Raw genomic sequence first — 56,409 nt, forward strand, 5'->3', positions numbered from 1 at the left:
ACCCAGCGGGTCGGACGTCTCAAGGCGACCCACGACCTGCCGCCGTCCGATCCGGCGCGCGAGGCTCGTCAGATCGAACGGCTCCGGGCGCTCGCGATCGACGCCGACCTGGACCCGACCTTCGCCGAGAAGTTCCTGACGTTCATCATCGACGAGGTCATCCGCCACCACGAGGCCGCGCGTCAATGACCCACTAGCACTCCGGGTCCTTCTTCGGCACCGTGCCGTCGACCAGGTACGCGTCGACCGCGTCGGTGACGCACCGGTTGCCCGACTGGTAGGCCGTGTGGCCGTCGCCGTCGCGTGAGATCAGCACGCCGGAGTCGAGGATGTCGGCCAGCTCGACGGCCTGCTCGTACGGGGTGGCGGGGTCACGGGTCGTGCCGAGCACGAGGATCGGCGGCGCGCCCGCGGCCGAGAAGTCGACGGGGTCGGCGCTGGACTCGAAGGGCCAGGCCGAGCAGCCAGCCGCCCCCAGGGCGAGGGCGCGGCCGAAGACCGGTGAGACGGCCGCGAAGTCGGGGACGTCCGGCTCGACGTCGGCGTACGTGGGGCGCTCGGTCGCGTCGAGGCAGTTGACCGCCGTGATGACCTGCCCTGCGTTGGATCCGTAGGAGCCTTTCGGGCTGCGCTCGAAGTAGACGTCCGACAGGTACTGCAGGCCGGATCCGTCGCCCTGGCCGATCGCGAGGGTCAGCGCCGTCGTGAGCTCGGGCCACAGCGACTCCGCGTACAGCGGCAGCGCGACGCCGAAGAAGGCCTGTCCCTCGGTGAGCGGCCGATCCGGGTCTCCCGTGGGCATCGGCTGGGCGTCGAGCTGGGCGAGGAGATCGGTGAGGCGCTGTTCGGCGGCGTCCTCGTCGGTGCCGAGCGGGCAGTCGGACTCGGTCACGCAGTCGGCGATGTAGGCCTCGAGGGCCCGCTGGAAGCCTGTGGCCTGACCGAGCGCGGACTCGACCGGACCGAGCTCGGGGTTGATCGCGCCGTCGAGCACCATCCGGCCGACCTTCTCGGGGAACAGGGCCGCGTACGTGGCCCCCAGGTAGGTGCCGTAGGACGCGCCGAACCAGTTGAAGGTGGAGTCGCCCACGAGCGCGCGGGCGATGTCCATGTCGCGCGCGACCTCGACGGTCGACACGTGGCCGGCCAGCTCACCGGAGTTCTCCTCGCATGCCTCGGCCATGCCCTCGAGCTGGTCGATCGCCTCCTGGACCTCGGCCGGGTCGTCCGGGGTAGGGTCGGTGTTGACGTAGGCGTCGAACTGCTCGTCGTCGTAGCACTCCAGCGGCGAGCTCTTGCCCACGCCGCGAGGATCGACCCCGACGATCGCGTAGGTGTCGAGCACGTCGTCGCCGAGCTGGTACGACATCGTGGTGGCGTAGTCGAGGGCCGATCCGCCGGGACCACCGGGATTGACGAACAGGTGCTGCTCGGCGCCGGAGTCGCCGATGACCCGCATGCGCACCTCGGTGGTCTCGCCGTCAGGGTCGGCGTAGTCGATCGGCACCGTGACGTCGGCACAGCGATCGGTGCCGCAGTCCTCCCAGTCGACCTCCTGCGTGTAGAACTGCTCCAGCCCCTCGGGCACGTCGGACTCAGCCGTGGGCTGCGGGTCGGCCCGCTCGTCGTCGCCGGACGTGAGCAGCAGCACGGCCGTGACCGACCCCGCCACGATCAGCGCGAGCACGAGCCCGCCGATGATCCAGAGCTTCTTCGACATGGTGGTCCCCCGTGGTGGTCGGCTGAGTCTTCAAGAGGTCGTGGGTGGTGCTGGGACGTGCTGCGCGGCCCGGGTCAGGCTCGGCCGGGCACGAACGTCGCCATGAGTCGTTCGAGGGCCAGCAGCGGTGCGGCATTGGCCTCCAGCGCGAGCCGGCACTCCACGATGGCATCGATCGCCGCCATCGTCTCCTCCACCGTCCACACCTCGGCCTGGGCCACGACCGCGTCGGTCACGTCGGCGTTGACGAGTCCGTGCGTGACGGACGCCGCCCCGAGCTGGACCGCGGCGACGTCGCGGCAGAAGGACAGCAGGTCGAGCAGCACGCCGTCGATCGCGTCTCGAGCGAGCCGCTTGCGCCGGCGCTCCTGCTCCTTGGTCAGGCTCGAGAGCGCGCCGGCGTACCCGGCGGGGCGGCGCCCGCGGTCCTCGACACCCCAGGTGGCCTTGATGTCGTCGAGCTCGCGGGCGTCGGCGACGTCACTGAACGCCGCGGCTCGGGCCGTGGCCTCGGTGTCGACCTGCTGTGCCGCGACGAGCGCGTCACCGAGGTGAGTCACACGCTGCGGGATCGCGAGGATCTGACGGCGTCGCTCGCGGGCCTCGGGATCACGCGCCAGCCCCCGTGCCCGACCGATGTGGCCCTGCGAGGCGGCCGCGACGGCCGTCGCGAGCTCCGGCTCGATCCCGTCGCGGCGCACCAGGAGCTCCGCGATCGCGGCGGCGGGCGGCGTGCGCAGGACGACCGACCGGCAGCGCGACCGGATCGTGACGATGACGTCCTCGGCCGCCGGGGCGCACAGCATCCAGATCGTCTGCGGCGAGGGCTCCTCGAGCGACTTCAGCAGCGCGTTGGCGGCCTGGTCGGTCAGCCGGTCGGCGTCCTCGACCACGAGCACCTGCCAGCGCCCGACTGCGGGGTGCAGCGAGGCGCGGCGCACCGCGTCACGGGCGAGGTCGACGCCGATCGAGAGACCGTCGGTACGGATCGTGCGGATGTCGGGATGGGAGCCCGCCGCTGCCATGCGACAGGACTCGCACGCGCCGCAGCCGCCTGCGTCGCACTGCATCGCGGCGGCGAAGGCCAGGGCCGCGGTGGACCGGCCCGACCCGGGCGGGCCGGTGAAGAGCCAGGCGTGGGTGGCCCCGCGCGGATCGGCGACGACGTCCCGCAGCGTGTCGACGACGGGCTCCTGCCCGACAAGCTCGGTCCACACCGTCATGGCCGGACCACCTGGGCGAGACGGGCCGTGACGGCCTGGCGGATGCCGGCGTGCACGGCGGCGGGCTCCTGGTCGGCGTCGACCACGAGGTACTCCCCGGGGCGCTCGGCCGCGAGGTCGAGGAAGTGCTGGCGCACGCGCCGGTGGAACTCCAGCGGCTCGGCCTCGATGCGGTCGTGTCCGTCGCCCGCGCGACCGGCACGGACGAGCCCGACCTCCGGGTCGACGTCGAGGACGACCGTGAGGTGTGGCCGGAGGTCGCCCGTGGCCCAGGCGGCGACCCGGGCGAGCTCGGCGGCGTCGATCGCCCGACCGGCGCCCTGGTACGCGAGCGTGGAGTCGACGTAGCGGTCGCACACCACGACCTCACCGCGGGCCAGCGCCGGCGCGATGACCGTGGCGACGTGCTCGGCCTTGTCGGCGGCGTACACGAGCGACTCGGTGCGCGGGTCGAGCGCGCCCGTGGCGGTGTCGAGCAGGATCTCGCGCAGGCGCGACCCGACGGGCGTGCCGCCCGGCTGCCTGGTCTGGAGCACCGTGCGACCCTGCTCGCGGAGCCACTCCACCACGAGACGCGCCTGGGTGGACTTGCCCCCGCCCTCGCCGCCCTCGAGCACGAGGAAGAACCCGGTGCCGGAGTCAGATGCCATGCCGGGAGCCTAGTGGTTCGCGCCTACAGGACCACCAGCGTGACGCCGAGGTCGAGCGCGCGGGCCTCGGCGGCGGCCAGATCGGCGGAAGCTCCAGGTGCGAGCGTGACCCGCAGGTTCGGCAGGTCGTCGTAGACCGCCTGTTGCGTGCTGTAGCTGGCCACGGCGCCGGGGGCGCCGACGAGCGTCAGGATCTCGACGACGTCGGCGACCCAGGCGCAGTCACCCGCCTCGCTGAGCGTGACCAGGCTTCCCGGTCGGCCACCCTGCCCCGTGTCGCCGACGGCCGGGCCCTCGATCGTGAAGGCGTCGACGACCCGCTCGAGCCCGGGGTCGTCGCAGAGCGCCGCGGCGACGGTCAGGGCATCGCCCTGCGACCTCAGCCGGAACGACTCCGCGTCGGCCGATGCCTCGGTCGGGCCGATGCCGGGTCCCACGAGCTGGCGTGCCAGGTCGAGACGGCCCGCGAGGTCCTCACGCAGCTCGGCCTCCTGGTCCTCGGGCGCCGGATCGGGGACCCCGACGTGGAATGCCGCGAGCGCCGGACTCCCGGTGCTGGTCTGGGTGGGGAACCTGACCTCGAGGCTGTAGGCCACCTGGTTGTCGACCTCGTGGTGTGTGATCGCCCAGACCTCGTCGACGACCTCGTCGTCGCTCAGGCCGTCCACGACCTGGATCGTCACGTCGCCCGTGCCCGACCACGGCAAGGGATTGGTCCCTCTGGCCTCGGCGACCGCGAGGTCGTCACGGCTGTCGAGGAACGCCTGGAACTCCGACGCGAACGCCGATCCCTTGTTGACGTCGCCGCAGCCCGCGAGGACGGCGACGACGAGAGCCGTCGCGAGTGCCGCCGTTGCGCGTCGCATGACGCCGACCCTAGACGAGGCGCTGCTCACGCGTTCACGACGATGCCGGGCCCAGGACGATGCCGGGCCCAGGACGATGCCGCGGGCCGACCTCAGCCCCGGACCGCGTCGATCTCGGCGAGCAGCGCCGCCTTCTCGGCGTCGGACTGGAACGAGAACCGCACCGACTGCCGCACGAGCTCGGTGACGCCGGCGGCATCCAGCTGCAGCAGGTCGGCCGCGACCTCGTACTCCTGCAGCAACGTCGTGGAGAACATCGGCGGGTCGTCCGACGCGATCGTCACCGGGACACCCGCGGCCACGAGCTGCGGCAGCGGGTGCTCGGCGAGGCTCGCCACCGCCCCGGTGCAGAGGTTGGACGTGGGGCAGACCTCCAGCGCGATCTGGTGCTCGGCGAGGTGGGCCATGAGCGCCTCGTCCTGGGCCGCCGCGATCCCGTGGCCGATGCGCTCGGCACCGAGGTGCTCCAGCGCGTCCCAGATCGTCTGCGGACCCGTCGTCTCCCCGGCGTGGGGCACGCTGCGCAGCCCCGCCGCGCGAGCAGCCGCGAAGTGCGGTGCGAACTGCGGGCGCGGCACCCCGACCTCCGGGCCACCCAGGCCGAAGCCGATCAGTCCGGCGGGCTGCTGACCGAGCGCGATCGCCAGGGTCGCGTCGGCCGCCGGCAGCCCGGACTCCCCCGGGACGTCGAAGATCCAGCGCAGCTGCGTGCCGTGGTCGCGCGCGACCCGGTGCCGCGCGTCCTCGATCGCCTCGCAGAACGCCTCGGGCGCGATGCCGCGGACGACCGAGGTGTACGGCGTGACCGTGAGCTCGGCGTAGCGGACGTTCTGGCGCGCGAGGTCCGCGCCGACGTCGTACGTGAGCGTCGCGACGTCCTCAGGGGTGCGGATCAGGTCGACGACCGACAGGTAGACCTCGATGAAGTGCGCGAAGTCGGTGAACGTGAAGTACTCGGTCAGCAGCGCCGGATCGGCCGGCACCGGGCTCGACCCCTCGTGCCGGGCCGCGAGCCGAGCCACCGTGGCCGGACTCGCCGAGCCGACGTGGTGGACGTGCAGCTCGGCCTTCGGGAGCGCGGCGATCAGGTCGGCCAGCGCGGGGTTCGACGGCGCGGTGTTGGACGGGGCGGGGTTCGACGGGGTGGGTGTCATCGCGACCTCCTCGGGGGAGGCGCCCTTGGGTCCTGCCGGCCGACGAGCGTGGCGGGCCCGGCCCGTCGCAGCGCCTCTCGTGGGCCGTGGTGGTCACGCTAGCAACGCGACCGCCCAGCGTCGAGGCAGCACCGAAGCCGTGTCGAGGTCCAGCCCTGGCCCCGTCCGGCCGCGCTGGCGATCAGGCGGGGGACTCCAGGCGCGCGAGGATCGCGTCGGCCGCCGGCTCCGGCGCCTCGGTGGGGATCCAGTGGCTCACCCCCGGCAGCACCACGAGCTCGTACGGCGCATCCATGAACCGGGCGGCCCCCTCGACCGCGGCGCGCCCGATGTAGAGATCGCCGTCGCTCCAGATCATCGTCGTCGGCACCGTCACCCGGGGGTCGCCGCCGCGATCCATGAACGGCATCGCCCGGTACCAGGCGAGGCCGCCGGGCAGGGCGCCGTAACCCACGATGTCGCGCTGGAAGCGCTCGACGGCGGCGTCGTCCATGCCCCCGGCCCGCATCCACCGCTCGACCGGTCCGCCCCGCCAGCCCGCGAGCAGCTCCGGGACGGCCGGAATCTGGAACGCGGCCATGTACCAGGACTTCAGGCCCTGGGTCGTGCGGGTCATGGCGTGCAGGAACGACGCCGGGTGCGGCACCGACAGGGCGGTCAGGGTGCGCACGAGCTCGGGCCGCGCGATCGCGAACGACCACGCGACGATCGCGCCCCAGTCGTGACCGACCACGTGGGCCCGACCGCCGGCCAGCTCCACGAGGGCCGCGACGTCGGCGACCAGCAGCTCGATCCGATAGGCGCGACGGCCCTTCGGACGCGCGCCGGGCGAGTAGCCGCGCTGGTCGGGCGCGAGCGTGCGGTATCCCTGAGCGTGCAGCCGCGCCGCGACCTGCTCCCACGAGGACGCGCGCTCCGGGAAGCCGTGCAGCAGCACCACGACGTCGCCGTCGACCGGCCCGGCGTCGACGACGTCGAAGATCAGGCCGTCGTGCGTGAAGGAGGTGAGGCGGTCGACCGGGGTGCTCATACCGCGAGTATGCCCGGTGGGCGCCCCGGCGGTGAGCGTTCCACCGGCTCAGCGCTCAGGGGGTGGAAGACTCACCGCCCCGGGATGGACAGCCCGCCGCCTACTCGACCTTCTTCGCGGGGGCCTTCTTCGCCGCGGTCTTCTTCGCGGCCGACTTCTTCGCGGCCGTCTTCTTCGCGGGGGCCTTCTTCGCGGCCGTCTTCTTCGCGGGGGCCTTCTTCGCCGCGGTCTTCTTGGCAGCCGTCTTCTTGGCCGGAGCCTTCTTCGCGACCTTCTTGGCGCCCTTCTTGGCCGGCGCCTTCGCGCGGCGCTCCGCGAGCAGCTCGTGCGCGCGCTCGGGCGTGATCGTGGCGACGTCGTCGTCCTTGCGCAGGCTCGCGTTGTGGTCGCCGTCGGTGACGTACGGACCGAAGCGACCGTCCTTGACGACGATCGGCTTCTCGCTGACGGGGTCGACCCCCAGCTCCTTGAGCGGTGCGGCCGCGGCGCGGCGTCCGTACGTCTTGGGCTGGGCGTAGATGGCCCGCGCCTGCTCCTCGGTCAGGGTGAGCAGCTGCTCCTCGGTCTCGAGCGACCGCGAGTCGGTGCCCTTCTTGAGGTACGGCCCGTACCGGCCGTTCTGCGCCGTGATCTCCTCGCCGTCCTCGCCCGTGCCCACGACGCGGGGCAGCGTCAGCAGCAAGACGGCGTCGTCGAGCGAGAGCGAGTCGAGGTCCATCGACGTGAACAGGCTGGCCGTGCGCGGCTTGGCGGTCTTCGGCGAGCCGTCCGGCAACGACTCCACGACGTACGGGCCGTAGCGGCCGTTGCGCGCCACGACGTCGAGCCCGGTCTCCGGGTGCGTGCCGAGGTGCTTCTCCTGGCCCGCCGGGTTGCGCAACAGCTCCCGGGCCGCGTCGAGCGTGAGCTCGTCGGGCGGCAGGTCCTCGGGCACGTTGGCCCGCGTGGGGACCTCGGTCCCGCCGTCGCCCGGCACCATCGGAGGACCCTCGACGTAGGGACCGTAGCGACCGACCCGCACCGCCACCCCCTCGCCGAGCTCGAACGTGGCCAGGCCGCGGGCATCGATGTCGGGCAGGTTCTCGACGAGCTTCTTCAGCCCCGTGTCGCCCTCGCTGTCGCCGGTCCAGAAGCCCTGGAGCACCCGCAGGCGGTCCTCGCGACCGTGCGCGACCTCGTCGAGGACGCCCTCGAGCTGGGCCGTGAAGGAGTAGTCGACCAGCCGGCTGAAGTGCTGCTCCATGAGCCGCACGACGCTGAAGGCGATCCACGCCGGCACCAGCGCGGTGCCCTTCTTGTACACGTAGCCGCGGTTCTGGATCGTGTTGATGATCGAGGCGTAGGTGGAGGGGCGGCCGATCTCGCGCTCCTCCAGCTCCTTGATCAGGCTGGCCTCGGTGTAGCGGGCGGGCGGCTTGGTCTCGTGACCGCTCGGCACGAGCTCGTGCGCGAGCACCGTGTCGCCCTCGGCCAGGCTCGGGAGCTTGGTCTGCTGGTCGTCGCCCTGGGCCGTGGGGTCCTCATGGGTCTCGACGTAGGCCTTGAGGAAGCCGTGGAACGTGATGGTGCGGCCCGAGGCCGTGAACTCGACCGCCCGGCCGTCGGCGGCGTCACCGGCAAGGCGGATCGAGAGCTGCTCACCCTGCGCGTCCTTCATCTGCGAGGCGATCGTGCGCTTCCAGATCAGCTCGTAGAGCTTGGACTCGTCGCCGGACAGACCCGCGCTCTGCGGCGTGCGGAACGTCTCGCCCGACGGGCGGATGGCCTCGTGGGCCTCCTGGGCGTTCTTGGAGGTACCGGCGTAGACGCGGGCCTTGTCGGGCAGGTACGCCGCACCGTACAGCTCACGGACCTGGGCGCGGGCCGCGCTGAGCGCGGTCTGGCTCAAGGTCGAGGAGTCGGTGCGCATGTAGGTGATGTAGCCGCCCTCGTAGAGCCGCTGCGCGACCTGCATCGTGCGGGCGGCGCCCCAGCCGAACTTGCGGGAGGCCTCCTGCTGCATCGTCGTGGTACGGAACGGGGCGTAGGGCTTGCGCGAGTACGGCTTGGCCTCGACCGAGGCCACCGTGAGCGGGCGCCCGCGCAGCCCCTCGGCGAGGGCCGTGACGGAGGCCTCGTCGAGCTGCACGACCTCGGGGTTCTTGAGCTGGCCGTCGGCGCCGAACGCCGATCCCGTCGCGATGCGCTGGCCCTCGACCGTCATGAGGCGTGCCGGGAAGTACTGCGGGTCGTGCTTCTCGGTGGCGTCGAACGTGGCGTCGAGGTCCCAGTAGGACGCCGACCGGAACGCGATGCGTTCGCGCTCGCGCTCGACCACGAGCCGGGTCGCGACGGACTGCACGCGACCGGCCGACAGGCCGCTCATGACCTTCTTCCACAGGACCGGGCTGACCTCGTAGCCGTACAGGCGGTCGAGGATGCGGCGGGTCTCCTGCGCGTCGACCAGGTCCATGTCGACGTCGCGCGGGTTGGCGATCGCGCGCTGGATCGCCTCCTTGGTGATCTCGTTGAACACGATGCGCTTGACCGGGACGTTGGGCTTGAGCTCGTCGAGCAGGTGCCACGCGATGGCTTCGCCCTCGCGGTCCTCATCGGTCGCGAGCACGAGCTCGTCGGCGTTCTTCAGGAGCTTCTTGAGCTTGGTGATCTGCGACTTCTTGCCCGCCGAGACGACGTAGACCGGCTCGAAGTCGTTGTCGATGTCGACCCCGAGGCGCGCCCACGGCAGCCCCTTGTACTGGGCCGGGACCTCGTCGGCGCCCTGCGGGAGGTCACGGATGTGACCCACCGAGGCGTCCACGACGTAGCCGTCGCCGAGATAGCCCGCAATGCTGCGGACCTTGTTCGGCGACTCGACGATCACGAGGCTGGTCACGGGGGAATCCTCTCTACGGCCGGGAACGACGGCAACCCGGCGGGCACACCGTAGCGCGTACCCGCAACACGACGGCACTCGTCGTCTGCGACGGGCGTGGCGCGGCTACCGCCGCGACGCCACGAGGAAGCCCTCTGCGACGAGGTCGGCGACCTCCGCGCGACGCTCGGCCTTCAGGGTCTCGGGGTCGAGATCGAGCAGCGTCGCGATCGCCCCCACGACCTGTCCCGCGGTGAGGTCGCCGTCGCTGGCCGAGAGCAGACCGGCCGTGACGGTGTCGACGCGTCGCTCGCGACGCAGGCCCTCCTGGAGCCGGACCGTGATGACGGCGGGGTCCTCCGCACCCGGAGCGCCCCACGTGTGCTGGACGAGATCGGGGGCCGTCACCCACGGGTGGTCCAGCACGTCGCCCTCGACGTCGGTGGCCTCGCTCCAGCGCAGGACCGCCGGTCCGACGGGGCCGGCGACCTGTCCGTCCCAGGCCTCGATGCGCACCGCGGGGGTCGTGCGGCCGGCGCGGCGCAGCGTGATCCAGCCGAATCCCATGGCGCCGATGCCCTGGTCGGCGAACCAGGCGAGCCACCGGTCGTAGGCGGCGGTGTAGCCGGGGCGTCCGCGGTGGCCGGAGTCGGCGAGCCACATCTCGGCGTAGCTCTCGAGGTCGACCTCCTCCCGCTCGAGCACCCAGGCGTCCAGGCCCGTGGGCTCGATCCAGGCCGCGAGCCGGTCCTGCCACGACCCGTCGGCGGGGTGCACCCACGAGGCCAGGAGCTGGCAGACGCCGCCGTCGGTCAGGTGGTCGCCCGCCCCGGCCACGAGGCGGCGCACGACGTCGTCCCCGACGAAGTCCGTCTCGCGGTAGACCAGGCGGTCGCCGTCCGGCGGCGAGACCACGAAGGGCGGGTTCGAGGCGATCAGGTCGAACCGCTCCCCGGCCACGGGCTCGTACAGGCTGCCGTCGCGGACGTCGATCTCGAGCCCGTTGAGCCGGGCCGTGAGGCGCGCCATCGCGAGCGCCCGCGGATTGACGTCGGTGGCGACGACCTCACGCGCGTGCTGCGCGAGGTGCAGCGCCTGCACGCCGCACCCCGTGCCGAGGTCGAGCGCGCGGCCGACCGGGCGGCGCGTCACGAGCCGCGCGAGCGACGACGAGGCCTCGCTGATGCCGAGCACGTGCTCGGGCCCCACCTCCACCGGCGTCGCGTCGAGCCCGGGCGTCAGGTCGCACACGACCCACCAGTCGTGGTCCTCGTCGCCGTACGGCCGGACGTCGACCCGGGCACGGACCTCGCCGCCCGAGACCGCCAGGAGGCCCCCGGCCGCCAACGGATCGACCAGGCCCGGCAGCGCCGCGTCGACGTGCGGCCGCGCCACGGGGCGCTGCAGGGTGAACAGGCTCACGAGCGCCGCGAGGGGCGACCCGCCGGCCGCCGCGCGGGCGGCCGGGGTCGTCTCGTTGCGCCCCAGGGCGGCGTGCGCGCTGGGGCCCAGGAGCGCGTGCACCCCACCGGCCGTGAAGGAGGCCGCGCGCAGGGCGTCGGCGAGGCGGTCGGTGACGTCGGTCGGGAGCAGGAGCCGGCTCACGCGTGGGCGGCGACGGCGGCCTCGACGCTGTCGTGCAGGCCGAACACCTTGTCGAGTCCGGTGATCTGGAAGATCTTGAGCAGGCGCTCGTGGGTGCAGACGATGTCGAGGGTGCCGTCGTCGGCGCGGACCCGCTTGAGCGCGCCCACGAGCACGCCGAGACCGGTCGAGTCCAGGAAGTCGACCCGCTGGACGTCGACGATCAGGCGCAGCTTGCCGGCCTCGATCGCCTCGACGACGGCCTCCCGCAGCCGCGGGGCCGTGTACACGTCGATCTCGCCGCCGATCTCGAGCACCTCGAACGGCGGCACCGCACGCGTCTCGACCGTGAGCTCCATCTGATCTCCCCTCCAGGTTCGCGCCATTCTGGCACGCCTGGCGCGGTTGCGACCGTCGACGGCGCTGCGCCGGCTGCCCCAGGGGGCGAACCGGCGTCTGAAAGACTCACGGCGTGCGACCGGCCGATCTCGTGACGCGCCACGCCGAGCGCGTCACGCACGTCGAGGTGCAGCCGGCCCGCGATGCGGTCGTCGAGCCCTGGCCGGACTGGGTCCCCGGGCCTGTCCGTGCGGCCTTCGTCCGGCAGGGGGTCACCCACCTGTGGGCCCATCAGCGCGAGGCCGTCGACCACGTGCACGCGGGTCGGCACGTCGTGGTGACGACCGGGACCGCGTCGGGCAAGTCGCTGACGTTCCAGCTGCCGGCCCTGACGGCCCTCTCCGCAGGCCGCGACGGCGCCGCACTGCAGGGTTCGCGTCTGCCGTCGGTGCTCTACCTCGCACCGACCAAGGCGCTGGCGGCCGACCAGCTCCGCCGGGTGCGCGAGCTCGACCCCCAGGTGCGCGCCGCGACGGTCGACGGCGACAACAGTCGCGAGGAACGTCAGTGGGCCCGCGACCACGCCGCCTGGGTCCTGACCAATCCCGACACGCTGCACCACGTGATCCTGCCCGCGCACCAGCGCTGGTCGCGGCTGCTGCGCGGGCTCCGGGTCATCGTGGTCGACGAGTGCCATCACTACCGCGGTGTCTTCGGCGCCCACGTCGCCCTGGTGCTGCGCCGCCTGCTGCGGCTGTGCGAGCACGTCGGGGCGAGCCCCGTCGTGATCTGCTCGTCGGCGACCGTGGCCGAACCCGCGGAGTTCGCGCGCCGGCTGACCGGGCTGGATCCTCGCGCGGTCACCGACGACGCCTCGCCCCATGGCGCACGCACGATCGCCCTGTGGGAACCGCCGCTGCTCGATGCCGACGACGTCGCCTCGGGGACCCGGCGCCCCGCCTCGCACGAGGCGGCCGACCTGCTGGCCGACCTCACGTCGGCCGAGGTGCAGAGCGTGTGCTTCGTGCGGTCGCGGCGCGGGGCGGAGCACGTGACCTCGCGGGCTCGCGACCTGCTGGCCGACGTCGACCCCTCGCTGCCCGGACGCGTGGCCACCTACCGCGGCGGATACCTGCCGGAGGAGCGGCGTCTGCTCGAGCAGCGTCTGCGGTCGGGTGACCTGCTCGGGCTGACCTCGACCTCGGCCCTCGAGCTCGGCATCGACGTGTCGGGGCTCGACGCTGTCGTCACGGTGGGCTATCCAGGGACCCGGGCGTCGCTGTTCCAGCAGTGGGGGCGGGCCGGCCGCGGGGGCCAGGAGTCGCTGGGCGTCCTGATCGCCCGGCCGGACCCGATCGACACCTACCTCGTGCACCACCCCGAGACGATCTTCGCGGCGCCGCTCGAGGCCACGGTGTTCGACATCGACAACCCGCACGTGCTCGGCCCGCACCTGGCCGCCGCGGCCCACGAGCTGCCGTTGACCGAGTCCGAGCTCGACCGGTTCGGTCCCCGCGCCCGCGAGGGCGTCGACGCCCTGACCGAGGCCGGGTGGCTGCGGCGCCGGCCTGCAGGGTGGTTCTGGACGCGGCGCGAGCGGGCGAGCGATCTCGCCGACCTGCGCGGCGGGAGCGGCCGACCGGTGCAGATCGTCGACGCCGCGACCGGGCGTCTGGTCGGCACGGTCGACGCCGGCACGGCCGACAGCACGGTGCACGAGGGGGCGGTCTACGTGCACCAGGGCGACACGTACGTGGTCGAGGAGTACGACCCCGACGACGGGGCCGCCGTCGTGCGGCGCGACGACCCGGGGTGGACGACCCAGGCCCGGGCCTCGACCCGGGTCGACGTGGTCGACACGGCCCGCACGACCGACTGGGGCCACGCCAGGATCGCGACCGGCACCGTCGACGTGACGACGCAGGTGACGTCCTACCTGCGCCGCTCGTCGAACGGCGGAGGCACGCTCGGCGAGGAGCCGCTGGACCTGCCCGAGCGGAGCCTGCGCACCTCGGCGGTGTGGTGGACGCTCGAGCCCGAGCAGGTCGCGGCCTGTCTGGAGGCCGTCGACGTGCCCGGCGCGGCGCACGCCGCCGAGCACGCCTCGATCGGTCTGCTTCCCCTCCTCGCGACGTGCGACCGGTGGGACCTGGGCGGGCTCTCGACGGCCCTGCACGCCGACACCGGACGACTCACGGTGTTCGTGCACGACGGCCATCCCGGCGGCGCGGGGTTCGCCGAGCGCGGGTACGACGTCGCGGCGACGTGGCTGCGCTTCACCCGCGACACGATCGCGGCGTGCCCGTGCCCGAGCGGGTGTCCGGCGTGCGTGCAGTCACCGAAGTGCGGCAACGGCAACGAGCCGCTCGACAAGGACGGCGCGGTGCGGCTGCTCGAGGCCGTGCTGCGCCAGGCTCACGACCCGTCGAGGTAGCTGACCGGGGCGGCGCGGGAGGTCTGCTGCGAGGTCCAACCTCGCCCCCACCATCGGGGCGCGCGCACCTCGGTCGTGATCGTGGCCACGGCCGCGTCGAGCCGGCACGTGACGACCCGGGCGCCGTTGCGTCGGGCGACGTCGTCAGCCGCCGCGCAGGCGTCATGCCCCGACTCGACCGCCCGCGAGGCCGCGAGCGCAGCCAGGTCCGCCGCTGCTGCCGCGGCGTGCTTGGCGCGCAGCGCGCCGCCGAGCTCGACCGCGCCACCGGCGACGACGACCAGCAGGAACGCCACCCCGACGGCAGCGGTCGAGACGGCGCCACCCTCGGGGCGGCAGACCCCGGACGGCCACCTCACGGGGACTCCAGGGCTGCGACCGCCGTGGAGGACAGGTCGCGGCCGATCGGGTCGTCGAACCACGTGCCCGGCAGGGTCGCCCGCACCGAGACGACGACCTCCACGACGTCGCCGCGGCGGGTGATCTCGACCGCCGCCCCCTCGGGCGCCTGGGCCCGGGCGACCTGCTCGGCGCTCGCGACCGTGTCGCCCCGCGCGACCATGCGGGCGGCCTCGCGGGCCGCGTCGGTCAGGCGCAGCTGCGTGTAGCCGAGCGAAGCCGCCCAGAGCAGCAGCACGACGACGACCACCGCCAGGGGGGTGATGACGGCGAGCTCGGCGGTGGCCATGCCGCGCTCGGTGCGCGCGGACGGCCGGCTGCGGCGACGCGGGCAGCGCCGCGGCGCCAGGTGGTGCAGGGTCATCGGCGGTGCTCCTCGAGCGAACGGGCGGGGCCGGGGCGCGTGACGCCCCGGCCCCAGGGGGTCAGAACAGCCCGAGCGTCGGGATCTTCTCGAAGACGCCCTTGATCATGGAGTTGAACCAGTCGCTCTGGGCGATCTGCACGAGCACGCCGCCCACGGTGCAGGCACCGACGGTGCCGACGGCGTACTCCGAGGTGGTCATGCCGCGCTCGTCGCGTCGGCGGGGGCGTCGGGTGGGGATTCGACTCATGAGGAGTCCTTTCATCGAAGTGGTGGACGCCCAGAAGATGGCGCTCGGGGTGGGCGATCTGCGGAACCGTCCGTGACCTGTGGACCGGCAGCCCCTGGGGACGGATCAGCCCAGGACCGAGCCGACGAGGCCCAGGAGCGTCGGCACGATGCCGACCAGGAAGAACGCCGGCAGGAAGCACAGACCGAGGGGCAGGGCGGTGGCGACCCCGCCGGCCCGGGTGCGCCGGGTCAGCTCGGCCTGCCGCCGGCGCCGCAGGTCGTCGGCCGCGTGCGACACGACGAGGGCCGGCGCCGCACCGGACCGTTCGGCACGGACGACGGCGCGAGCGAGCGGCCCGAGGCTCGCGTGGTGCGTCGCGTCGCGCCAGACCCGGGTAGGATCGGCCACCGTGGCGAGCCGGGAGGCCAGCTCCGCGAGCTCCGCACCCACCCCACCCTGGAGGGCGCGCGCCGCCGCCGCGACCGCCGCTCCGGGCGGGCGTCCTGCGTCGAGGGCCGCCGCGACGAGGTCGAGCACCAGCGGGACCTCGGCCGGGACGATCGGTGAGGGGCGCTCGGCCCGGCCGACCCGCTCACGGACGAAGGGCGCGGCCACGCCCCCGGCCAGCGTGCCCCAGGGCCATCCGACGACGACCGTGCCCGCCAGCACGACCCCGGCTGCGACGAGGAGCCCGCGGTCGATCTGACGCGGAGCCGCCGCGACGCCCAGGACCCGCCGCGCGTGGCGGTGCGGAGAGGGTCCGACGAACAGCCCGACGGCCAGGCCCGCCAGCACCGCCGCGACCAGGCTCACGCGCTGGCCCTCATCCGCTCGGCCCTCATCCGCGTTCGGCCCGGTCGGCCGTGGTCTCGATCCAGCGCACGCCGGCGCAGGCCAGGGCCGTGCCGGCCGCCAGGCTGAGGGCGCCGGGCAGGGTCGCCGTGACGACGTGCACGGGATCCGCCCCGAGCCCCGCCCCGAGGAACAGGCCGAGGAGCGGGAGCACCGCGAGCAGGCGCCCCGTGGCACGGGCCGGCTCGACCGTCGACCGCACCTCCTCGCCGAGCTCGGTCTCGAACCGCAGCGCCCGCGCGACCCGGTCGAGCACCTCGGCCAGCGGCGCCCCGCACGTCTCGCTGACGTGCCAGGCCCCGGCGAGCGCGTCGAGCCCGGACCGCCCCGGTCCGCCGGCCGCGGCCCGCAGGGCGTCCGACGTGTCGCCGCCGAGCCCCGCCACCTGGGCCGCCGGGGCCAGGAGGGGGTGGTCGACTGCGACCGTGTTCAGGGCGCGGTGGGGCAGGACGCCGGCGCGCATCTCGGCCGCGAGCGCGTCGACGAGCTCGGTGACCTCCCGGACGGCGGCCCGGACCTGCTCCCGCTGCCGGCCGCGGCGCAGCTCACGCCGCGCGAACACGGCCACCCCGCATGCCGTGGCGACCACGACGAGCGCCGCGGCACCGTGCACCAGGGGCGGGAGGGTCGCGACGGCCGGGACACCCACGGCGAGCAGGAGTCGCGCCGGCCACCGCACCGGGGCCGCCACCCGGAGCCGGTGCGCCGCCACCCAGCCCGGGTCGGGTCGGGCCAGGAGCACGGTGCAGCCGGTCGCCACGGCGGCCCACGTCGAGAACGGCAGGGCGATCACGGGCGGCGCCCCCGGCCGAGCACGGCTCGCAACGCCTCGTGGGCCGGCCCCTCCCGCACCTGGTCGGGACCGAGGACGAGGGCCGGGACGCAGTCCGCGAGGCGATCGGGGCCCGCCTGCAGGACCCCGACGTGGTCGACCACCCGCCTACCCTGGCGGTCGCGCCGCACGTGGACGACGAGGTCGAGTCCCGCGACCAGCTGCGCGTGGAGCGCCTCGCGCGGCAGGCCCGCCGTGAGCGCGAGGGCCTCGAACCGCGCGGGCACGTCGGAGGCGGAGTTGGCGTGGATCGTGCCGCAGCCGCCGTCGTGCCCGGTGTTGAGGGCCGCCAGCAGGTCGACCACCTCGGCACCGCGGACCTCGCCCACGACGAGCCGGTCCGGCCGCATCCGCAGCGCCTGGCGGACGAGGTCGCGCAGCTCGACGGCGCCCCGACCCTCGACGTTCGCCGGGCGCGCCTCCAGCGCGACGACGTGCGGATGGCGGGGGCGGAGCTCGGCGGCGTCCTCGACCACGACCAGGCGCTCCTGCGCCGGCACCTCCGCGAGCAGGGCCGCCAGGAGCGTGGTCTTGCCCGATCCCGTGCCACCCGAGACCATGAACGCCGCCCGCGACGCGACGACGCCCCGCAGGACCTCCGCGCCGTCGGGCGAGATCGATCCGGCGGCCACGAGGTCGTCCAGGCCGAGCCGGCGTCGGGCCGGGACACGCAGGCTCACGAGCGTGCCCGGCTGCGCGATGGGAGCCAGCACGGCGTGCAACCGGGTGCCGTCGGGCAGTCTCGCGTCGACCCACGGGCTCGCGTCGTCGAGCCGGCGACCCGCCAGCGCGGCGAGGCGCTGGGCGAGTCGACGGACCTCGGCGTCGTCACCGAACCGCACGTCGGTGGCCTCCAGGCCGTCGCCGCGGTCGACGTGCACCGCGTCGGGGCCGTTGACGAGGACGTCGGTGACCCCGGGGAGGCCCAGCAACGGCTCGAGCGGCCCGGCGCCGCCGGTGTCGCGGCGGACCTGGTCGACGATGGCCAGGACGGTGTCGGGGCCGAGCACACCGGGCTCGGCGCGCAGGGCCCGGGCGACGTTCTCGGGCGAGGGCGGCACCGCCTCGGCGGCGAGCCGGCGGCGGACCCGCTCGACGAGCGCCTCCGTCACGGGGCTCACGGCCGGGTCCCGAGTCCGACCAGCCCGAGCACGGTCGCGGCGAGCGCGTCGGACGACCGGGTCCGTGCCGGACCTCGACCTGCGGCGACCGACCGCGGGACCGCGCGGCGGTGGGCCGTGCGCGCGACGACCGGGACCGGGAGATGGGTCGCGAGCACCGCACGACCGAGGCCACCGGGGACCCCGCGTCCGACCGCGACGACCGTGCCCGCGCTCTCGTGCACCGCTCCGAGCAGCCGTCGCGCGGCGGCCACACCGCGCAGGTCCTCGGGCACCACGACGAGCGTGAGCTCGGCCGCGGCGAGGACGGACAGGGCCGAGGGGTGCCGAGGGACGTCGATCACGACGAGGTCGGCGGCCCGGCGGGCCGCCGACACGACGCCGCGGGCGTCGGGCACCGCCGCCGACCCGTCGCGGGACCGGGTCAGGTAGGAGACGCCCCGGTGACGCGGCAGGACCTCGACGAGAGCCCCGGCCGGCAGCCGGCCACCGCCGAGGTCGAGGGTGTCCCACCGGGCACCCTCCTCGACCTCGGCTCCGAGCACGAGGTCCAGACCCCCGCACGGGTCCAGGTCGCACAGCACGGTGCGCCAGGACCGGCGGGCGGACGCCAGGGCGAGCCCCGCAGCGACCGTGGAGGCCCCCGCGCCTCCGACGGCACCCACCACGGCCAGCACGCAGGCCTCCGCACGACCTTCGAGCGCCGCGGCGAGCAGCTCCAGGGCCTCGGCCTGCGCCTGCGCGTCGGGGCGGCAGACGAGCGCCGCCCCGAGTCGCACCGCGAGGCGCCACAGCTCGTCGTCGTGCCCGACCTCGGCGTCGACGAGCAGGACGTGCGGACGACGCGCGACCTCGGCGTCGGCCAGCGAGCGCGCCATCGCGGCGTCGACGACGACGGCCGGGGCCTCGGCCCAGTGCCGCCGGGCCGCGGCGACGCTGCCGACCGGCTCGGTGACCGCACCCAGGGCGGCGGCCCACCGCGCGGCCGCCTCTCGGGTGACGACGTCGGTGGCCGCGACGACGACTGCAGCATCCATGCCCCGAGCGTCCGGGATCCGCGGCCCGCCCGCGAGGCCCGTGTCGGCGCCTGTGGACGGCCGGCGCAGCCCCCTGACCTGGGGACGACGGTCGTCGCGGACCCCTATGCTGGGCCCATGGAGCAGCCGGTCGACAGGCGAGGGGCCGCGTTCTTCGACCTCGACAAGACGATCATCGCGAAGTCGAGCACCCTCGCGTTCAGCCGTCCGTTCTTCGCCGAGGGGCTGCTCAGCAGACGCACCGTCCTGCGCAGCGCCTACGCGCAGTTCATGTTCGCGGTCAGCGGCGCCGATCACGACCAGCTCGAGAAGATGCGGGCCTACCTGACCCAGATGGTGACCGGGTGGGAGGTCGCCACGGTCCGCCAGGCGGTCGCCGAGACCCTGCACTCGATCATCGAGCCGCTCGTGTACGACGAGGCCGTCGCCCTGATCGCCGAGCACCGCGCGGCGGGGCGCGACATCGTGATCGTCTCCGCCTCGGGCTCGGAGGTCGTCGAGCCGATCGGCGACCTCCTCGGCGCCGACGTCGTGGTCGCCACGACGCTCGTCGTGGAGGACGGCCGCTACACCGGGGAGATCGACCGCTACGCGTACGGCCCGCACAAGGCGGAGGCGATGGTCGAGCTCGCCGACGAGCGGGGGTACGACCTGGCGGCGAGCTACGGCTACTCCGACTCCGCCACCGACGTGCCGATGCTCGAGGCGGTCGGGCACCCGTTCGCCGTGAATCCCGACAGGGCGCTGCGGCGCGCGGCCGAGGAGAACGGCTGGCCCGTCCTGGAGTTCCGGCGTCCCGTGGCGCTGACGTCGCCCCTGCGCCTCGACACCCCCGTGGGCAAGATCCTCGTCAGCGCGGCCGGTGTCGGTGCCCTCGCGGGCGCCGTGGTCGCGGCCGTGCTGGTGTCCGGGCGCCGCTCGCGCAGCTCGGCGTAGCCGGTCTCCCGGCGACGGTCGGGACGCTCGCGAAGAACCTCGGCCGGAGGGGTTGTGTGACCCAGGTCACGTAAGGCATGGTGGAGGCACGACAACTTCACAGCCGGCCCAGCAACACACGGCACCCACGCGGCGATCACCCGTCTCACAGGGCAGTCGCTCCCGGACGATCTGCGGACCTCACGGTCGCGGACCGGGACGACCATGACGCGACAGCACGCTTGGTACCCGGTCGAGCTGGACCCCCGACGGCGTCACCGCTCCCGAGCGGTGGCGCCGTCCTTCTGCGCCGAGGCCGTCGCCCCGACGGCGGCAGGAGGAGTGTCGACCGTCTCCTGGGCCGCACCGTCGACCTCAGGGTCCGCGTCGTCCTGGTCCCGCATCAGCGGCAGCAGGAACGGCAGCGCCAGGACGCACCACACGAAGCGGTCCCAGATGATCGTCGTGATCGCGCCGATCATGACGTAGCCGAAGCACGGCAGGATCAGGAGCAGGAATCGTCGGTCGACCGACAGGCAGCGCAGCAGCACCGAGGCGAGCATCGCGACGAAGAAGGCCAGACCGACGACGCCGACGGCCGCGACGATCTGCAGGTAGATGTTGTGGGCCGCGTAGATGTCGGCCAGACCCGCACCGATCACGGGGTGCGCCTCGAACTGGGCTCGCGCGACGTCCGCGAGCATCCTGCGGTCCAGGTCGGAGTAGGACGCCGATCCCCCGCCGAGCAGACGGCCGAAGGCGTTGTCGGACGAGTTCTCCCCCGCGAGGATCGCCTGGGCTGCCACGAAGATCACCGGGAGGGAGAGGCCGAACAGGGTGACGGCCGTCAGGACGGACCGGCTCACGACGGGGTACAGCAGCAGCATCGCGACGACGGCCAACAGGGCCGCGCGGCTGCCGCTCACCCAGACGCCGCCCGCGCAGAGCGTCGCGGCGCCGAGCGCCACGACGCCCCAGAAGCGTGGCATGACCTCCCAGAGCACGATCGCGACGCCGATGGCGAGCATCGCGCACAGGCCCATGATGTTGGGGTGGGTGGAGAAGCCGATCCGGCGGCCGCCGTCACCCACGCCCTGCGTGAACGAGGCGAGGAAGTTGGCCACGTTGCCCAGGAGGTAGGCCCAGGAGAACACGACGACCATGGATGCGCCGGGTCGCCAGATCATGAAGGCGATCGGCAGCAGCATCGCGCCGATCACGAGCCGCAGGACGCTGTTGAGGCTCGCCAGCGGCTCGTCCGACAAGACCGAGGTGAGGATCGCGGTGAGGCTCAGCCCCGTCACGGCCGCCACGAACCAGGGGTCGAGCGACCACCGTCGTCCCAGCACGACGGGCATGAGGCAGCCGACGCCGACCAGCAGCAGGACGTCGGACAGCGAGACGAACGAGACCGCCGCGACCGGTCGCAGGTTGTCCATCGGCGAGAGCGCCACACCGATCGCGAGGGCGCCGATCGCCGTGCCCTCGAATCCGACGACCCCGATCGACGTGACACCGGCGACCAGGGCGATCGCCGCGACACCTCCGACGACCGACGAGGTCGCGAGGGGCACCAGGACCAGGAGCGAGACCGCCATCACGGCGGCCGGCAGGAGCCAGCCACCCCAGCGCATCAGCGTGACGCGCGCCTGGCCGACCTCGATCCGCATCATGGGCTGACCTCAGCGCGAGGCACGCCGGCCGGTGCTCTCGCGCTTGGTCTCCTTCGCCAGCGCTCGGGCCGCCTTGCGGTCGCCCTTGGTGTCCTCGGTGGTCCCGTAGCCGTAGCCGTACCCGTAGCCGTAGCCGTAGGTGTCGCCCGACCGGCGCGGGGTGCGGTTGAGGACCGTGCCGATGAGCCGGCCGCCGACTCCCTGGAGGCGCGTGATCGCCAGGCGCAGCTGCTCGCGGGTCGTGCTTCCGTACCGCGTCAGGAGCAGGGCGCCGTCGACCTCCGTGACGAGGATCGACGCGTCGGCGACGGGCAGCATCGGCGGGGCGTCGATGATGACGAGGTCGAACATCGCGGTCGCGTCCCGGATCAGCTGGCGCATCGCGTGCGTGCCGAGGAGCTCGGCCGGGTTGGGCGGACGCGGGCCCGTGCCGAGGAAGCTGATGCCGTTGGAGTGCGGCTGGATGGCGCCCTCGAGCGACGTGCGGCCGAGCAGGACCGACACGACCCCGACCGAGTTCTCCAGTCCGAGGCGCGTGGCGACGTTGGGGTTGCGCATGTCGGCGTCGATCAGCAGCACCGACTTGCCGACCTGCACCATCGAGAGGGCGAGATTCGTGGCGACCAGGGTCTTGCCCTCGTTCGGCACCGCGCTCGAGACGAGGATCGAGCCGACCGCGTCGTCGAGACTCGCGAACTGCAGGTTGGTGCGCAGCACGCGGAACGCCTCCGCGAGCGAGACGTCGGTGTCGCTGGCCATGGGGTTCTTCTTGACGTTCGGCTCGAACGGCAGGGTGGCCAGGGCCGGCGTGCCGGTGATCCGCTCGATGTCGTCGCGCGACTTCACGGTGCGGTCCAGGAGCTGGCGCAGCAGGGCGCCGGCGATCGCGAGGAACAGACTGACGAGGACCCCGAGCGCGATGCTGAGCGGGATGTTCGGGGCGACCGGCTTGTCGCTGAAGCTCGGATCGGTCGCGACCCGGGCCGTGATGGCCGCGGCCTCGGTGCCGGAGGCCGGCTGCTCGAGCCGCTTGACGAGCTCGACGAGCTGCGCGGCCTCCTCCCCGGCGATCTCCTGGGCGAGCTCGGGGGTGTCGGCCCGGACACTGATGTCGATCGTCTGGGTCGAGGTGACGACGTCGGCGGAGATCTTGCCGCTGAGCTGCTGGAACGTCATGTCGAGATCGAGCTCGTCGATCACGTTCTGGAGGATCGACGGGTCCTTCGCCAGGTCGGCGTAGGAGGCGACGCGCTGGGTCACGAGGAACGACGCGGCGTACTCGGCCTGACCGCCGGTCGGGGTCGAGACGAACAGCTTGACGCTCGACCCGTACTGCGGGGTCATCGTCAGCACGATGGCGACGGTGGCGATCGTGCCGGCCAGGAACGTCAGGACGCTGAAGCGCCATCGTGTCCGCAACGCGGTGAGGAACTGCCGCAGATCCACCAGTCAACCCTTCGTCATGCCGCCGAGCCGGTCGGGCACGGGAGAGTCTATGCGAACGCATGTCGATGACCGTGCAGCTGACTCGCGAGAAGCACGACCACGGCGTCATCGGCGCGACTAGACTCGCGCTGTTCCCTTGCATCCCACCGGAAGGCCTTTTCACCCATGACCATCGTCGTCACCGGAGCCGGTGGTTTCATCGGCGGACACCTCGTCGCCGACCTGCTCTCCCAGGGCAAGACGGTGCGTGCCGTCGACGTCAAGCCGCAGGACGAGTGGTACCAGGTCCACGACGGCGCCGAGAGCATCGTGGGCGACTGTTCCGACGCCGGCCAGGCCCGTGCCTTTGCCGAGGGGAGCGAGGAGATCTACAACCTCGCGGCCGACATGGGCGGCATGGGGTTCATCGAGAACAACAAGGCCGAGTGCATGCTCTCGGTCCTCACCAGCACCAACATGCTGGTGGCGGCGCGCGAGGCCGGAACCCGACGCTTCTTCTACAGCAGCTCGGCGTGCGTCTACGCCGGCGACAAGCAGACCGACCCGAACGTCACGGCCCTCAAGGAGGAGGACGCCTACCCGGGCGATCCCGAGGACGGCTACGGCTGGGAGAAGCTCTTCAGCGAGCGCATGGCCCGCCACTTCCGCGAGGACTTCGGCCTCGAGACCCGGGTCGCGCGGTACCACAACGTCTACGGGCCGGAGGGCACGTTCGAGGGTGGCCGCGAGAAGGCTCCCGCCGCCCTGTCGCGCAAGATGGCCTGGGCCAAGCTCACGGGCGAGCACACGATCGACATCTGGGGCGACGGCGAGCAGAGCCGCTCCTTCATGTACATCGACGACTGCGTCCGCGGCTCGCAGGAGATCCTCGCGGGCGACAACGTCGAGCCGGTCAACCTCGGCTCGGCCGAGCTCGTGACGATCAACCAGATGGTCGACATCCTGGAGGACATCGCCGGCATCAAGCTCGAGCGGACCTACCAGCTCGACGCGCCCCAGGGGGTGCGCGGCCGCAACAGCGACAACACGATGTTCCGCGAGATCTACGGCTGGGAGCCCTCGATCACGCTGCGCGACGGCCTCGAGAAGACGTACGGCTGGATCTACGACATCCTCGCCCAGCGCGTCTGACGCACCCGCTCCACCCACGCTGCGCCCGTCCGGGCTTCCCCGGGCGGGCGCAGCCTCGTCCCCGGGATCCCCCGTGGGCGGTGAGACAATCGCCTATCGCCACGTCGGGCGGTGAGACAGTCGCCTATCGCCGAGGCCAGCGGTGAGACAAGCGTCTGTCAGCGGTCGCGAAAGGCGACTCACGCACCGCTCGGGCGAGCTGACCGCCCACGCTCAGCGACGGCCGCGGGCCACGGGCGAGGCCTCGACCGCCCGGGTGAACGACTGGGCCGAGTACTGCAGCCACTGCTGGGTGCCGGCGGCGGTCGCGGAGGCGTAGGCCTCGAGCGCGCTGCGGTAGCCGTCAGGCTCGGCGGCGTGACCGGCCTCGGGCACCGTCACGGAGGCCGGGTCGACGCCCGTGACGACCATGACGAGGCGCTCGGCGGCGCGCGCGACCACCCCGTTGTGCGTCCCGAACGCCCCCGCCGTGACGATCTCGGCGTGCACGAGGGCCGCGATCACGAGGCCAGGAGCCGCCGTCGGGCGCCGCAGGGCCTGCGCGAGGTTGCCGAGGCGCTCGACCCCGGCCGGGTTGACCGGGCGGCCCGCGTCGCCCGCGCCGAGGGTCGCGAGGCTGTGCATGCGGGCCAGGGCCTGCACCGGCGCCCGGGTCCACGTCGGCACGAGCGACAAGAGCTCGCCCGACAGGCGCAGGGCCCCGCGGGCGGTCGGATCGCCCTGCCCGTCGGCCAGCTCGTCGGCCGTGACGGGCGACCCCTCGAGCGTCGAGCTGGCCGACGCGCCGAGCAGCAGCGAGCCGGCAGTGTCCTCCGGCGTCGTCCGTCGCAGGCCCCGGTCCCGCAGGACCATGTCGATCCCGTCGCGGGTGCTGGCGTAGAGCGAGGGCAGTCCCTCGAGGGCGGCGGCGGACCCGAACGGGTCGACGCGCGAAGACTCAGGTCCTGACACGCCCCGCAGCGTACCCCTCCACGACGGGTGGGCCTGTACCGTCCGGAGGGTGGGTGAGGCAGTCAACCGTCGCAGCGCCGTCGGCCACGACGACGCGTCGGCCCGCATGGCCAAGTGGCTGGCGGGCGATCGTCTGGCGTGCGTCCTGCATCTGGGCGACAGCACGATCGCCTACCACCTGGCCGACCAGGGCCACGAGGTCGTCGTCGCCGGCGACGACGTCCGCGGTCGCCGGCACCCCGAGGTCCAGTACGTCCGCGCCGCGGGCGACCGGCTGCCCTTCGCGGGGAGCTCCTTCGACGCCGTCGTGGCCCCGCACCTGCGCGAGTCGCCCACGGCCCTGGCGGACGTCGCCCGGGTCCTGCGTCCCGGCGGCGTCGTCTCCACGGTCGAGCGCACCCACGACGAGTCGCTGCCCTGGGTCCGGCGCCTGCGCGACATCGTCGGCCGTCGCACCCGGTCCGACCCTCCCGTCGTCGACACCCTCGGCGCCACCGGCCTCTTCGGCGACGTCGAGTCCACCGATCTGGCTCAGTGGCAGACGCTCGACCTCGCGGGCCTGCTGCAGTTCGCGTCCGAGATCGGCACGCAGCCGATCAGCGAGACCACGCTGGCCCGGGTGCGCGAGGCCTTCAGCGAGGTCACGCCGCACACCGGGCACCTGCGCCTGCGGCACATGACCCGCTGCCTGCGCGCCACGGTGGTCAAGGTCGAGGAGCCCACGCCGGAGCCGCCGCCGGCCGAGACGCTGCTGTTCGACCTGCGCTGAGGCAGGCCCCTGCTGGACTGGCGGTGCGCCAGCAACCCTCAGACCTGCTCACGCAGGTTGCCGACCCACCGCTCCCTCAGGCCCCGTGCCGCGCGGCGAGCAGCCGGTCGACCGTGGCCGCGACGCGCACGGGATCGATCTCGATGTCGGCGAGGATCGCGTTCATGGCCGATCCCGGCCCGTGGCACGCGGCATCGCCGTCGACGAGGTACTCGTAGTGCGCCCCGGGGATCGACCGACTGATCGACCAGTAGCACTGGTTGACGTACGACGCGGTGAACAGCTCCACGACCGTGACCCCGGCCGGCGCGAACAGGAGGTTGGTCAACGCCGCACCGTGCGGCCCGACGATCATCTCGGCCGCCGAGAAGACGTCGATCTGCTCCTGCGGCGACAGGCCCCCGGGCTCGACCTTCTCGAAGCCCCGAGCCTCCAGCAGCGCCCAGAGCTCGGCCTCCCGCACGACCCGACGGCTGTTCGGCTGGGTGCCGCGGGTGACGTACAGACGTCGCGGACGCGGGTCGGCCTCGGGCCTGGGGCGCAGATGCTCACGGACCCAGGCGACGGTGGACGCCGGCGCGTTCTCCAGGACGTTGGGGATCGACGGCACGAAGAGACGGTCGGCCCGGACGGCGAGGTCGGGGGCGTCCTCGACGACGGGCAGGTGCCCGTACCCCGCGATCTCGAGCAGCGTGCGCTGCCACCCGCGTCCCTGCGGCACGAGGATCGTGGGCGCCGGGTCCGGATCGGCCACGGCCTCGGCATAGACGCCCAGGCGGGGCAGCACGTCGGTCAGGTAGTGGTAGTAGTTCGCGCTCCCCCGCGTGGCGAGCACCAGGAGGTCACCCTCGATCCTGCGCACGCGCGGCAGGCATCCCCGCAGGAACAGCGGATGCTCACGCCACGAGGCCGTGCCGAAGTACGGACTGGAGGCCGCGTCGAGCAGGCCCGTGCGGCTGATCACGGCACCCGTGTCGCCCACGACCGTGCCACCCGGCACCTCGAGGCAGAACGACGGCGGCACCAGAGCCCGGTCGGCGCGGGAGAACACCCAGTGCCCTGCGGGGTCGCCGGCCGGCGCCTCACGGACGAGCGGCGCCTCGGGCTGCAGCCCGTGCACCACGACCCCGGCGTCCGGATGGGCGGCCCATCCCTCGACCGTGGCGACCGCGCCACGCGGGACCGCACGCTCGCCCAGCAACCGGCGCAGACGGCGTGCGACGACGCCGACTGCGAACGTCAGCAGGCGGTGGACCCGCTTGGCGAAGGGCCAGAGGGGCTGCAGCCGCGGCGGCAGCTTGCTCATGCGGTCCTACGACCGAGGGGCGGGGCCGGACTCGTCGTCGCGCGACAGCCAGGCCAGGCCGAGGCCCTCGGAATACGGACGACGGTCGACGACCTTCAGACCCGCTCGGCCGAAGAACTCCTCGAGCTCGGCCCACGAGTGGCCGGGGAGGTTGTGGTACTCCATCACGACGCGCTTGACCCCGGCCCAGTCGGCCGGGTCGGAGCCGAGGACCATGTCGTACTCGCCCCCCTCGGTGTCGATCTTGACGACGTCGGCCGAACGGCCGCTGACGGTGAGCGCCTCGCGCATCGAGACCGCCGGGACCGTGACGCGCGGGACCTCGGCCTCGTCGAGGTGGAGGACGCCGTTGTGGCCGCTGGCCGCGCCGTAGTCGGCGATCTCGAGCGTGCCTGCCTCCGCTCGTACCGCGAGGTTGTTGCCGTGCACCCGTCCGGTCTGGCCGTTGAGCTCGATGTTGCGGGCGAGGTAGCCCGAGGTCGTCGGCGACGCCTCGTAGGAGTCGACCCGCGCCTGGGGCAGCAGGTGCGCGGCGGCGACGGAGAAGCAGCCGACGTGGGCTCCGATGTCGAGCACGTTGGCGTCAGCGCGCAGACCGCTCGTCAACCAGTCGAGCCGGTACTCGTCCTCGACCAGGATCTCGTAGACCGGCACGCGAGCCCCGGCCTCGTTCGGGATGACGACGCTGACGCCACCCTTGACGTTGTACTCCAGCTCCGCCGGATTGCCCGTGACGGCGTGTCGGGCGATCGCCCCGAGCACGCCCACCCCGTTGGAGAAGCCCCCGACGGTCTGCCGCACTCGTCGCGCGACCAGCTGTGAACTTCTCGCCATCTCGACACCTCACGAATTGGGCGGCCACAGGCCGCAGAATCGGCGTCCACCGGGCCTCGGTCGCCGTGCAGAAGTATATCGATCCGAGCGCCCGGCGGAGGCGACTCGCGGAACTCGCGGCGCCCCTCTCGACGATGGACCTCAGAGGTAGTCGGCCGACTCCTCCACCCCGGTCTCGAGTCGGCGCAGGTCGGTCTCGACCATGTCCTTCACGAGGGTCTCGAAGTCGACGAGCGGCTGCCAGCCGAGGCGCTCGCGGGCCCTGGTGGAGTCGCCCAGCAGGCTGTTGGCCTGGATCGTGCTCCACATCGACGGCTGGAGGTCGACGTGGTCGAGGGCGTCGTCGCGACCGACCGCGGCGAAGGCGACCCGCAGCATGTCACGCAGCGTGTGGCTCTCGCCGGTCGCGACGACGTAGTCCGAGGGCGAGTCGTGGTCCACGGCCGCGACCAGGGCGGCCGCCACGTCGCTCGCCGCCCCCCAGTCGCGCTCGACGTCGAGCGCTCCGAGGGTGAGACGCGAGGGCCGACCCTGCGAGACCTCCGCCGCGAGGCGCGCGATGCGGCCGGCGATGAACTGACGTCCGCGGAACGGGCTCTCGTGGTTGAACATGATGACGCCGCAGCCGAACACCTCGTGCCGGTCGCGGTAGGCGTTGACCGCGTAGTGCGCCGCGCTCTTGGAGACCGCGTACGGCGTGCGGGGGTCGTGCGCCACGACCTCGGTGAGCATCCCGGACGTCTCCGGTCCGAACATCTCGGCGCTGGACGCCTGGACGAAGCGCGGCGCGAACCCCACCTCGTCGCGGAACCGCACGACGGCCTCGAGCATCTCGACGACGGCGACGCTGTTGGTCAGCATGACCTCGGTCGCGGCCTTCCAGCTGGCCTGGACCGCGCTGAAGCCCGCGAGGTTGTAGATCGCTGCCGGCCGGACACGACGCAGCAGGGCAGCGAATCCTTCGACGTCACGCTGGTCGTGCTCGACGACCTCCACCCCGTGGAGGTACGGCCGCATGCGCTCGACGCTGCGCGAGCCCGGCCGGATCGTGCCGACGACGCGCCATCCCCGGTGCCGCAGCAACCGGGAGACGTACATGCCGTCCTGTCCGGCGACACCCGTGACGAGGGCGACCGGACCGTCTGCGCCGTCGGCGGTCACGGGAGGTCGCTCTCAGGTGTCGGGAGACGATCTGCTGCCACGTCCACTCCAACGGTCCGCCGGCCAGGACGTTACGGCTGCCCGCAGGCGGCCTGCACCGCCGTCGAGGCCGTTCCCGTCACGACCCTCGCCCAGATCGTGCAGGAGCACCAGGTCGACGGCCTCTTCGTGCGCCTCGCCGACGACTGACGTCCTCAGTCGACGCGGCGCAACCACAGCGAGGACGGCGGGTTCGCGTCCTGCGCGAGGGGCACGTAGTCGTCGAAGAGACCGCTCAGGACCGACTCGTCGGTGTGCCGGATCATCGGCGTCGAGAGCGTGACCTCGTAGGCGGAGTTGAAGGTCAGGAACGTCTGCACGACCATCGCCTCGTTCCAGTACACCGGCCAGCGCTCACCGAACAGCCAGGTGTCGGCCGGGTACGGGCCGTTGAAGGGGAAGTGCACGTCGTGGATGTGCACCAGGACGCCGGGCTTGAGCCGGGGCAGCACCTCGAGGAACAGGTACGCGACGTCGCTGTCGATCTTGAGCGCGTGCGAGGAGTCGATGAACAGGACGTCGCCGGCCTCGAGCTCCTCGAACGTCGAGAACGGCACGTCCTGGACGAAGCCCTCGATCAGCGAGAAGTCCGGCACGGTGCGCAACGCGTCGAAGGGGTACGGCTCGATGCAGGTGATCTCCAGCGGCGAACCCTCCTCGGCGTTGCGGGACGCGGCGAGCGAGGCGTAGTACGTCGACAGACCGGAGCCGACCTCCAGGTAGCGGCGCGGCCTGTGCTCACGGAGCATGAAGTACAGCGTGCGCGAGTCGAGGTGCGGGTAGCCGGGGCCGAACCCGCGGCGGGTGTTGGTGAGGAAGTCGCCCGTGACCTCCCGGTACTCGGCGTCCCACGACGCCGCGAGCTCGGTGAGGCGCGTGACCATCGCGGGCACGTCGATGTCGATGCCGACGAGCTCGCTCGGCTTGTCCCAGCGCTCGCGGGTCCGCTCGATGTCCTCGAGCACCGGCAGCGTCGAGTAGTAGTCGGCGCGCTTGACGATGTTGAAACCGAGCGCCCCGAAGGCCTTGCGCGTCAGACGCACCCGGCCCTTGCGGACGCCGAACACGGCCCGGTCGAGGCGCTCCACGACGGGACCGGGCAGGACGCGCGCGGCACGCTGCTTGGCCGACAGGTGGGTGGGCCCGGAGTCAGGCAGGGACACGGGAGCGGGACTCGACATGGCTGCATCGTACGGAACTCCGGCGCCGCTCACGGCCGATCTCCCGAGGTGTCAGGCATCACGAGGTGAGACTGGGTCGCGGCCCATTCGTCGATGTGCTCGGCGAGCCGCTCGCCGACGAGCCGGTGCAGCTGCGGGGAGTAGTGGAAGCCGTCCGGTGTCGCCCGGTCGAGGTCGCCGTCGAAGTGCTTCTCGACGAGGTCGTGGACCTTCACGTGACGCACGTGCGGAAGGCCGATCCGGTCGACCAGACCGCTCACGGCCTCGTTCATGACCTCGATGCGGCGCGACATCCCGGGGAACCACGAGCGCACCCGCGGGCTCGGCGGCAACAGCTCGACCAGCAGCACCAGGGGGCTCGCGACCTTCTGCACGTGGCCGATGTAGGTCTCGAGGTCGGCCACGACCCGACCGGGCCGACCGGGGCGCAGGCGGGTCGGCTCGAGCCGGGCGTCGATCGCGGCCTGCAGGCGCGCCAGGAGCTTCCAGAGCGGACGCAGCACGGCACGGCGGTACAGCAGGGCCGCGCGACGCGGCCGGCCACGCAGGCTGTTGGCGTGGATCTCGAGCCACCGCGGCAGGATCAGGTGGATCGTCTCGTAATGGCCGTAGACCAGCACGATCGCGTCCGGCGAGAAGCCGACGACCTCCTGCTGCCACGTCGCGAGGATCGTGTCGGTCTTCTCCGAGGCCATCGTGGAGGTCCGCAGGTCGACGGGGCGCCCGCCGGTCAGCAGCTCCGACTCGATCACGCGCGGCACGATGAAGTCCTGCCGCGGGCCCCCCATCCAGGACGTCCACCCCACGGTCGACGCGCCTTTGACGAGGATCCGGATGGGCAGAGGAAGGGGCTGCGGCATCGGGTCTCCGTATCGACGGGCGGGGCGGCGATCGCCGGTCACGACCGGCAGGCGCCAGTATGCTCTACGCGTGACGGAGGCGAGAAGCGACACGGCCGCGCCGATCCGCCCCCTCCGCGACGCCTTCACGTTCCTGCTGATCGTCAGCGCGACGTTCGGTCTGCAGTTCCTGACGCTCGTGACGGGCATCATCATGGCGAGGCTGCTCGGGGTCGAGGGCCGCGGTGTCATCGCCCTGGTGCTGGCCGTCAGCGTCTTCGCCGCCCAGCTCAGCTTCGGCGGGTGCCTGCCGCCGGCCATCACCAAGCTGCTGGCCGAGCGCGGCATCACCGCCCGCGACGGCTTCGGGCACGTGCTCCGTCGACGCGGGTGGACCTTGGTCGTGCCGAGCGCCGTCGCCGCGGCCCTGCTCCTCGTCCTGCTCGACGACGGCGCTTCCGGGCAGCGGGCCGAGATCGCGGTCATCGGATTCGTCGTGACCCTGCAGACGCTGTTCTTCTCGATCATCGGCGGCTGCATGCAGGGCGAGGGCCGGCTCGTCCGCATGGCCTGGGTCGCGTTGACCCCGCAAGGCCTCTTCACGCTCGTGCTCGGGACCGCGGCCGCGCTCGACTGGGGCTGGACCGCGACCGACGTGCTCCTCGCGTACGTCGCGGCCGGGGTCGTCAGCGTCGCGGTGGCGATCGCGTCGCTGCTGCCGGCCCGCGATGACGACGGGGCCCGCGTGCCCGAGTCCGCGATGTGGCAGGAGGCGCGCGGCAACTACGTCAGTGGCGTGCGCCCGCTCGACGGCCTCGGACTGGAGCGGATCCTGGTCGGCGGACTGCTGGGCACGACCGCGCTCGGCCTCTTCGCGACCGGACTGGCGGTGTCCAACCTGTGCCGCCTGGTCAGCAATGCCGTCAGCGTGGTGGTGCTCCCCCGGGTGGCCTCCCACCACGCCGACCCGGCGGGTCAGCGGGCCGTGATCCGGCGGTGGTCCGGGATCTCGCTCGCCCTCGTGACCGCGATCGTGCTCGTGCTCGAGGCCCTTGTCGAGCCGGTCATCCGCCTCGCGTTCGGCGAGGAGTTCGTCAGCGCGGTCAGCGTCGCCCGGTGGCTGATCGTGGCGGACGGCCTCCTCGCGCTGCGGCGGGTGCTCATCGCGATCCTCCAGGGCCAGGGACGCGGAGGCGTCGCCTCGTGGATCGAGCTGGCGCTGCTGCCGGTCCTCGTCGCGGGCATCGCGTTCTCGGCCCTGCACGACAGCCTCGACGGCGTCGGCATGAGCCTCGCGCTCGTCGGGCTGCTCAGCTGCGTCGCGCTGGGGTGGAAGGTCTTCCGAGCCGGCGCCGGCTCGGCCCCGCGCGTGAGCGCTGAGGACGGCCCCTCGCGCGAGCGCTGAAGACGACCCCCGCGCGAGCGCAGAAGACCACACCGCGCGTGAGCGTCAGGACGTGAGTCCGCCGTCGACCACGATGACCTGGCCGGTCAGGTAGCTGCCGGCCGGATCGGTCAGGAACTGGCACACCCGAGCGACGTCGACGGGCTCACCGAGCCGGCCGGCGGGCGTGCGGCGCTCGATCTGGCCCATCTGGCCCTCATCGAGGCCGTGGCTCATCTCGGTGCGCAGGTAGCCCGGGGCGATGCCGTTGACCGTGATGCCCCGGGACCCGAGCTCACGGGCCATCGAGCGGGTCAGGCCGTCGAGCGCGGCCTTGGTCGCGCTGTAGACGCCGAGCCCGCGGTAGCCCGACCGGCCGACGATCGAGGAGATGTTGACGATCGACCCCGAGCGACGCGCCAGCATGCGACGGCTCACGAGACGGGACATGTAGAGCGTGCCCTTGATGTTGAGGTCGACCACGACGTCGATGTCGTCGTCGGAGGCCAGCCCGAGGATGCCGTCGCGGGCGACGCCGGCATTGTTGATCAGGACGTCGACGTGGTCCCACCTCTCGATCACGGCGTCGACGAACGCCTTCGCGTCCTCCGATCGCGACAGGTCGGCCGTGGCGAAGAAGAAGTGGTCGGGGTGCTCGGCGCGCCACCGCTCGACCTCGGGCGTGACCGACCGCGCGCAGGCGGCCACCCGGTCCCCGGAGGCGAGGTACGACTCGACGATGCCGGCACCGAGGCCGCGGCTGCCGCCGGTCACGATGACGATGCGGGGCTCGACGCTCTCGGGCTGGGTGCTCACAGTTCTCTCCTGAGGATCTTGCTTCCGGTGGTGACGATCTCGTCGACGAAGGTGATGCTGCGCGGGCGGGACGCGGGCACCAGGTCGGCGCAGGCGGCCTTGAGCGCGGTCTTGAGCTCGGCCTCGTCGGTGCCGGGCGCCGCCACGACCTCGAGCGCCACGATCGCGCCGGTCATCGCGTTGGGCCGGCCGTAGACGCGCGCCATGACGACGCCGTCGACCGCGGCGACGCGCTCCTCGATCGGCAGCGGGTGCACCTTGACACCCCCGACGTTGATGATCTCGGAGGTGCGGCCGCGGAACAGGACCCGGTCGCCCTCGATCTCGACACGGTCGCCGGTGGCGCGCCAGCCGTCGGCCTCGATCGGCGGCTCCCCGTGGTAGCCGAGCATGCCGGTGCGGGAGCGGATCCACAGCTCGCCGTCGACGATCCGCATGTCGACGTCGGCGTCGTCGCCGCGGTCCAGCACGTCGATCGACAGACCGGGCCGGCCGTCGCGCATCGAGCCGGTCGAGCCGAACTCCGAGGCCGCGTAGACCTGCGAGACGGCGGCGTCCGGGAAGGTCGCGCGCAGCTCGCCGAGCAGGGGTCCGGGGATCGCCTCGCCCCCCAGCGTGACCTGGCGCAGGGCAGGCACGGGGCCGCCGTCGGAGCGCAGCTGGGCCACGAGGAAGCGCCAGTAGGTGGGGGTCGCGCTGGCGTGCGTGACGCCGAGGGCGCGCATCGCCTCGAGGCCCTCGACGGGTCGGCGAGGCGCCGGGGCCACGAGCACCGAGCCAGCGGCCGCGACGTGCAGCAGCACCTGGAGACCGGCGAACTGGTGCAGGCCGAACGCGAGCAGCCAGCGCTCGTCCGGAGCGGGCCGCACCCGGGCGGTGCCGCGGACGAGACGGTTCCAGTCGTGCCGGACGCCCCGCGGCGCTCCGGTCGTGCCGGTGGTCAGGACCAGGTGGGGGCGGACGTCGTCGGTCGGGGTCGGGTCGACCACGACCGAGGGGTCGGAGGCCCCGCCCAGCAGCGCGCCCGTGCCCAGGACCTGCGGCGCGAGTCCGGCGAGGTCGTCCCGGTCGGTGACGAGGACGTCGTGGTCGAAGCGCTCGACGAGCGAGCGCAGGTCGTCCGGCGCGTCCGGCGGGTACTGGCAGGCCTCGGCTCCGGCGAGCGACGCGCCGGCGAGGAGCGGCAGCACGGCGGCGGCCTCGACCTCGGCGATCGCGAACCGGCGGATGCCGCGCTCGGTCAGGGCCGCGGCAACCCGGAGCGCGTCGTCGGCCAGCTGCCCGTACGTGCGGGTGCCGTCGTGGGTGACCACGGCGACCCGGGCGGGGTCGACCGCGGCGACCCGGCGGAGCAGCTCGTCCAAGGGTCGATCAGGCGCCGGCGTAGAAGGCGAGGATCTCGCCGAGCGTCTGCGGCATCTCGCCGATCGAGTACGGGTCGCTGCCGTGGACGTCCTCGAGGGTCGCCGAGAGCTCGGCGGTCTCCAGCGAGTCGAGCTCGGCACCGTCGGCGTACAGCGGCGTGTCCGTGCCGAATCCCTCGGGCAGCTTCTCGATCGACGTCAGGAAGTCGGTGACGGTCTTCTGGACGTCAGCGGGCGCAGTGCTCATGGGCCGGGGGTTCTCCTAGCGATGTCGTGGTCCGCGGCGGGACCCACGGGGGCGACGAGTGGCTTCATCCTGCCATGCCGGACTGCTCCGTCAGAGGGGTTTGTCCGGGGTTGTGGGAGGGGCGGGTCACACGGGCGGCTGCCCGCGCGGGTCAGGCGGGTCGGGTGGCCGAGACGAGTCCGTAGCCGAACGTGCCGTCGCGCCAGAACGCCTCGAGGATGTGGCACGACCGGACGAACGCCTCGTGTCCGGCCTCGCCGATGAGGTCGACGACGGCAGCCCGGTTCTGCTCGGCATTGGCGAGCCAGCGGTCGAACGTCGGCAGCGTCGCGGCCGTGAGGTCCTCCCGACGGTCGACGACCAGCCCGTTCGCGGCGGCGAGCTCCTCGTAGTCGTCGAGGGTCGCGAAGTGCGCGTCACCGAAGGCGGTGCGCAGCACGGCGAAGTCGTCGCGGCGCGCGCGCACCTCCGCGAAGGGGATCTCGCGCCAGCGGACGAGGTCGCACAGGACGAACCGCCCACCCGGACGCAGCACCCGGGCGCACTCGCGGACCAGGGCGGCCTTGTCGCGCATCAGGTGCGCGGACTCCAGCGCCCACGAGCGGTCGAACTCCCCGTCGGCGAAGCCGTTGTCGGTGCCGTCGCGCTGCTCGAAGGTCACCCCCGCGACCCCGGCCTCGGCGGTGCGCTCGCGGGCGGTCTCGACGCCGACGCCGCTCGTGGTGATGCCCACGACCTCGACCCCGAACTCGGTGGCGATCGTGCGGGCCGGCGTGCCGGAGCCGCACCCGACGTCCAGCACCCGCAGGGGGCGGCCGTCGGCGCCGAGTTCCGTGAGGTCGGCACCGTCGATCATGCGACGGGTCAGCGCCGCGGTGGCGACGGCGAGCGGCTCCGAGCCCTCGTCGAAGACCCCGTAGTGCAGCTCGTCGCCCAGCAGGAGCTGCCAGGCGGCGGTCACGCGGTCGTAGTGCGACTGCGGGTCGTAGGCGTCGGTGCTCATGCGTCCTCCCTGGTGCCGACGCGACGCGCCGGCGAGCCCATCACGACGGCGCCCTCGGGCACGTCGGAGAGCACGACGGAGTTCGCACCGATCATGGCGCCGCGACCGATCGTGACCCCGCCCACGAGGACCGCATTGGCGCCGATGAGCACGCCGTCCCCGATCGTGGCGAACTCCTGCACCCGGCCGGGCTTGTCGTCGTAGTACCGCGCGGCGCACGTGACGCCGCCGGCGAAGGTCACGTCGTCGCCGATGACCAGGCCGAAGCCGATCGTGACGCCGACGGGATGGGCGAGCATGAAGCCGGTGCCGACCTTCATGCCCGCACCGAAGTCGGCGCCCACGAGGACGTTGCCGAGGGTGCGGAGCTGGTCGGCGAGCCGGCCGTGCCCCTTCTCGAAGAGCCGCTGCTGGGCGCGCAGGATCAACGAGGCCAGAAGGCCGGGCACGCTCGGGACCCGCACCAACACCTTCAGCCAGCTCGGCTCGGAACCGGGCCGGTACCGCGCGAAGTCGGAGAACACCAGCTCGCGGAATCCCGGCTGGTCGGGGGCGTTCGTCACGCGGGGAACGCTACTACAGCCGGGCGGCCCGGAAGCCGGTTCCGCGACACTGCTCAGGCCGGGGCATCGGTCCGGACGAAGACTCCGTCGATCTGCAGGATCTCGCCCGTCGGGGCGGCGTACCCCTGCTCGATCCCGACCATGCGGAAGCCGTGGTCGTACGCCCAGGAGATCGCCTCGTCGATCAGCATGCCGCCGTCGTAGAGCGGCACGAGCGACAGCTCGAGCTGCAGGCCGAGCACCGCCTCGACCGTGGCCTGGCCGCCGGCGAGGACTTCGCGCTCGAAGCCCTGCGTGTCGATCTTGAGGAACGGACGCCGACCGGCCAGCAGCGGTACCGCCTCGTCGTCGAGCGTCGAGATCGTGATGGTCTCCTCGCCGACGTAGGTGACCTGCGGCGCGGCGTCGATGTGCGCGTCGAGCATCGGCAGCAGCGAGCTGCTGAAGCCGTTGGAGGCGATGTTGATCGTGGCCGAGCCGGCCTCGGCACCGAGGCCGAGTTGGCGAGCCGTCCAGCGGGGGTCGGCGGCCACGACGCCGCGGAGCCGTTCGAACGTGGCCGCGATGGGCTCGAACGACACGATCTCGCCGGTGTAGCCGAAGGACCGCAGGCTCGTGCCGTACCCGCCGTCGGCGGCACCGACGTCGAGCACGAGGTCGATCCCGTGGCGCGCGAGCACCGACTGACGGCGGGTCGAGGAGTGGCGGTGCACCTCGAAGCCGCGGCGAGCGACCGCACCGAGTCCCGCGTGCAGCACCCGGTTGCGCAGGCTCATCGCGTGGCTCCTGCCGTCATGGCCGAACGGCGGTCGAAGGGGCGTCCCTCGGCGTCGACGCCGAGCAAGGTCATGGCGAACTCCTCGGCGGTGACCTCCGAGAGGTGGTCGTCGGCGCGGACCACCTCACCGGCCACGACCCGGCGCATCGCGTCGCCGATCGAGGCCGCATCGAGCTCGCAGGCGATACCGGTGCCGGTCGCCTCGACCTCCCGGGCCCGGACCCGCGACCCGGCCGTCACGACCGGCACACCCGCGGCCTGGGCCTTGCCCATGATGCCGCTCGGGCCGTTGTTGGTCAGGGCGAGCGGGACCACGTCGACCGCCGCGACGAAGCGGTCGAGCACCTCGTTGTCGAGGAACTCGTCGCGCAGGAAGACCCGCGCGCGGTCGGACTCGTCGAGGCCGTCCGCCCACGCCCGGACCTCGTCGTCGAACCCGCCTGCGACGACGAGCATCGCGTCGAGTCCGGCAGCGTCGATCGCCTCGAGGATCAAGGGCGGGTTCTTGCGGGCGTCGACCGCGCCGAAGATGCCGACGAGCAGGCGGTCGGCGGGCAGGCCGAGCTCGGCGCGGTGCGACGCACGGTCGCGGGAGTGCGCCGAGCTGTAGTGCGGGTCGCGCACGCGCTTGACGATCCAGCCGGTCGAGGTGTCCTCGCGGCCGCTGAAGCCGACCGCGCGGTGCAGGGTGCGGGCGGCCATCGCCATGAGGGCCAGAACTGCCTTCGGCCCGCGCAGCCGCCAGCCCGTCAGGTCGGTCAGCGCCAGCCGCGCCGGGTAGCGGGTCAACATGAAGATCACGCGCGGCCGCGAGGCGAGGCCGCGCAGCTGCTGGGGAGCGACGGCCCACCAGCGCTTCAGAGCCTGGTCGCCGTCCATCAGCACGACGCGCGAGACGTCCGCGCCGTCGACGCCGTCGCGGCACCAATTCGCGGCCGCGGCCGCCATGTCGCGGGTCGGCGGCACCTTGAGGTCGAAGGCCTCCACGACCGTCAGGTCGCCGCGCTGGAGATGACCGCCCAGGTAGACGTCGAGGGCGGGGCTCTCGATCCCGGCGCGGCTCGTGAGCATCACGACGGGCCCGAAGCGGTGGGCCAGGTCGGTCACGGCGCCCACGGCCTGGAAGTGGTGGCCACCGGGGTCGGGCTCGACGATCACGGTCGCCGTCCGGTCGTTCGACATCGGTCTCCTCGGAAGGTCGCCGTGGCGGCTCGCCCACGGTCGGCACACCCTACCAACGGGAGACCGCCCGTCAGGGTCGTTCCGCCCGCTTCGTGACGCCTTCCACGCTGGCCGGGTCACGGGTGAAGATGCTCACGCGGAACCCCGGGAGATGTCGTGGCGATTGCCACCTGCCGGCCCGTCGCACGGACTAGTCTTCCTCCCGTGCATCCCGCCATTCGCGCCGTCGTGCGCCCGCCCGTCCTTGCGGTCAACACGCCGATCGCCCGCCGTCGCGCCAAGTCCGCGTTCGCGAGCGCGCCGCGCCCGTTCAAGCTCGAGATCGGCGGCCTGGTGCCCCGGGAGGACTGGGTCGTCACGAACGTCAGCGCCGTGACGCGCAACTTCCTCGACGCCACCGCTCCGTGGCCGCTCGAGGACGGCTCCCTGTCGCACGTCTACTCCGACAACGTGGTCGAGCACATCACGCTCCAGGGCGCCCAGGTGCTGTTCGCCGAGGCGTACCGCTGCCTCCAGCCCGGTGGCGCGATCCGCATGGTCACGCCCGACCTGCGCGCTCACGTCGACAAGTACTTGGCGGGCGTCGCCCCCAAGGGCGACCCGAGCGCCAAGGTCTACGAGCAGATCGGCCTGACGGTCGAGCACCCCATCGACTGGGTCCGCATCCCGATCGCCGAGTTCGGCCACCACCACGGCTACCTGTGGGACTTCGAGACGATGGCCGCCGAGCTCACCCGCGCGGGCTTCAGCGACGTCACACGCTACGAGCACGGCGAGAGCGACCGCCCCGAGCTGGCGGGCATCGACATGCGCGCCGACGAGGGCGGGGTGCAGCTGGTCGTCGAGGCGACCCGCTGACCCGTACGCCGAGCACCTGATGACACCTGCACCGGCCCGGTCCTTGCGCGTCGCCGTCCTGGCGTCCGGATGGGCCGGATTCAACGACGCCGCCTGCCGCGAGCTCGCCTCGCGCGGGGTCGAGCTGCTGGTCGTGACCCCGAGCACCGCCCCCGACACCGACTACGCCGACCTCGGCTTCGGCGAGTACGCCCAGGTGCACCTGTGGCACGGGGCTCCCGCCGACGGCGAGGTCAGGGAGGTCGTGCGGGCGTTCGCGCCCGACGCGGTGCTGATGCACTCGTGGCACTTCGGCCCCTACCGCGAGGCTGTGAGAGCGCTGCCCGCCGGCACGCTGCGGGTCTGCTGGATGGACAACGTCTGGCGCAACGTCGCCAAGCAGTGGGTCGGCCGCGTCGTGGCCCCGTGGTGGGTGCAGTCGATCTTCGACTGTGTCATGGTGCCGAGCGACCGCACGGAGTTCTTCGCGCGGCGGCTCGGCTTCGGCGAGGACCAGGTCATCCGCGGGTCGCTGGCGGCCGACACGAGCGTGTTCGGGTCGGAGCCGCGCACCGGCGAGGAGATCGCGGGCCACCGCGCGTTCCTGGCGTGCCAGCGGCTGGTGCACCACAAGGGCGCCGACGTCCTGGCCGACGCCTACCGGCGCTACCGCGCCGCGAGCACCGACCCGTGGGACCTGGCGGTCGCGGGCCTCGGCCCCCTCGCGTCCGACTTCGAGGGCATCGACGGCGTGCGCATGCTGGGGTTCCAGCAGCCGGGCGAGCTGGCCACACTGATGCGGTCGAGCTCGGCCTTCGTGCTCCCGTCGCGCATCGACCCGTACGGCGTGGCCCTGCACGAGGCGGCGGTCAGCGGCCTGCCTCTCATCACGACCTACCAGGTCGGCGCGGCCCCGTCGTTCGTGCAGGACGGCCAGAACGGCTGGACCGTCGCGAGCGGCGACGCCGCCGCGCTCGCCGCTTCGATGGGCCACATGGCGGCGCTGGCCGACGACCCGGCGGGCGTCGCCCGTCTTGGCGAGATGTCGGACCTCAGCCGCGCGCTCGGCAGCCGTACCAGCTCGGTCGGATGGGCCCGCAACCTGCACGAGCAGCTCACCTGGCGCCTTGAGGCCCTGCGCTCCTAGCCCGCCAGATGGGCCACGAGCTCGGCCAACCCGGTCTGCGCCTCGGCGCGGCGTCGGGCGTAGCGATCGGCCGCGTCGGTGCGGCCGCGACGCGCGCCCGCATGCTCCGCTACCACGGTCGGCAGGTCGCCGTCGCGCGGCACGGCGAACCCCGTCGCCACGAGCTCGCCCACGCAGCCCGTGTCGAAGCCGACCGTCTCGACCCCGTGCCGCATCGCGTCGAGCACGACCAGCGGCTCGGCCTCGTTGCGGTAGCGGCTCGGGAACACGAACAGGTCGATCCGTTCGTAGACCTCGCTGACGCGGTCGGCGTCGATGCGGCCGAGCACCTCGAGGGCGTCCCCGAGGTCGCGTCGGCCCTGCTCCACGAGCAGCTCCGCGTCCGAGTCCGCGCACGGACCGGCGAGGACCAAGGTCGCGTCGACCCCGGCGCTCCGGAGCCGACGGGCCGACTCGATCACCAGGTCAAGGCCCTTGTCGCGCGAGAGGTTGCTGAGGTGACCGAGCACCAGCGGGCCCGACACGTCGCGGGGGGCCGCGACCGGGTCGCCCAGCAGCGCGGCGTTGGACACGACCCGGACGTCCGTGGCGGCGGGGTAGGACGCGCGCATCGCCTGCGCCATCGTCGCGCCGAGCACCACGTGCCGGAGCCGTCCACCGCCGATCCGGCACAGCGCCGCCATCGCGGTCGACCGCTCGTGAAGGTAGCTGAAGTTGTGGTGGTGGAACACGATCCGTTGGCGGCGCGCGCGGGCCAGCAGCACGACAACTGCCTGGTACCAGAGCAGCTCGCCGCCAGCACCACCGACGTAGACCGAACCGCCGCGGCCGAGCGCGAGGCTCGCGAGCCCGCGCAGCATCCGGCCGAGCCGGGCCGCGGCCCGCACCCCGTCGTTGGAGTCGAACTTCCGGACCCGCACGTCGGGCTCGGCCGCGACCAGGTCCGCCACCAGACGCGTGACCCGCGAGGCTCCGTGCACGGGCGGCGGCAGCGGTCCGAAGACACGCACGACTCGGCGGGAGGGCACGCCGCGATCCTAGGTGGTCGGGAGCAGCTCAGTCGCGGACGTAGATGTAGTTGAGGCCCTCGATCTGCAGCAGCCGGTAGCCGGCACGCTGCAGGAGCCGGGTCGAGGACAGGACCCGGCGGACCCGGTGGTCGTCGTACTCGATGCAGAGCACGTGCGGTCGCACACCGTCGGCGATCATCTGCTCGAGCACGGCGTGCTCGGCACCCTCGATGTCGAGCTTCAGGAGGCCCGCCTCGCTCTCTCCGGCGTGCTCGATGAGCGACCGGACGGTCATGACGGGGAACTTCTGCATCGCGACCGTTCCGGTGCTGGCCGAGACGTTGCCGCCGATCGCCCACGACTCGGTCCAGGTCTCGTCCTGGGCGAACTCGAGCTCCCCGTCCTCGGACCAGACACCGACCGGGAAGAAGCTCAGTCCCGGGTGCTCGCGGGTCACGTACTCGACGGCCGCCGGGGTGGGATCCGCGGTGTACACCGTGTAGCCCAGCCGCTGCAGCTCCAGGTCGAACGTCACATCCGTGCCGGCCCCGACGCAGAACGCCGGCCCCCGCGACGGGTCGACCTCCGGGATCCACCAACCGCCGTAGAACGTGCCGAAGCGGAGCATGTCCGCCGGGCGCTCGGGCCGCAGCCAGGACTCCAGCGCGAAGATCGTGAGCTTGATCCGTGCCTTCAGCACGAATGTCCGCAGTGCCATCGTGGTTCCCCGTCGGTGCGGTTCGGGTCCAGCTCGTCGCGGCGACTCTAGCGGGGTGCCACCCCGCCGCGCACTGGCCTGACCGAGATGCGGGAGCCCCGACCTAGACTCGTGGCGTGGAGTTCCTCAACGGCCTGCAGCCCTCGCACGACCTGACGTACAGCGACGTCTTCATGGTGCCGCGGCGCTCCGACGTCACGAGCCGGTTCGACGTCGACCTCGCGACGGCCGACGGCACCGGCACGACCCTGCCGCTCGTCGTCGCGAACATGACGGCGATCTCCGGGCGCCGGATGGCCGAGACGATCGCCCGCCGCGGCGGGATCGCGATCATCCCCCAGGACATCCCGATCGACGTCGTGGGCTCGACCGTCCGTCGGGTCAAGGCGGCCCACACGATCTACGAGACGCCCGTGACCGTGACGCCGTCGATGACGGTCGGCGAGGCCCTGAGCCTCATCCCCAAGCGGGCGCACGGCGCGGCGGTCGTGGTCGCCGACGGCAAGCCGCTCGGCGTCGTCACCGAGCGCGACGGGGCCGAGGTCGACCGCTTCACGCAGGTGCACGAGGTCATGGACCCCGATCTGTTCACGGTCGACGCCGGCCTCGAGCCGCGCGCGTACTTCGACTCGCTGACGAGCCAGCACCGTCCGCTGGCCCCGGTCCTCGATGGCGACGAGCTGCTGGGCGTCGTGACCCGCAAGGGCGCCCTGCGCTCCAGCATCTACACCCCCGCCACCGATCCCGAGGGCCGTCTCGTGATCGGTGCGGCCGTGGGCATCAACGGCGACGTCCGGGGCAAGGCTCGCGCGCTGCTCGAGACCGGCATCGACGTCATCGTGGTCGACACCGCGCACGGCCACCAGATCAAGATGGCCGATGCCCTGCCGGTCGTGCGGGAGGAGCGCGACGCCTTCGCGTCCCGCACCGGCCGGCGCATCTCGATCGCGGCGGGCAACGTGGTCTCCGCCGACGGCACCCGCGAGCTCGTCGCGGCCGGGGCCGACATCATCAAGGTCGGCGTCGGTCCGGGCGCGATGTGCACGACCCGCATGATGACCGGCGTCGGGCGTCCCCAGTTCTCCGCGGTCCTGGAGTGCGCGTCCAGCGCGCGCGAGCTCGGTGCCCACGTGTGGGCCGACGGCGGCGTCCGGTACCCACGCGACGTCGCGCTCGCGCTGGCCGCCGGCGCCGCCAGCGTCATGATCGGCTCCTGGTTCGCGGGCACGCACGAGAGCCCCGGCGACCTCAAGTTCGGCGCGGACGGCCGGCCGTACAAGGAGTCGTTCGGCATGGCCTCGTCCCGCGCGGTCGCCAACCGCACCCGCGACGCCGCCGGCTTCGAGAAGGCCCGCATGGCCCTGTTCGAGGAGGGCATCTCGACCTCGCGCATGTTCCTCGACCCCGACAATCCCGGCGTCGAGGACCTCGTCGACCAGATCACCGCCGGCGTCCGCTCGAGCTTCACGTACGCGGGAGCCCGCACGATCGCCGAGTTCGCCGAGCGCGCCGTGGTCGGCCTGCAGAGCTCCGCCGGCTACGACGAGGGCCGCCCCCTGCACGCCTCCTGGTGACGGGCACGCGACACGGCCGGTGTGACGGCGGAACCTTCAGCGGCCCGCATCGTTGATCGACCTGACCTGCCTCACGCCGAGGACGGGGTCGCTCCGACCAGAGGATCCGCTGTGACCCACGAACCGCAGAACGTCGTCGCCACGCAGAACTCCGCTCACGGCGAGGGCCATGACTACGTCAAGGGCTCGCCCCACCTGCGCCACCCCCAGCTCCGCACCATGATCGCCGACCAGCTGGCCGCGCTCGTGGGCGAGACGATCGCCCGCAAGGGCTCGTGCCACGTGCTCGAGGTCGGCGCTGGTCACGGTACGTTCTCGAGCTTCCTCCTGCACGCAGGCGCCCGCGTGACGGTGACGGAGGCGAGCGAGGCCAGCGCCGCGACACTCACCGAGAAGTTCGCCGGCCGCGACGACGTCGAAGTCTTCTTCGACAGCACCGGCGGCGACATCTTCGAGCGCGACGACCAGTTCGACGGGATCGTGTGCGCCGCCCTCCTGCACCACATCCCCGACTACGTGACGTTCGTCAGCGACCTCACCGAGTTGATCGAGCCCGGAGGTTTCTTCTACTCGGCGCAGGACCCGACCTACTACCCACGCCGCAACCGCCGCACGCACGTCGCCCAGCGCGGGACGTACTTCCTCTGGCGCCTCGGCCAGGGCAACTACCGGCGCGGGCTCGCGACGCGGATCCGGCGGGTCAAGGGCGAGTGGACCGAGACCGAGGCCTCCGACCTCGTGGAGTACCACGTGGTCCGCGACGGGGTCGACGAGCAGGCGCTCGTCACCGAGCTCGAGCAGCACTTCGACGAGGTCGAGCTGTTCACGTACTGGTCGACGCAGAGCCCCTTCTTCCAGGGGGCTCTGGCCCGGATGAAGCTGCCCTCCGAGTTCGGCCTGATCGCCCGCCGCCTCCGCTCCTGATCCCGGATTCCGCCGAGTCGGCAAGAGCCTCAGCGGAGGATGAGGGCGAGGCCTCGGGCGAAGGAGCCGTCGAGGTCGGGGTCGAGGGCGATCGCACCGACGGTGGCGGCCTGGCGGTGGAGCTGGGTCGACTGGGTGTGGCCCACGACGTAGATCAGCAGCGTGCGGGCGAGGTCGAGGCCGACCCGCTCGGCCAGCGCCTCCTCGAACGTCGAGACCTCCAGCCGGAAGGCCGAGGCGGTCGCGACGACCTCGGCACCGTCGCGGATCGCGAGCATCGCACGGCGCAGCTGGTGCAGGGAGCCGGCGACGTCATCCGTCACCGCGACGCCGGCGACGATGCGGGCCGCCATGAGCGACAGCAGCGTCTGCTTGTTCGCGACGTGGTGGTAGAGCGCGCTCGGCTGGACCCCGAGGGACCCGGCGACGCGACGCATCGAGCAGAACTCGAGGCCGTACTCGTCGAGCACGCGCAGGGCTCCGTCGACGACGTCGTCGAGCGTGTTCGCCATGAGTCTCCTCGGTGCCGGACTGGCACCGGTCGGCGCCGCTGTGCCACACTACCGAACACCGTTCAGGTGAACACCGTTCAGGAGACCCCATGAGTGCCACGACACCCGCCGCCAGCCCCCTGGCGCGCCGCAGCTCCCCCGCGACCGACCTCGCGCTCGTCACGACCTTCGCCGCCGTCATCGGCGTGTGCGCGGTCCTGCCGGCGATCAACGGCGTCGCGAACGTGCCCTTCACGCTGCAGATGTTCGGCGTGTTCCTCGCCGGCGCGGTGCTCGGTGCCAGGCGCGGCTTCGTCGCCGTCACGCTCTACCTCGCCGTCGCGACGGCCGGCGTCCCGATCTTCACCCAGGGCCAGGCCGGCCCGGGGGTGTGGGGCGGCGCCACGGGCGGCTATCTGCTCGCGTTCCCGATCGCCGCGTTCCTCGTCGGCCTCGTCGCGACCTGGACCGTCCGCCGCGGACCGGCGGTGTTCACCGTCGCCGTGAGCGTCGCCGCCGGGGTCGTGACCGTGGCGGTCGTCGGCACGCTCGGCACGCTCGGCATGGCCCGCGCCCTCGACGTCTCGCTGGCCGTCGCCTGGGGCTACGCGACCCCGTTCTTCCTCGCCGACATCGCGAAGGGCGTCATCGCCGCGATCGTGGCCGCCGCGGTGCACCGCGCGTTCCCGCGCCTCACGCGCGGGTAACGTCGCCCCGTGGTGATCGAGCTCCGGGACGCGACGGTCGTCGTCGACTCCCCCGACGGCCCGGTCACGCTCCTGCACCCCACGTCCGCCACGCTCGGCGAGCCCCGCGTCGGGGTCATCGGCGCCAACGGCTCCGGCAAGTCCACCCTCGCGCGCCTGCTGAACGGGCTGGCGCTCCCGGCCGCCGGCCAGGTCCTCGTCGACGACCTGGACGTCGCGACGGACGGGCGCGAGGTCCGCCGCCGGGTCGGGTTCGTGTTCACCCACCCCGACGCCCAGCTCGTGATGCCGACGCCGCTCGAGGACGTGACGCTCTCGCTGCGCCGGAGCGTGCCGGACAAGGCCGACCGACGTCGCCGGGCGCGTGAGGTGCTCGACGAGATCGGCCTGGGCGATCGCGCCGACGTCCCGGTGCATTCGCTGTCCGGAGGCCAGAAGCAGCTGCTCGCCCTGGCCGGGGTCCTCGCGACCGATCCCGAGGTCGTCGTCGCCGACGAGCCGACGACCCTGCTCGATCTGCGCAACACCCGCGCCGTGGCGGACCGTCTGTTCGGCCTGCGCCAGCAGCTCGTGCTCGTGACGCACGACCTCGACCTCGCCCGACGCTGCGACCGGGTGCTCGTCGTCGACGCCGCCCGCGTCGTGTTCGACGGGCCGGCGGCCGACGCCGTCGACCACTACGTCGCCCTCACGGACGCGTGAGCCGGCGATGTCGGAGCTGCTGGGCGTCTACCGCCCCGGGGCCACGCTGCTGCACCGCATGCCGGTGGGCCCGAAGCTCGCCGTGGTCGCGGCGTGGTCGCTCCTCGTCGTCGCCACCCGTGGGCCCCTGACCTCGCCCGCGTACGCCGTCATCGCGGTCGCGGTGGCGGTGTGGTCGGGCCTGGCGCTGCGCCGCACGCTCCGCACGATGCGCGGGTTCCTCGTGCTGATGGCCCTCGTCGCAGCGTTCCAGACGTGGCAGCGCGGGCCCGACGTCGCCGCAGCGGTCGTCGGCAGCCTGCTCGCCCTGTTCCTCGTCGGCCTGGCGTTCACGGCCACGACCGCGGTCGACGACCTGCTCGGCACGATCGAGCGGATCGCCGCGCCCGTCCGGCTCGTGGGGGCCCGGCCTGAACGCCTCGCGCTCGCGTTCGCGCTCGTGCTGCGGGCCCTGCCCGCCGTGCTCGAGGTCGCGAAGGAGACCCGTGCAGCAGCGAGGGCCCGCGGACTCGAGAGGAGTCCGCGGGCCCTCCTGGTGCCGTTCGCGATCCGCGTGGTCGCGCACGCCTACGCCACGGGCGACGCGCTGGCCGCCCGCGGCCTGGACGACTAGGCCCCACCGACGAGAAATGCGCCCAGTTGTCCAGAACCCCCGGAGGGAAACCGCACAACTGGGTGCATTTCTTGGCGGGCCTCAGCCCAGCGTCGCGAGGGCCTCGTTCAGCGTGGCCGACGGGCGCATGACCGTCGAGGCCTTTCGGACGTCGGGCTGGAAGTAGCCACCGATGTCGGCCGGGGAGCCCTGCACCGCGAGGAGCTCGTCGACGATCTTCTGCTCCTGCTCGGCCAGCGATCCGGCGAGCGCACCGAAGGCCTCGGCCAGCTCGGCGTCCTCGGTCTGCTTCGCGAGCTCCTGCGCCCAGTACAGGCCCAGGTAGAAGTGGCTGCCGCGGTTGTCGATCGTGCCGAGCTTGCGGCCGGGCGAGCGGTCCTCGTCGAGGAACGTGCCGGTCGCGCGGTCGAGCGTGTCGGCCAGCACCTGCGCGCGCGGGTTGTCGGTGGTCTGGGCCAGGTGCTCCAGACTCACGGCCAGCGCGAGGAACTCCCCGAGCGAGTCCCAGCGCAGGTAGTTCTCCTCGACGAGCTGCTGCACGTGCTTCGGGGCCGAGCCACCGGCGCCGGTCTCGAACAGACCGCCGCCGTTGATCAGCGGGACGACCGACAGCATCTTGGCGCTGGTGCCGAGCTCGAGGATCGGGAACAGGTCGGTGTTGTAGTCGCGCAGCACGTTGCCCGTGACCGAGATCGTGTTCTCGCCCTTGCGCAGGCGCTCGACCGACAGCTTCGTGGCCTCCTCCGGCGAGAGGATCCGGATGTCGAGCCCGTCGGTGTCGTGCTCGGGCAGGTAGGCCTCGACCTTGGCGATCAGGTTGGCGTCGTGCGCACGGTCGGCGTCGAGCCAGAACACGGCCGGGTCGCCCGTGGCTCGGGCGCGGGTCACGGCGAGCTTGACCCAGTCGCGGATCGGCACGTCCTTGGTCTGGCAGGCCCGCCAGATGTCGCCCTGGGCGACGACGTGCTCGAGCAGCGCCTCGCCGGCACCGTTGACGACGCGGACCGTGCCGGTCGTGGGGATCTCGAACGTCTTGTCGTGGCTGCCGTACTCCTCGGCCTTCTGCGCCATGAGCCCCACGTTGGGGACCGTGCCCATCGTGGCCGGGTCGAAGGCGCCGTGGGCCTTACAGTCGTCGACGACGACCTGGTAGACGCCGGCGTAGCTCGAGTCGGGGATGACCGCGAGGGTGTCGGCCTCGTCACCGTCGGGACCCCACATGTGGCCCGACGTGCGGATCATGGCCGGCATCGAGGCGTCGACGATGACGTCGCTCGGCACGTGCAGGTTGGTGATGCCCTTGTCGGAGTTGACCATGGCCAGCTCGGGGCCCTCGGCCAGCTCGGCCTCGAAGGACGCCTTGATCGCCGCGCCGTTCGCCAGGGCGTCGAGACCGGCCAGGATGCCGCCGAGCCCGTCGTTCGGGCTCAGGCCCGCGGCAGCAAGGTCGGCGCCGAACTCCGCGAACGTCTTCGGGAAGAAGGCCCGCACGACGTGGCCGAAGATGATCGGGTCGGAGACCTTCATCATGGTGGCCTTGAGGTGCACCGAGAACAGCACGCCCTCGGCCTTGGCCTTGGCGATCTGCGCGGTCAGGAACTCGCGCAGCGCGGCGACGTCGAGGTACGTGGCGTCGATGACCTCGCCGGCGATGACCGGCAGCGACTCCTTGAGCACCGTGACGGAGCCGTCGTCGCCGAGGAGCTCGATCTTCAGGGTGTCGTCGGCCTCGATCACGACCGACTTCTCGTTGTCGCGGAAGTCGCGCACGCCCATTGTGGCGACCTCGGTCTTGGAGTCGGCCGTCCAGGCGCCCATGCGGTGCGGGTGCTTCTGGGCGTAGTTCTTGACCGACGCGGGCGCGCGGCGGTCGGAGTTGCCCTCGCGCAGCACCGGGTTGACCGCCGAGCCCATGACCTTGCCGTAGCGGGCCCGGACGTCCTTCTCCTCGTCGGTCTTCGGGTCCTCGGGGTACGCGGGCAGCGCGTAGCCCTGGCTCTGCAGCTCGGCGATGGCCGCCTTGAGCTGCGGGACCGAGGCCGAGATGTTCGGGAGCTTGATGATGTTCGCCTCGGGACGCAGCGCCAGCTCACCGAGCTCGGCGAGGGCGTCGTCGATGCGCTGCCCCTCCTCGAGGTAGTCGGGGAACTGGCTGATGATGCGCCCCGCCAGCGAGATGTCGCGGGTCTCGACCTGCACGCCCGCAGTGGACGCGTACGCCTGGATGAAGGGCAGGAACGAGTGGGTCGCCAGGGCGGGCGCCTCGTCGGTGTGGGTGTAGATGATCGTCGGCTCGGCCACGGGGTCTCCGTTTCGCACGCAAGAATAGTTTGACGTCAAGATATCTCATCGCGAGACCTTCCCACCGTGGCACCCGCGACGACGCGTGTCGAGCCGGGGCGGCTCTCGAAAACCGCAGCACCTGACGGCACCCGATCCGTCCGACAAGCGGCCACGGACCACGGCGGGCGGTGAGTCCTGCGCCAAACTCGTCGCTCATTTGGCGCGTAGCTCACCGCTCGGTCCTCGCACCTCAGCCGACGGGGTCCAGCGACTCGAGGCGGTAGCGTCCCGGCATGGAGCTTCTGGCCGGCGCAGCGCTCGGCGCGCTCGTCGTCCTGCTGGGCCTGGCCGGGCGACGCCGCGCGGCACGTGGGCGCGACGACTCGCTGGGCAGTCCCGACGACCTGGCCACCTACGCGACGCTGCACACCGCCTCACTGGCCGCACCCGCCCTGCGCCGCGGGCTCGACGCCGACGCGGTCGCGGTCGCGCTCCCCTTCCTGCGGGCACTCCTGGGCCACGCCCCGGCCGCCGTCACGGACGCGTCCGGCGTCCTCGCGACCTCCGGCGACGTCGACCCGGGCGCGGCGTCGGAACTGGTCGAGGCCGCGCTGACCGAGGGCCGCACCCAGGCGTCCGACCGCGCGGTCGTGGCCCCGCTCTCCGTCGAGGACCGGGTCGTGGGAACCCTCGTCGTGCGCACCGACCACCCCTCGGCGGGCCTCGTGCGCGCCACGACCGAGGTCGCGCGGTGGATGTCGGGCCAGCTCGAGCTCGGGGAGCTCGCCGCCTCCCGCACGCTGCTGATGGAGGCCGAGCTGCGGGCGCTGCGCGCCCAGATCTCCCCGCACTTCATCTACAACTCCCTCGGCGCGATCGCGTCGTTCGTGCGGACCGATCCCGAGCGAGCCCGCGCCCTGCTCCTGGAGTTCGCGGACTTCACCCGGTACTCGTTCCGCCGTCACGGCGACTTCACGACGCTCGCCGAGGAGCTGCGCTCGATCGAACGCTATCTCGTGCTCGAGAAGGCACGCTTCGGTGAGCGACTCCAGGTGACCTCGAGGGTCGCCCCCGAGGTCCTGCACGTGACGCTGCCGTTCCTCGCGGTCCAGCCTCTGGTCGAGAACGCCGTGCGGCACGGCATCGAGCCCAAGGACGGTCCCGGCCACGTGACGGTGGTGGCCCGCGACACCGGCACCGCCTGCGTCATCGAGATCGAGGACGACGGCGTCGGCAGCGACCCGGAGGTCGTGCGTCAGGCCCTCGCCGGCCGCGCCGAGGGCGGTTCGGTCGGACTGGCCAACGTCGACGAACGCCTGCGCGCCGTGTACGGCGACGACCACGGGATCGTGGTCGAGACGGCCCCCGGCCTCGGCACCAAGGTCACGATCCGCGTGCCCAAGTTCAATCCGCGCGAGTCGCCGTGAGCGTCGTCCCCCGGGCCGCGGCCGCCGGGACGTGACCGTCGTCACGTCGTCCTAGACTGTCGCGCGTGACCGAGCCCGCGCCGCCCGCCCTGCGCGTCCTCGTCGTCGACGACGAGCGACCCGTCCTCGACGAGCTCGTCTGGCTGCTCGACCGCGACCAGCGCATCGGCCAGGTCCGCACCGCGTCCTCGGGCACCGAGGCGCTGCGCGTGCTCGAGGGTGGCGACGTCGACCTCGCCTTCCTCGACATCGCGATGCCCGGCCTCAGCGGGCTCGAGATCGCCCGCCTGCTCCAGCGGTTCGCCCGTCCGCCCCGGGTCGTGTTCGTCACGGCGCACGACGCCCACGCGATCGAGGCGTTCGACATGAACGCCGTCGACTACCTCCTCAAGCCCGTGCGCGAGGAGCGGCTGGCCGAGAGCATCCGCCGCGCGGTCGACGCCGGCCACCGCGGCGCGCCCCCGGCCGACGAGCGCCTCGCGGTCGAGCTCGGCGGCGTCACACGCTTCGTGATGCGCTCCACGATCACCGACGTCGAGGCCCAGGGCGACTACGTGCGGCTGCACACGGTCGACGGGTCCTCGCACCTGCTGCGCATGACCCTGAGCCACGTCGCCGAGCGCTGGGCCGAGCACGACTTCCTGCGGGTGCACCGCCGCCACGTCGTCAACCGCCAGCACATCCGGGAGGTCCGTCAGTCGGCCGGACGCACCACGCTCGTGCTCCCCAGCGGCGAGTCGTCGATCGAGGTCGAGGTCTCCCGGCGCCACCACCGCGACCTGCGCGAGCTGCTGCATGACTCCTGATCCGAGCCCCGATCGCGCTCCGAGCCCAGCCTCCACCGCGAGCCCAGCCTCCACCGCGAACTCAGCTCCCATCCCGAGCACCGCGCCGCACCAGCGGGTCCGTGTCACGAGCCCGCTCGCGCACGCGGCGGCCCCGCAGCGTCGCAGCGCCCGCCAGGAGATCGCCGAGCAGTCCACGGTCGGCGCGGTCTACGTCAGGTCGCTCGTGCGGGCCCAGCGCCGTGCCGCCCTGGCCGTCACGATCGTGGCCGCTGTCTCGATCGGCGTCATGCCGCTGCTGTTCTGGACCGATCCCGCCCGCTCCTGGCGGATCGGCGAGGTCCCGGCCGCCTGGGTCGTCCTCGGGGTGCTGGTATACCCGTGGGTCTGGTGGCTCGGCCGTGCCTACGTGTGGCGCGCCGAGCACAACGAGACCACGTTCCTCGCCCTCATGGAGTCCCCCACCGACCCGGCGCCGGACGACCGGTGAGCGCGACGGCAGGCCTGGTCGCCATCACGGGCGTCGTGCTCGCCACCCTCACGATCGGCGCCCTCGCGATGCGTTGGAGCCGCACCACCAGCGACTTCTACGTCGCCTCGCGCAGCGTCGGACCCTGGCTCAACGCCTCGGCGATCGGCGGCGAGTACCTCTCGGCCGCGTCGTTCCTCGGGGTCGCCGGGCTCGTGCTCGTGGCCGGGGCCGACGTGCTCTGGTACCCGATCGGGTGGACCACGGGGTACCTGCTGCTCCTCGTGGTCGTGGCCGCCCCGCTGCGGCGCTCCGGCGCCTACACGATCCCCGACTTCGCCGGGTGGCGACTGCGGTCCGACGCCGTGCGCCACGTGTCGACGATCCTGGTCGTGGCGGTCGGCTGGCTGTACCTCATGCCGCAGTTCCAGGGCGCCGGCCTGACGCTGCGCGCCGTCACCGGCGCCCCCGCCTGGGCCGGCGTCGTGGTCGTCGCCGCGGTCGTGACGACGCTCGTGGCCTCCGGCGGCATGCGGTCGATCACGTTCGTGCAGGCGTTCCAGTACTGGCTCAAGCTCACCGCGCTCCTGGTCCCGCTCGTGTTCCTGCTGATCGCGTGGCGGGGCGACGGCTCCCCGCTGCCGGCCGCCACCGACGGCTGGATCGTCCCCGAGCCCGACCTCGGCGCCGAGCGGCTCTACACCGCGTATGCCGTCCTGACCGCCACGTGCCTGGGCACGATGGGCCTCCCCCACGTCGTGGTGCGCTTCTACACCAACCGCGACGGCTTCTCGGCACGCCGCACGACCCTGATCGTGCTGGGTCTGCTCGGGGCGTTCTACCTGCTGCCCACGGCCTACGGCGCGCTCGGCCGGGTCTACGCGAGCGACCTGGCCAGCGACCGCGCCGACACCGTGATCCTGGAGCTGCCCGGCCGCATGCTGTCGTCTGGGGCCGACGCGCTCGGCGCACTCCTGCTCGCGGGCGCCTTCGCCGCGTTCCTCTCGACCTCCTCGGGCCTCACGATGGCGATCGCCGGGGTGGTCGGTCAGGAGATCGACCGCCGGCGCTGGTTCGGCGGACGGCTCGCCGGAGTCGCCTCCGTGCGGGTCGCGGCCGTCACGTGCGTGCTGCCGCCCCTGGGGCTGGCGCTCGCCGCCGAGAACCTGCCCGTCGCGACCTCGGTCACCTTCGCATTCGCCCTGGCTGCCTCCACGTTCTGCCCGTTGCTCGTGCTCGGCATCTGGTGGCCGCGCCTCACGCGCCAGGGGGCCGTCGCGGGCCTCGTGGGCGGCGGTCTGGCGGCCGGCGCGGCCCCCCTCGTGACCCTGGGTCTCGACCCCGACGGCTGGGTGGGGCTGCTCGTCGCCCAGCCCGCGCTCTGGACCGTGCCGCTGGGGTTCACCCTGATGATCGGCGTCTCGCTCCTGAGCCCCGCGCCCCGCGAGGTCGACCGTCTGTTCGCGCGCCTGCACACCCCCGAGCGGACCTGACCGCGGCTGACGGCGGGAGTTTTCCCCAGGTGCTGACCCGGGTCGTTGACGAGTGCCGGCGCCGTCCGAAATGCTACAGATGAGTATCGGGGGATGCGGTCACACCGGGTGATCACGCCCCGTGCTCCTTCAGGGGAAGGACCCACACATGTCCGTGATCGATCTGCCGACCGCCGCGTCGGCGCACGCCTCCGCGTGGACGACCCACACCGTCCACCGCGCCCAGCTCCGGCTCGAACGGGGGCTGGTGCGCTACGACGGGTGGTTCCTGGTGTTCACCGCCGTGATCCTCGGGATGGGCGCCACGCTGCTGGCCGGGATGGCCGTGTGGTGCGTCGTCAAGCAGGGCAAGCGCTTCACCGGGGAGTGGTCGTTCAAGAACTTCGGCCTCAAGGTGAACATTCAGTGCGTCTAGGGCACCCACGACCGGCGGGACCGGTCCGGACACCCCGAGCACGACTCGGGCCGGTCCCGCCACCGCCCCCGGCGTCGCGAGCGGCGGCAGGAGCGGTGGCGGCGCTCGACGTCCGCTCGCTCGGGTTCGCCTACGAGGCCGGCGTGCCGGTGCTCGAGGACGTCGACCTGCGGGTCGAGGCCGGTCAGGTCGTCGGGCTGGTCGGACCCAACGGCTCGGGCAAGTCCACGCTGATCCGCACGGTCTTCGACCTCCTCGCTGCCCAGTCCGGACGGATCGAGATCGACGGGCAGGCGCACACCTCGACCGCCGCGAAGGAGCGCTCGCTCTACCTGCCGAGCGACGACCACCTCCCGCAGTTCCTCACCGGGCGCGAGTACCTCGAGATGATCGGCGCGCTCTACCGGCGCGACCTCGGCGACGCGGCCGACCTCTTCGCCCGGCTCGGCATGCGGGGTCGCCTCGACGACCTGATCGAGGACTACTCGCACGGCATGCGCAAGAAGACCCAGCTCGTCAGCGCCCTCGTGATGCGCCGGCCGCTCACGGTCATCGACGAGACCCTCAACGGGATCGACGTGGAGTCGCTGCGACTATGCGAGCGCCAGATCGCCGCCCTGCGGACCGGCGGGGGCGCCGTGCTGCTGTGCACGCACGACTTCGCCCTGCTGGAGCGGCTCGCCGACCGGGTCGTGTTCCTCGACCTCGGCCAGGTCGTGGCCGACGACTCCACCCCGGCGCTGCTCGAGCGCCACGGGTCGCTGGCCGCGATGGTCTTCGCCCACCTCGACGCCGAGGACCGCTGACCGTGCGCCTCTCCCGCTCCCTCGTCCTGGCGCACCTGCTCCTGCGCTACGTCGGCCGGCGCGTCCTGCGGGCCGGGGTCCTGGCGTCGCGCCCGATCCGCATGGCCGTGGGAACGGCGCTGCTGGCGCTGCTCGCGGCGGCCGTCGCCGGCGCCGTCACGTTCCTCGAGCCCCTGCGGTCCGAGCCCGCGGCCTGGGACCTCCTGCTCGACGTCACCACGGTCTCGACGGTCCTGTGGTGCCTGGCGGCAGCGGTCCTGGTCAAGACCCTGTTCCTCAATGCCGAGGGCATGCTGTCACTGACGTTCGCCCTGCCGGTCACGAACCGCGAACGCGCCGCGGCCTTCGTGCTGTACGAGGCGGCGATGTCGGCGGCCGTGGTCACGGCCGGCGTGTGCTCGCTCTCGATCGCCTCGCTGATCGTGCGCGGACCGCGCGGCCTGGTGCCGCTCGTCGAGGCCGTCGCGCTTCCCGCGCTGCTCACCTACGTGACGGTCAGCCTCGCGCACCACGTGCTGACGCGACTGCTGACGCTCGCGGGCCTGCGACGGACCCAGCCCGCCGTGCTCGTCGTGCTCCTGTTCGTCCTGCTCGTCGCGTACGTGTCCACCGTCCCGCGACTCACGGCGCAGGCCAGCGCGGCCTATCTCGACGCCACGACCGAGCGACCCTGGACGTCGGTCGTGGCCGTCATGGCCGGCCAGATCGGGCACCCCGCAGCGATCGTGGGCGGATTCCTGACGGCCGCCGTGCTCGCGGGCGCCACCATCTGGCTCACACCCGACCGGCACGTGCGACAGGCGCGCTTCCTGCCCTGGCGCGCCGGCGTCGTCACCCGGCGCCTGTTCGGACCGCACGAGTGGTGCGTCTTCCGCAGCTTTCAGACCTGGCTCTCCGCGGTGCTCGCCGTGGCCCTGCTCCTGGCCTTGTGCGCCCGTCCCGTCGTCCACCCGCTCTGGTCGCTGTCGCTGCTCTCGATGGGAGCGCTGTACCAGTTCGCGGCCACCGCACCGCTGCGGCAGCTGCACGGCGGCTCCCCCTCGGCCTGGGCCGCCTACGGCCGTCTGGTCCGAGCCCAGGCACTGCTCTGGCTCACGGCGGCCGTCCCCGCGGCGGCCGTCACGGTCGCGGCGCGGCCCGAGCTCGCAGGGGGCCTGGCCGTGCCTGCGGCCGCGAGCCTCGCGGGGGCCGTCGTGGCCCTGGGCATCGGCATCATCTTCCCCGCCGAGGACGACAACCCGTTCTCGATCTTCGTCGGCGTCTCGCTCACCGCCGCGCTGCTCGCCCTGCTCGGCCTCGGTGTCGGCGTCCTCCGGCTCCCTGCCGCCGCGGCCGCCGCAAGCGCCGCGGCCACCCTCGCCCTGTTCGTCATCTACAGCGTCCTCGGCATCGCCGCGTCCGCCTCAAGGAGTCGCCATGAAGAAGGTCCTCGTCCTCGCCAACAGCCTGGCCGGAGCCGCGCTGCTGACCCTCGTGCTCAGCACCGCGACCCTGCTGTACCTCATGTTCTCGAGCGATGACGGCGACGCGCGGCGCGAAGCGTTCTTCGGGTCGTTGATGTTCGAGTCACGCGAGGTCGCAGATGGATCCACCTCGGTCACGGTCGGCGTCGAGAACCCGCTGCCACTGGTGGTGCTGTTCCTCGTCCTGGCCGCGATGCTGACCGGCATCCAGCTCACCTACCGCGCGCTCAAGCAGTACCGACAGCAGCTCCTGGACGAGCGCGGCCAGGCCT

At 72.8% G+C, this 56,409-nt stretch carries 56 protein-coding genes (2 of these 56 cut by a window edge); 21 read left to right on the top strand and 35 right to left on the bottom strand.

Going from position 1 to position 56,409, the window contains the following annotated elements:
• Nucleotides 1-189: the 3' portion of a chorismate mutase gene (locus KAG51_RS07485; protein ID WP_290582216.1), read on the top strand. The gene continues 102 nt to the left of window position 1, outside the view; only the last 189 of its 291 coding nucleotides appear in the window; its start codon lies beyond the left edge, outside the window; the stop codon is at nt 187-189.
• Nucleotides 190-193: 4 nt separating this feature from the next.
• Here KAG51_RS07485 and KAG51_RS07490 read toward each other — a convergent pair whose 3' ends face one another.
• From KAG51_RS07490 to KAG51_RS07530, 9 genes are all read right to left on the bottom strand, one after another.
• The gene (locus KAG51_RS07490; RefSeq protein WP_290582218.1) at nt 194-1,720 is read right to left on the bottom strand and encodes an alpha/beta fold hydrolase; all 1,527 of its coding nucleotides are present in this window, start codon (nt 1,718-1,720) and stop codon (nt 194-196) included.
• 74 nt (nt 1,721-1,794) lie between these two features.
• Nucleotides 1,795-2,943 carry a DNA polymerase III subunit delta' gene (locus KAG51_RS07495; RefSeq protein ID WP_290582220.1) on the bottom strand — a complete coding sequence of 383 codons (1,149 nt, stop codon included), beginning with the start codon at nt 2,941-2,943 and terminating at the stop codon, nt 1,795-1,797.
• On the bottom strand, nt 2,940-3,593 hold the full coding sequence (tmk, locus tag KAG51_RS07500) for a dTMP kinase (protein ID WP_290582222.1): 654 nt from the start codon (nt 3,591-3,593) through the stop codon (nt 2,940-2,942). The genes KAG51_RS07495 and tmk overlap by 4 nt, the downstream gene beginning before the upstream one ends.
• A gap of 23 nt (nt 3,594-3,616) precedes the next feature.
• Nucleotides 3,617-4,459 (bottom strand): hypothetical protein, encoded by an 843-nt coding sequence (locus KAG51_RS07505; RefSeq protein ID WP_290582224.1) that lies wholly within the window; start codon nt 4,457-4,459, stop codon nt 3,617-3,619.
• A gap of 92 nt (nt 4,460-4,551) precedes the next feature.
• Nucleotides 4,552-5,613 carry an adenosine deaminase gene (locus KAG51_RS07510; protein ID WP_290582226.1) on the bottom strand — a complete coding sequence of 354 codons (1,062 nt, stop codon included), beginning with the start codon at nt 5,611-5,613 and terminating at the stop codon, nt 4,552-4,554.
• A 181-nt stretch (nt 5,614-5,794) separates the two neighbouring features.
• Nucleotides 5,795-6,643 (bottom strand): alpha/beta fold hydrolase, encoded by an 849-nt coding sequence (locus tag KAG51_RS07515; protein ID WP_290582228.1) that lies wholly within the window; start codon nt 6,641-6,643, stop codon nt 5,795-5,797.
• A gap of 100 nt (nt 6,644-6,743) precedes the next feature.
• Nucleotides 6,744-9,518, bottom strand: a complete 2,775-nt coding sequence (topA, locus tag KAG51_RS07520) for a type I DNA topoisomerase (protein WP_290582230.1) — start codon at nt 9,516-9,518, stop codon at nt 6,744-6,746.
• 105 nt (nt 9,519-9,623) lie between these two features.
• Nucleotides 9,624-11,102 (bottom strand): methyltransferase, encoded by a 1,479-nt coding sequence (locus tag KAG51_RS07525; protein ID WP_290582232.1) that lies wholly within the window; start codon nt 11,100-11,102, stop codon nt 9,624-9,626.
• Complete coding sequence (locus KAG51_RS07530; RefSeq protein ID WP_290582234.1) at nt 11,099-11,440, bottom strand: anti-sigma factor antagonist; 342 nt, start codon at nt 11,438-11,440, stop codon at nt 11,099-11,101. The genes KAG51_RS07525 and KAG51_RS07530 overlap by 4 nt, the downstream gene beginning before the upstream one ends.
• A 113-nt stretch (nt 11,441-11,553) precedes the next feature.
• On the opposite strand from KAG51_RS07530, the gene KAG51_RS07535 reads away from it, so the two are divergent.
• Nucleotides 11,554-13,854 (top strand): DEAD/DEAH box helicase, encoded by a 2,301-nt coding sequence (locus KAG51_RS07535; protein ID WP_290582236.1) that lies wholly within the window; start codon nt 11,554-11,556, stop codon nt 13,852-13,854.
• Here the strand turns inward: KAG51_RS07535 and KAG51_RS07540 are convergent.
• The 7 genes from KAG51_RS07540 to ssd all read right to left on the bottom strand — a co-directional run bounded on the left by KAG51_RS07540 (nt 13,836) and on the right by ssd (nt 18,691).
• Nucleotides 13,836-14,213 carry an Rv3654c family TadE-like protein gene (locus tag KAG51_RS07540; protein WP_290582238.1) on the bottom strand — a complete coding sequence of 126 codons (378 nt, stop codon included), beginning with the start codon at nt 14,211-14,213 and terminating at the stop codon, nt 13,836-13,838. The two genes, KAG51_RS07535 and KAG51_RS07540, sit on opposite strands and share 19 nt — an antisense overlap.
• Nucleotides 14,210-14,617 (bottom strand): TadE family type IV pilus minor pilin, encoded by a 408-nt coding sequence (locus tag KAG51_RS07545; RefSeq protein WP_290582240.1) that lies wholly within the window; start codon nt 14,615-14,617, stop codon nt 14,210-14,212. The genes KAG51_RS07540 and KAG51_RS07545 overlap by 4 nt, the downstream gene beginning before the upstream one ends.
• A 61-nt stretch (nt 14,618-14,678) precedes the next feature.
• On the bottom strand, nt 14,679-14,882 hold the full coding sequence (locus KAG51_RS07550; protein ID WP_363316149.1) for a DUF4244 domain-containing protein: 204 nt from the start codon (nt 14,880-14,882) through the stop codon (nt 14,679-14,681).
• A 90-nt stretch (nt 14,883-14,972) separates the two neighbouring features.
• Nucleotides 14,973-15,662 carry a type II secretion system F family protein gene (locus KAG51_RS07555; RefSeq protein ID WP_290582244.1) on the bottom strand — a complete coding sequence of 230 codons (690 nt, stop codon included), beginning with the start codon at nt 15,660-15,662 and terminating at the stop codon, nt 14,973-14,975.
• A gap of 25 nt (nt 15,663-15,687) precedes the next feature.
• Nucleotides 15,688-16,494, bottom strand: a complete 807-nt coding sequence (locus tag KAG51_RS07560) for a type II secretion system protein (protein WP_290582245.1) — start codon at nt 16,492-16,494, stop codon at nt 15,688-15,690.
• On the bottom strand, nt 16,491-17,654 hold the full coding sequence (locus KAG51_RS07565) for a TadA family conjugal transfer-associated ATPase (protein ID WP_290582247.1): 1,164 nt from the start codon (nt 17,652-17,654) through the stop codon (nt 16,491-16,493). Before KAG51_RS07565 ends, KAG51_RS07560 begins: the two co-directional genes overlap by 4 nt.
• Nucleotides 17,651-18,691 (bottom strand): septum site-determining protein Ssd, encoded by a 1,041-nt coding sequence (ssd, locus tag KAG51_RS07570; protein ID WP_290582249.1) that lies wholly within the window; start codon nt 18,689-18,691, stop codon nt 17,651-17,653. The genes KAG51_RS07565 and ssd overlap by 4 nt, the downstream gene beginning before the upstream one ends.
• Before the next feature lie 117 nt (nt 18,692-18,808).
• Here ssd and KAG51_RS07575 point away from each other — a divergent pair, with 117 nt between their 5' ends.
• Nucleotides 18,809-19,627, top strand: coding sequence for an HAD family hydrolase (locus KAG51_RS07575; protein ID WP_290582250.1), 819 nt, complete (start codon nt 18,809-18,811; stop codon nt 19,625-19,627).
• A gap of 254 nt (nt 19,628-19,881) precedes the next feature.
• Here KAG51_RS07575 and KAG51_RS07580 read toward each other — a convergent pair whose 3' ends face one another.
• Both KAG51_RS07580 and KAG51_RS07585 read right to left on the bottom strand, forming a co-directional pair.
• The gene (locus KAG51_RS07580) at nt 19,882-21,279 is read right to left on the bottom strand and encodes a hypothetical protein (RefSeq protein ID WP_290582252.1); all 1,398 of its coding nucleotides are present in this window, start codon (nt 21,277-21,279) and stop codon (nt 19,882-19,884) included.
• 9 nt (nt 21,280-21,288) lie between these two features.
• Nucleotides 21,289-22,725 (bottom strand): polysaccharide biosynthesis tyrosine autokinase, encoded by a 1,437-nt coding sequence (locus tag KAG51_RS07585; protein ID WP_290582254.1) that lies wholly within the window; start codon nt 22,723-22,725, stop codon nt 21,289-21,291.
• 165 nt (nt 22,726-22,890) lie between these two features.
• Between KAG51_RS07585 and KAG51_RS07590 the strand changes: the two genes are divergently transcribed.
• Nucleotides 22,891-23,856: an NAD-dependent epimerase/dehydratase family protein gene (locus tag KAG51_RS07590; RefSeq protein ID WP_290582256.1), complete on the top strand. Its 966-nt coding sequence runs from the start codon at nt 22,891-22,893 to the stop codon at nt 23,854-23,856.
• A 213-nt stretch (nt 23,857-24,069) separates the two neighbouring features.
• On the opposite strand, the gene KAG51_RS07595 is transcribed toward KAG51_RS07590, so the two are convergent.
• Nucleotides 24,070-24,807 carry an oxidoreductase gene (locus KAG51_RS07595; RefSeq protein WP_290582258.1) on the bottom strand — a complete coding sequence of 246 codons (738 nt, stop codon included), beginning with the start codon at nt 24,805-24,807 and terminating at the stop codon, nt 24,070-24,072.
• 49 nt (nt 24,808-24,856) lie between these two features.
• Here KAG51_RS07595 and KAG51_RS07600 point away from each other — a divergent pair, with 49 nt between their 5' ends.
• Nucleotides 24,857-25,576, top strand: a complete 720-nt coding sequence (locus KAG51_RS07600; protein WP_290582260.1) for a methyltransferase domain-containing protein — start codon at nt 24,857-24,859, stop codon at nt 25,574-25,576.
• A 76-nt stretch (nt 25,577-25,652) separates the two neighbouring features.
• Here the strand turns inward: KAG51_RS07600 and KAG51_RS07605 are convergent, their stop codons facing one another.
• The 5 genes from KAG51_RS07605 to KAG51_RS07625 form a co-directional block, all read right to left on the bottom strand.
• A complete protein-coding gene (locus KAG51_RS07605) occupies nt 25,653-26,882 on the bottom strand; it encodes a glycosyltransferase family 61 protein (RefSeq protein ID WP_290582262.1) in 1,230 nt (409 codons plus the stop codon).
• 6 nt (nt 26,883-26,888) lie between these two features.
• Entirely contained in the window at nt 26,889-27,716 is an 828-nt protein-coding gene (locus tag KAG51_RS07610) for an FkbM family methyltransferase (RefSeq protein ID WP_290582264.1), read from the bottom strand.
• A 141-nt stretch (nt 27,717-27,857) separates the two neighbouring features.
• Nucleotides 27,858-28,877 carry a GDP-mannose 4,6-dehydratase gene (locus KAG51_RS07615; RefSeq protein ID WP_290582266.1) on the bottom strand — a complete coding sequence of 340 codons (1,020 nt, stop codon included), beginning with the start codon at nt 28,875-28,877 and terminating at the stop codon, nt 27,858-27,860.
• A gap of 194 nt (nt 28,878-29,071) precedes the next feature.
• On the bottom strand, nt 29,072-30,097 hold the full coding sequence (locus KAG51_RS07620) for a class I SAM-dependent methyltransferase (RefSeq protein ID WP_290582268.1): 1,026 nt from the start codon (nt 30,095-30,097) through the stop codon (nt 29,072-29,074).
• 29 nt (nt 30,098-30,126) lie between these two features.
• Nucleotides 30,127-30,903: a hypothetical protein gene (locus tag KAG51_RS07625; protein WP_290582270.1), complete on the bottom strand. Its 777-nt coding sequence runs from the start codon at nt 30,901-30,903 to the stop codon at nt 30,127-30,129.
• A 124-nt stretch (nt 30,904-31,027) separates the two neighbouring features.
• Here KAG51_RS07625 and KAG51_RS07630 point away from each other — a divergent pair, with 124 nt between their 5' ends.
• On the top strand, nt 31,028-32,341 hold the full coding sequence (locus KAG51_RS07630; protein WP_290582272.1) for a lipopolysaccharide biosynthesis protein: 1,314 nt from the start codon (nt 31,028-31,030) through the stop codon (nt 32,339-32,341).
• A gap of 45 nt (nt 32,342-32,386) precedes the next feature.
• Here KAG51_RS07630 and KAG51_RS07635 read toward each other — a convergent pair whose 3' ends face one another.
• The 7 genes from KAG51_RS07635 to KAG51_RS07665 all read right to left on the bottom strand — a co-directional run bounded on the left by KAG51_RS07635 (nt 32,387) and on the right by KAG51_RS07665 (nt 38,273).
• Nucleotides 32,387-33,136, bottom strand: coding sequence for an SDR family oxidoreductase (locus KAG51_RS07635; RefSeq protein WP_290582274.1), 750 nt, complete (start codon nt 33,134-33,136; stop codon nt 32,387-32,389).
• Complete coding sequence (locus KAG51_RS07640; protein ID WP_290582276.1) at nt 33,133-34,500, bottom strand: class I adenylate-forming enzyme family protein; 1,368 nt, start codon at nt 34,498-34,500, stop codon at nt 33,133-33,135. Before KAG51_RS07640 ends, KAG51_RS07635 begins: the two co-directional genes overlap by 4 nt.
• Before the next feature lie 7 nt (nt 34,501-34,507).
• Nucleotides 34,508-34,747 (bottom strand): hypothetical protein, encoded by a 240-nt coding sequence (locus tag KAG51_RS07645; protein ID WP_290582278.1) that lies wholly within the window; start codon nt 34,745-34,747, stop codon nt 34,508-34,510.
• 151 nt (nt 34,748-34,898) lie between these two features.
• Complete coding sequence (locus tag KAG51_RS07650; RefSeq protein ID WP_290582280.1) at nt 34,899-35,750, bottom strand: methyltransferase domain-containing protein; 852 nt, start codon at nt 35,748-35,750, stop codon at nt 34,899-34,901.
• Complete coding sequence (locus tag KAG51_RS07655; protein ID WP_290582282.1) at nt 35,747-36,313, bottom strand: DapH/DapD/GlmU-related protein; 567 nt, start codon at nt 36,311-36,313, stop codon at nt 35,747-35,749. The genes KAG51_RS07650 and KAG51_RS07655 overlap by 4 nt, the downstream gene beginning before the upstream one ends.
• 53 nt (nt 36,314-36,366) lie before the next feature.
• Complete coding sequence (locus KAG51_RS07660) at nt 36,367-37,089, bottom strand: FkbM family methyltransferase (protein ID WP_290582284.1); 723 nt, start codon at nt 37,087-37,089, stop codon at nt 36,367-36,369.
• Nucleotides 37,086-38,273: a glycosyltransferase gene (locus KAG51_RS07665; RefSeq protein ID WP_290582286.1), complete on the bottom strand. Its 1,188-nt coding sequence runs from the start codon at nt 38,271-38,273 to the stop codon at nt 37,086-37,088. Before KAG51_RS07665 ends, KAG51_RS07660 begins: the two co-directional genes overlap by 4 nt.
• 204 nt (nt 38,274-38,477) lie before the next feature.
• Between KAG51_RS07665 and KAG51_RS07670 the strand changes: the two genes are divergently transcribed.
• Complete coding sequence (locus tag KAG51_RS07670; protein WP_290582288.1) at nt 38,478-39,131, top strand: methyltransferase domain-containing protein; 654 nt, start codon at nt 38,478-38,480, stop codon at nt 39,129-39,131.
• Nucleotides 39,132-39,150: 19 nt separating this feature from the next.
• Nucleotides 39,151-40,257, top strand: a complete 1,107-nt coding sequence (locus tag KAG51_RS07675) for a glycosyltransferase family 4 protein (RefSeq protein ID WP_290582290.1) — start codon at nt 39,151-39,153, stop codon at nt 40,255-40,257.
• Here the strand turns inward: KAG51_RS07675 and KAG51_RS07680 are convergent.
• Nucleotides 40,254-41,285: a glycosyltransferase family 4 protein gene (locus tag KAG51_RS07680; protein ID WP_290582292.1), complete on the bottom strand. Its 1,032-nt coding sequence runs from the start codon at nt 41,283-41,285 to the stop codon at nt 40,254-40,256. The two genes, KAG51_RS07675 and KAG51_RS07680, sit on opposite strands and share 4 nt — an antisense overlap.
• Nucleotides 41,286-41,313: 28 nt before the next feature.
• Nucleotides 41,314-41,985 carry an FkbM family methyltransferase gene (locus KAG51_RS07685; protein WP_290582294.1) on the bottom strand — a complete coding sequence of 224 codons (672 nt, stop codon included), beginning with the start codon at nt 41,983-41,985 and terminating at the stop codon, nt 41,314-41,316.
• A 116-nt stretch (nt 41,986-42,101) separates the two neighbouring features.
• Between KAG51_RS07685 and KAG51_RS07690 the strand changes: the two genes are divergently transcribed.
• On the top strand, nt 42,102-43,559 hold the full coding sequence (locus tag KAG51_RS07690) for a GuaB1 family IMP dehydrogenase-related protein (protein ID WP_290582296.1): 1,458 nt from the start codon (nt 42,102-42,104) through the stop codon (nt 43,557-43,559).
• A 111-nt stretch (nt 43,560-43,670) separates the two neighbouring features.
• Nucleotides 43,671-44,483 carry a class I SAM-dependent methyltransferase gene (locus tag KAG51_RS07695; RefSeq protein WP_290582298.1) on the top strand — a complete coding sequence of 271 codons (813 nt, stop codon included), beginning with the start codon at nt 43,671-43,673 and terminating at the stop codon, nt 44,481-44,483.
• 29 nt (nt 44,484-44,512) lie between these two features.
• Here the strand turns inward: KAG51_RS07695 and KAG51_RS07700 are convergent, their stop codons facing one another.
• The gene (locus tag KAG51_RS07700) at nt 44,513-44,995 is read right to left on the bottom strand and encodes a TetR family transcriptional regulator (protein WP_290582300.1); all 483 of its coding nucleotides are present in this window, start codon (nt 44,993-44,995) and stop codon (nt 44,513-44,515) included.
• An 89-nt stretch (nt 44,996-45,084) separates the two neighbouring features.
• On the opposite strand from KAG51_RS07700, the gene KAG51_RS07705 reads away from it, so the two are divergent.
• From KAG51_RS07705 to KAG51_RS07715, 3 genes are read left to right on the top strand one after another with little or no spacing between them, the layout of a single operon-like run.
• Nucleotides 45,085-45,681, top strand: a complete 597-nt coding sequence (locus tag KAG51_RS07705; protein WP_290582302.1) for a biotin transporter BioY — start codon at nt 45,085-45,087, stop codon at nt 45,679-45,681.
• Nucleotides 45,682-45,690: 9 nt separating this feature from the next.
• Nucleotides 45,691-46,383, top strand: coding sequence for an ABC transporter ATP-binding protein (locus tag KAG51_RS07710; protein WP_290582304.1), 693 nt, complete (start codon nt 45,691-45,693; stop codon nt 46,381-46,383).
• A gap of 7 nt (nt 46,384-46,390) precedes the next feature.
• Nucleotides 46,391-46,996, top strand: a complete 606-nt coding sequence (locus KAG51_RS07715; RefSeq protein ID WP_290582306.1) for an energy-coupling factor transporter transmembrane component T — start codon at nt 46,391-46,393, stop codon at nt 46,994-46,996.
• Between the two features lie 81 nt (nt 46,997-47,077).
• Here the strand turns inward: KAG51_RS07715 and KAG51_RS07720 are convergent, their stop codons facing one another.
• Nucleotides 47,078-49,297, bottom strand: coding sequence for an NADP-dependent isocitrate dehydrogenase (locus tag KAG51_RS07720; RefSeq protein ID WP_363316151.1), 2,220 nt, complete (start codon nt 49,295-49,297; stop codon nt 47,078-47,080).
• Between the two features lie 275 nt (nt 49,298-49,572).
• Here KAG51_RS07720 and KAG51_RS07725 point away from each other — a divergent pair, with 275 nt between their 5' ends.
• The 8 genes from KAG51_RS07725 to KAG51_RS07760 all read left to right on the top strand — a co-directional run.
• The gene (locus KAG51_RS07725) at nt 49,573-50,706 is read left to right on the top strand and encodes a histidine kinase (protein WP_290582310.1); all 1,134 of its coding nucleotides are present in this window, start codon (nt 49,573-49,575) and stop codon (nt 50,704-50,706) included.
• Nucleotides 50,707-50,771: 65 nt separating this feature from the next.
• On the top strand, nt 50,772-51,512 hold the full coding sequence (locus tag KAG51_RS07730) for a LytTR family DNA-binding domain-containing protein (protein WP_290582312.1): 741 nt from the start codon (nt 50,772-50,774) through the stop codon (nt 51,510-51,512).
• Complete coding sequence (locus tag KAG51_RS07735) at nt 51,502-51,981, top strand: hypothetical protein (protein ID WP_290582314.1); 480 nt, start codon at nt 51,502-51,504, stop codon at nt 51,979-51,981. The genes KAG51_RS07730 and KAG51_RS07735 overlap by 11 nt, the downstream gene beginning before the upstream one ends.
• Nucleotides 51,978-53,453, top strand: a complete 1,476-nt coding sequence (locus KAG51_RS07740; RefSeq protein WP_290582316.1) for a cation acetate symporter — start codon at nt 51,978-51,980, stop codon at nt 53,451-53,453. Before KAG51_RS07735 ends, KAG51_RS07740 begins: the two co-directional genes overlap by 4 nt.
• A gap of 148 nt (nt 53,454-53,601) precedes the next feature.
• The gene (locus tag KAG51_RS07745; RefSeq protein WP_290582318.1) at nt 53,602-53,868 is read left to right on the top strand and encodes a hypothetical protein; all 267 of its coding nucleotides are present in this window, start codon (nt 53,602-53,604) and stop codon (nt 53,866-53,868) included.
• 95 nt (nt 53,869-53,963) lie between these two features.
• Complete coding sequence (locus tag KAG51_RS07750; RefSeq protein ID WP_290582320.1) at nt 53,964-54,674, top strand: ABC transporter ATP-binding protein; 711 nt, start codon at nt 53,964-53,966, stop codon at nt 54,672-54,674.
• A 2-nt stretch (nt 54,675-54,676) separates the two neighbouring features.
• The gene (locus KAG51_RS07755; protein WP_290582322.1) at nt 54,677-56,194 is read left to right on the top strand and encodes a hypothetical protein; all 1,518 of its coding nucleotides are present in this window, start codon (nt 54,677-54,679) and stop codon (nt 56,192-56,194) included.
• Nucleotides 56,091-56,409: the 5' portion of a hypothetical protein gene (locus KAG51_RS07760; protein ID WP_290582324.1), read on the top strand. Its footprint extends 2 nt past the window's final position; 319 of the gene's 321 nt are visible here — the first part of the coding sequence; its start codon is at nt 56,091-56,093; only part of the stop codon is in view: it crosses the right edge, with 1 base visible at nt 56,409. The genes KAG51_RS07755 and KAG51_RS07760 overlap by 104 nt, the downstream gene beginning before the upstream one ends.

Origin of the sequence: Aeromicrobium sp., from assembly GCF_023146395.1 — a bacterium.
In the GTDB taxonomy this organism is placed as follows: Bacteria; Actinomycetota; Actinomycetes; order Propionibacteriales; family Nocardioidaceae; genus Aeromicrobium.

Excerpts from the sequence above, each read along its gene's own strand:
- KAG51_RS07490 (WP_290582218.1), bottom strand. The coding sequence starts at position 1,720 with ATGTCGAAGAAGCTCTGGATCATCGGCGGGCTCGTGCTCGCGCTGATC.
- KAG51_RS07495 (WP_290582220.1), bottom strand. The coding sequence starts at position 2,943 with ATGACGGTGTGGACCGAGCTTGTCGGGCAGGAGCCCGTCGTCGACACG.
- tmk (WP_290582222.1), bottom strand. The coding sequence starts at position 3,593 with ATGGCATCTGACTCCGGCACCGGGTTCTTCCTCGTGCTCGAGGGCGGC.
- KAG51_RS07505 (WP_290582224.1), bottom strand. The coding sequence starts at position 4,459 with ATGCGACGCGCAACGGCGGCACTCGCGACGGCTCTCGTCGTCGCCGTC.
- KAG51_RS07510 (WP_290582226.1), bottom strand. The coding sequence starts at position 5,613 with ATGACACCCACCCCGTCGAACCCCGCCCCGTCCAACACCGCGCCGTCG.
- KAG51_RS07515 (WP_290582228.1), bottom strand. The coding sequence starts at position 6,643 with ATGAGCACCCCGGTCGACCGCCTCACCTCCTTCACGCACGACGGCCTG.
- KAG51_RS07530 (WP_290582234.1), bottom strand. The coding sequence starts at position 11,440 with ATGGAGCTCACGGTCGAGACGCGTGCGGTGCCGCCGTTCGAGGTGCTC.
- KAG51_RS07545 (WP_290582240.1), bottom strand. The coding sequence starts at position 14,617 with ATGACCCTGCACCACCTGGCGCCGCGGCGCTGCCCGCGTCGCCGCAGC.
- KAG51_RS07550 (WP_363316149.1), bottom strand. The coding sequence starts at position 14,882 with ATGAAAGGACTCCTCATGAGTCGAATCCCCACCCGACGCCCCCGCCGA.
- ssd (WP_290582249.1), bottom strand. The coding sequence starts at position 18,691 with ATGGATGCTGCAGTCGTCGTCGCGGCCACCGACGTCGTCACCCGAGAG.
- KAG51_RS07575 (WP_290582250.1), top strand. The coding sequence starts at position 18,809 with ATGGAGCAGCCGGTCGACAGGCGAGGGGCCGCGTTCTTCGACCTCGAC.
- KAG51_RS07580 (WP_290582252.1), bottom strand. The coding sequence starts at position 21,279 with ATGATGCGGATCGAGGTCGGCCAGGCGCGCGTCACGCTGATGCGCTGG.
- KAG51_RS07590 (WP_290582256.1), top strand. The coding sequence starts at position 22,891 with ATGACCATCGTCGTCACCGGAGCCGGTGGTTTCATCGGCGGACACCTC.
- KAG51_RS07605 (WP_290582262.1), bottom strand. The coding sequence starts at position 26,882 with ATGAGCAAGCTGCCGCCGCGGCTGCAGCCCCTCTGGCCCTTCGCCAAG.
- KAG51_RS07610 (WP_290582264.1), bottom strand. The coding sequence starts at position 27,716 with ATGGCGAGAAGTTCACAGCTGGTCGCGCGACGAGTGCGGCAGACCGTC.
- KAG51_RS07620 (WP_290582268.1), bottom strand. The coding sequence starts at position 30,097 with ATGTCGAGTCCCGCTCCCGTGTCCCTGCCTGACTCCGGGCCCACCCAC.
- KAG51_RS07645 (WP_290582278.1), bottom strand. The coding sequence starts at position 34,747 with ATGAGCACTGCGCCCGCTGACGTCCAGAAGACCGTCACCGACTTCCTG.
- KAG51_RS07650 (WP_290582280.1), bottom strand. The coding sequence starts at position 35,750 with ATGAGCACCGACGCCTACGACCCGCAGTCGCACTACGACCGCGTGACC.
- KAG51_RS07660 (WP_290582284.1), bottom strand. The coding sequence starts at position 37,089 with ATGAGCCTGCGCAACCGGGTGCTGCACGCGGGACTCGGTGCGGTCGCT.
- KAG51_RS07665 (WP_290582286.1), bottom strand. The coding sequence starts at position 38,273 with ATGTCGAACGACCGGACGGCGACCGTGATCGTCGAGCCCGACCCCGGT.
- KAG51_RS07675 (WP_290582290.1), top strand. The coding sequence starts at position 39,151 with ATGACACCTGCACCGGCCCGGTCCTTGCGCGTCGCCGTCCTGGCGTCC.
- KAG51_RS07685 (WP_290582294.1), bottom strand. The coding sequence starts at position 41,985 with ATGGCACTGCGGACATTCGTGCTGAAGGCACGGATCAAGCTCACGATC.
- KAG51_RS07700 (WP_290582300.1), bottom strand. The coding sequence starts at position 44,995 with ATGGCGAACACGCTCGACGACGTCGTCGACGGAGCCCTGCGCGTGCTC.
- KAG51_RS07705 (WP_290582302.1), top strand. The coding sequence starts at position 45,085 with ATGAGTGCCACGACACCCGCCGCCAGCCCCCTGGCGCGCCGCAGCTCC.
- KAG51_RS07715 (WP_290582306.1), top strand. The coding sequence starts at position 46,391 with ATGTCGGAGCTGCTGGGCGTCTACCGCCCCGGGGCCACGCTGCTGCAC.
- KAG51_RS07725 (WP_290582310.1), top strand. The coding sequence starts at position 49,573 with ATGGAGCTTCTGGCCGGCGCAGCGCTCGGCGCGCTCGTCGTCCTGCTG.
- KAG51_RS07735 (WP_290582314.1), top strand. The coding sequence starts at position 51,502 with ATGACTCCTGATCCGAGCCCCGATCGCGCTCCGAGCCCAGCCTCCACC.
- KAG51_RS07745 (WP_290582318.1), top strand. The coding sequence starts at position 53,602 with ATGTCCGTGATCGATCTGCCGACCGCCGCGTCGGCGCACGCCTCCGCG.